The sequence below is a fragment of the Flavobacterium aestuarii genome (genome assembly GCF_040049115.1).
GTDB classification, from domain to species: Bacteria; Bacteroidota; Bacteroidia; order Flavobacteriales; family Flavobacteriaceae; genus Flavobacterium; species Flavobacterium aestuarii.
In genome coordinates this window covers 115,344-167,049 of record NZ_JBDLZZ010000009.1, presented here as the reverse complement: position 1 = coordinate 167,049, position 51,706 = coordinate 115,344, and the positions used below count along the sequence as shown (strand labels likewise).

Below are 51,706 nucleotides of genomic sequence, written 5' to 3'. Positions count from 1 at the left end.
AGTGTTTAGTTGTCGTAAACCAAATTTCTCACTTTTGATGCTTACTTTTTATATTTTCTAACTAGCAACTTGAATTAATTAGTTGGCAGCTTTTTTAGTTCTATGATACGCACCGGCTGAGGCTCAATTTTTGACAATCCTTCCCCATCGGTCTGACTTACATTTTGAGAAAATATATGCAGCTGCTTTTTATCTTTCCATAATTGTTTATCCAGATTAGGTTCCCATTGACCAACGGAATAGTCAGTAACATCAGCCAGTTTCCACTGGTTTTGAGTTAAATTGGCAAAGCCTATTGTAATTTTATTCGCCCTTTCTTCATCTCTAAAAAGCAGATAAAGCATTGATTTATTGACCAGAATTTCTGGCCGAGACATGGGAATACTTTTCGTTCCTCCTCCACCCAGAATAAAAGGCTTAGTATGAAAATCTGTGCCGATTGTGTTCCATTTTCCCTTTTCCAGATACACTATTTTATATTGCGGCACTCCATTATTATCCCAATAAGCTGCAATATACGGATTTCCTTGTTCATTGACAGTCATTGACGTTTGATTAATGAGACTGCTGTTTTGAGGCACTTCCCAGGCAATTTCAGCAGTAGATTTCGTTATTGGCAGACTGTAATTTTCACCTGTTGATTTTTGCCAGGTTTTGCCACCATCTGCAGAAAAAGCATAACATATATCATGATTGGTAGAAACATCCCAGCTTTCTCGCCAAACCCATGACAAATAAATCCCTCGTTTATCTACATAAATCTGCCAGTATGCACTTCGCTGGTTTTCGCCATCAATTAAATTATTTTGCAGCGAAGTCCATTTTTGAGTCTTCACATCATACGATTTCATAATCATATTCCCTCGTCCCGAAGCTCCAGACCGATAACAGAACAATAACTCTCCCGAAGGCAGATTATGGAATTCTGGATAAGTCACTTTCGTTTCGTCATTGCCAGTCATCGATTGTTCCTCTCCTAACTCTAAACTAAACGGTTTTCTGCTTTTGGCATAACGCAAACGGGTATCATGCTGATCCCAACTAACGTGAAGAAAGCCTTTTACATCAATTGCAATACTGATACTATTATGAGCATCTTTTACATTACCGCTGTAAGGAGTAATGACCTTTTGCCATTGGTGTGAATTTAATTTCCGCTTTGCCAAAACCATATAGCCATCAGGATTGTAATAAGCAGCAAACTGATAATTCTTAAATGCTGTTAAAGCACTATTCCTAAAAATAACTGTGTTGACCGAATTATTGCTCCACCCCAAACCAATTTCACTTTCACTAGCTGTTAGCTGTGCGGCACAATGAATCGAAAATAAGAACAGTACGCCAATACAGCTTTGAGTTATTAGTCTTCTATTAATCTTTTTTATAAAATAATTAAACATTTTTTTACCGCTTATAATAGTAAATTCACATTGTAATTATACCACTTAAAAATCATAAACCAGCATCAACCCAACCAGTATTTTAATAGTATATAAAAATAATTTTTCTGATGAATTTCTATCAAAGAAAATGGCAATTGATGAGTTATTTTATTACTTTAGAAATATAATCAAGAAAAAAATGATGACTAGAATTAACAAAAAAAAACTTTTTGGATTAGTACTTTTTTTCACAATAAGTATTAATTGTTTTTCTCAGGAAAGTGCATCATTCGCACTATGGAAACAAATTCCGGGCGTAATTAAAAATGATAATTATAAAGAAGAGCTTCGACTGGATGCTCAAGGAAATCGGACAGGAATACGAAAAGTTACAGAACCTGTTCTGATACCTTTTTTAGCAGCAAACCATTCGTCCAGAAATGCCTCGGTTATCATTTGCCCTGGCGGGGGATATTGGGGTTTATCGATTGATAAAGAAGGAATCAATGTAGCAAAATGGTTTAATTCTATAGGGATTTCAGCTTTTGTGCTTAAGTACCGTTTGCCATCAGATGATATTATGACACATAAGACAATCGGTCCTCTTCAAGATGCTCAGGAAGCAATACGCACCTTGCGCCGAAATGCTGTAAAATGGAATTTAGACAGTACTAAAATTGGAATCATGGGATTCTCGGCTGGCGGTCATCTGGCTTCGACCGTATCGACCCATTATTTGGATAAAGTATACGATAGCAAGGACGATGTTAGCGCACGTCCAGATTTTTCGTTGCTTATCTATCCCGTAATTTCGATGGAATATGGGATTACGCACAATGGTTCGAAAGAGAATCTTTTAGGCAAAAATGTTTCTGCTGATTTAATTTCTAATTATTCGAATGAAAAACAAGTGAACGAAAACACGCCACCCGCATTTTTGGTTCATGCAACCGATGATCAAGCAGTTCCTGTAGAAAACAGCATCAATTATTATTTAGCTTTGAAAAAAAATAAAGTTGCTGCAGAGATGCATTTGTATCAAAATGGTGGTCACGGTTTTGGATTAGGTACTCAGGGTACCAATACAGATTGGCCAACAGCCTGCAAAAGCTGGCTAGTCGCTAATAAAATAATTGACAGCCAAAAAAATGACTAAGTAATGATTACTCTTTATTTTTACTATCCATTACAATTGTAACCGGGCCGTCATTGAGTAATGCCACTTTCATATCGGCTCCAAAAATTCCGGTTTCAACTTTCTTGCCCAATTCCTTTTCCATTTGATGAACAAAATTTTCATACATCGGAATGGCAATTTCGGGTTTGGAAGCTTTTAAATAAGAAGGACGGTTTCCCTTTTTGGTTGATGCATGAAGTGTAAATTGTGAAACTACGATTATATCTCCGTCAATGTCTTTTACCGAAAGATTCATCACATCGTTCTCATCACCAAAAATGCGGAGATTCGTTATTTTTTGGCAGAGCCAATTGGTATCTTCCTGTGTATCGGCATCTTCAATTCCTACCAGAACGAGCAGTCCTTTTTGAATATCGGCAACAATTTTAGAATCGATAGTTACGGAGGCTGAGGAAACTCTTTGAATTATAGACTTCATTATTCTTCTGAAATAAATTTCAACATTGATATTGCCATTGATTTTTGATATTGCTATTCTCTCGTTTTATCACTTGCTTTACGGTCTTCATCATAATTATCAGTACGGTAATGCTCATCATCGCCTTCAAGAATTTTAAGGTAGCTATTGTAGCGCGACCACGCAATTTCATCATTATCCAGTGCGGCTTTTATGGCACAGTGCGGTTCTTCTTTATGCAGGCAGTTATTGAACTTACATTGGTCTTTCAGTCTAAAAAACTCTGGAAAATAACCGCTGATTTCTTCTTTTTCCATATCGACAATTCCAAAACCTTTGATTCCTGGTGTGTCAATTATTCGGGCGTTAAAACTCAAATCGTACATTTCTGCAAATGTTGTCGTATGCTGTCCCTGCTTGCTTTGTTCTGAAATAGTTTTGGTTTTCAGCTGTAATGAAGGTTCCAAAGCATTGACCAAGGTAGATTTCCCTACACCGGAATGTCCCGAAAACATCGTCACCTGATCGATCATCAGCTGCTTTAATTCTTCCACACCTTTATTTTCGGTAGCTGAAACTCTTAAGCACTGGTATCCGATTTCCTGATAAATATACTGCAGATACAGCTGTTCATCCAGCATCGCATCATCAAAAGTGTCTATTTTATTAAAAACCAAAATCGTTTCTATACCGTAAGCTTCGGCAGTAACCAGAAAGCGGTCAATAAAACTGGTGGTTGTGGGAGGATTATTTATCGTAATCAAAAGAAAAACACGGTCGATATTGGACGCAATGATATGCATTTGATGTGAGAGATTCACTGATTTTCGAACGATATAATTCTTTCTATCGTGAATCTTGTGAATAGTTCCCGTAACACTATCCGAAGTTTCTTCAAGCTCATAATCGACAATATCGCCTACAGCAATCGGATTGGTACTTTTAATTCCCTTGATTCGGAATTTACCTTTCATACGGCATTCGATGAAATCTCCCTGTTCGGATTTTACGGTATACCAGCTTCCTGTAGATTTATAAACAGTTCCTGTCATAGAGGATTTTGATTGAAGATTAACGATTTTATATTTATGATTTAAAACCTAAGATTTTGCAAAGATAAAATGATTTTTGATTGAAGATTAACGAATTCTGATTTATGATTGAAAATCTAAGCCTTTTGATTGAAGATTTTCGAAATAAACAAAAAATCCCAAAACCTAAGCTTTGGGATTTAATAAAATCTAATTTTTTCAACTCACAAAATCTGAGATCAAAAATCGTTAATCTTCAATCTGAAATCATTACGAATTCAAGATTCTTTCCTGGTGTTCGATACTTTCCTGGTGAATAGACTTGAATAATTTAGTGATAAATTCTTCTGTTAATCCTTTTTTGGCACCTTCAGCAATCATTTTTGCCTGAATTTCATTCCAGCGGTTGTTTTGAAGAATCGCTACATTATTGTCTTTTTTCACTTGACCAATTTCATCAGCAACTTTCATACGTTTTCCTAACAACTCCAATAAGTTGGCATCCAAAACGTCAATATTTGTTCTTAATTTTGTCATTTTTTGTTCAAAGTCATTGTCTCCGCTCACTTTTCTTACTTTCAAATCTTTGAAGATTTGTTTCAAAGCATCTGGAGTAACCTGCTGTGCAGCATCAGACCAGGCATTGTCCGGGTCATTATGAGTTTCGATAATCATACCATCATAATTTAAATCCAAAGCTTCCTGAGTCACTTCAAGAATCATATTACGGTTTCCTGTAATGTGAGATGGATCGATGATTAATGGCAGATCAGGGAATTTATTCTGCAATTCGATAGCAATCTGCCATTCTGGAATGTTTCTGTATTTTGTTTTTTCGTAAGTAGAGAAACCTCTGTGGATAACTCCTAATTTTTTGATTCCGGCAGCATACAAACGCTCAACTCCTCCTAACCATAAAGCCATATCAGGGTTTACAGGGTTTTTGATCAAAACGATTTTATCAGTTCCTGCCAATGTATCAGCAATCTCCTGAACCGCAAATGGATTTGCAGTTGTGCGGGCACCAACCCATAAAACATCGATATCATTTTCCAAAGCTAATTTACAGTGAGCAGCAGTAGCAACCTCAGTTCCCATAAGCAGACCTGTTTCAGCTTTAGCTTTTTTCAACCATTTTAATCCAATTTCTCCAACACCTTCAAATCCTCCTGGACGAGTTCTTGGTTTCCAGATACCCGCTCTAAAAACGCTAACGTCTGAGTCTTTCAATTCATGAGCAATTTTCAATACCTGCTCTTCAGTTTCAGCACTACAAGGTCCTGCAATTACGAATGGGTGAGACAATTTGAATTCGTTCAGCCAATCTCTCATTTCTTTCTTGTTTTCCATCTTTTCTTAATTTTTCCCTTCCCAATTCTTTCGCTTTAGCGAAGATGAAGCCATGGATGGGTGATTGTTATTTAATTACTTACTACTTTTATTCTTAATTTTTCTTTATTCTATTTTTACTGCAAACTGTTTACTGCCTACTTTTTTGCATTCATTCCGTTTAATATTTCTTTTATTTTATTGACACTCTGCATTTCATTATAAATCGCTTCGTAATCATCATTTACCAAAAGCTCCTTAAAGTTAGACAAATTTGCGATATATTCCTCTAACGTCTTGACTACCTGCTTTTTATTCTGTTTAAAAATCGGGGTCCACATCGCGGGTGAACTTTTGGCCAGACGAACGGTGCTTTCAAATCCGGAACCTGCCATATCAAAAATATCCTGTTCGTCCTTTTCTTTATTAATCACCGTTTTCCCGAGCATAAATGAACTGATATGTGATAAATGCGACACGTAAGCAATGTGTTTATCATGTGATTTCGGATCCATATAACGGATTCTCATTCCCATTTCCTTAAACAGCTCCAATGCTTTTTCCTGCAGTTTAAAAGTCGTTTTCTCCACTTCACAGATGATATTCGTTTTCCCTTTAAACAAACCTTTTATCGCTGCGGAAGGTCCTGAAAATTCAGTTCCCGCAATTGGATGTGCTGCAACAAAATTCCTTCTTTTCGGATGATTCGCCAATGCTTCGCAAATCGGTACTTTGGTAGAACCAACATCAAAAACGATAGTCTGCTCTCCTGCAGCATCCAGCACTTTTGGCAAAACCGTCATCGCCACATCAACAGGTACCGAAACAATAACAAAATCAGCAGTTTTTAAATCCTCAAAACTCGATTCTTTATCAATCACTCCCAAAGCAATTGCTTCCTGAACGTGCTTCTCGTTTGTATCAATACCGTGAATAACCGCTTCAGGATACAATTCTTTGATGTCCAGCACCATTGAACCTCCAATCAATCCTATTCCTATTACGTGTACGTTCATAATTATTCAATATCAATGTCAATTGCAAAAAACAATGACAATTATAATCTAAAATCTATCTATTGCTTCCTGTATTTTTTCATCTTTCACACAAAGCGCAAATCGGATATATCCTTCTCCATTGCTTCCGAAAATAGTTCCAGGTGTGATAAAAATTGATTTTTCGTATAATATCTTATCGATAAAATCCTCAGCCGAATCAATTCCTGCCGGCAATTTTGCCCAGACAAAAAGACCAACGCCTTCTTTATAGACTTCACAGCCTAACTTTTCAGCCAGCTGTTCTGTCAGAACTCTTCGTCTGCGATAGATTTTATTCATATCTTCAAACCAGGATTTATCACTATTCAATGCTGCAACAGCTCCTTTTTGGATTCCGTAGAACATACCGCTGTCCATGTTGCTTTTTACTTTAAGAACAGCATCTATAAGACTTGCGCTTCCTAAAACCATTCCAACTCTCCATCCTGCCATGTTGAAGGTTTTGCTCAAAGAATTCAGCTCTAATGCAACATCTTTCGCTCCTTCCACCTGCAGTAAACTCATTGGTTTATCATTCAAAACAAAACTGTACGGATTGTCATTGATTAATAATATATTGTGCTTTTTGGCAAATGCAATTAATTTTGCAAACAATTCCAAACTGCCTCTTGCACCAGTAGGCATGTGAGGATAACCCAGCCACATGATTTTCACTTTTGATAAATCCAGTTTTTCCAAAGCATCAAAATCGGGTTCCCAGTTATTCGCTTCTTTCAAATCATAATAAACCGGAACCGCACCAACCAAATTGGTTACCGATGTATACGTAGGATAACCCGGATTTGGAATTAAAACTTCATCTCCTTCGTTCAGGAAAGCCATAGAAATATGCATAATTCCTTCTTTGGAACCAATCAATGGCAAAATTTCAACCGCAGGATCCAGCGCAACTCCATAATTGTTCTGATAAAAATCAGCCATTCCTTTTCTAAGTTCCGGCAGTCCCTGATAACTTTGATACTGATGCGCATTTTCGTCCTGCATTGCATTTACAACAGCATCAATAACCGCCTGTGATGGCTTTAAATCCGGACTTCCAATTCCCATATTGATAATTGGCTTTCCTTCTGAAGCTAATTGTCTCACTTCTCTCAATTTTGATGAGAAGTAATATTCTTCAACTACATTTAAACGTTTTGCTAGTGTAATCATTTTTTATCTGCTTTTGGCTTTAAGCTGTAGGCTTTAAGCTTTACTCTTTTTTAACTTTAACTTTTAAACTTTCGACTTAATTACGGTTTGGTGTTTTTATATTCTCCCAATACTTTAAAATACTCCGCCATAATTTCTAATAACGATTTGGCTTTGGCAAAATCTTCGTATTTATCAAAAGTTACATCTACGAAAAATGAATATTTCCAAGGCGTTTCAATTTTTGGCAATGACTGGATTTTGGTCAGGTTCAATTTGCAGTCACTCATTACATTCAAGACTGCTGCCAGACTGCCGCGCTTATGATCCAATTCGAACTTTATAGAAGCCCTGCTGATTTCATTTTCGGGTGCATATTCTTTCTCTTTTTTGAGAATCACAAAACGGGTCATATTATTATTTATCGTTTGAATTTCGGGAGCCAGAATTTCCAGATCATACATTTCAGAAGCTGTTCTGCTGGCGATTGCAGCAATTCCTGTTAATTGTTTTTCGTGTATTCTTCTAGCGGTTTCGGCAGTGTCTTTGTCTTCGACTAGTTTTATGTTTGGATATTTTTTTAAGAATTCCATACATTGCAATAAAGCCATTGGGTGTGAATGCACCTCCTGAATATCCTCTATTTTCTGGTTTTTCAGCGCCATTAAATTTTGATGAATATCCAAATAATGTTCGCCAATAATGTGAAGATTGTTTTTGTCAATCAATGCGTAGTTTGGAATTATCGGTCCAGCAATAGAATTCTCAATAGCCATTACCGCCTGATCTGATTTTCCAGAGAGTAAACTAGCCACCAATTCCTCAAAAGACATACATTCATCTACTTCGATATTTTGATAAAAATAGTCTTGAGCTACTTGATGGTGGAAAGATCCTGTAATTCCCTGTATTGCAATTTTCGTTCTCATTGGGTCAAAAAAAAATCCTGATTTTCATCAGGATTGTATATTATTTTTATTTGTTTCTTATTATTCAAATAACCATAGCACAATCCCTTACTTCCTAAAGAAGAAATAAAAAGAGTTGCTAAAATAAAAACGGTTATTAGACATTGTATTATTTGTTGTTCAATTATTTGATGCAAATGTATAACTTATTTTGGCTCGCCCAAAATAAAAATTATATTTTACATAACAAAAAAAGATTTCTTTGTTAAACTGCTTTTAAAATTATTATTTGATAAAAAAAAAGCTTTATAAGCAAATAAAATTATTGATTTTGAAACAAAAAAAACCTCCTGAAATCATGAATTATTCCAAGAACAGCTTTTTTTTGAGATTTTATCTATTAAAATTTAATAAAAACCAATTCTCACTATTACTGAATATCGTTATAACTTCGTAAAGAATAGAAATAAGTTACCGAAATAACGAGTTTCCTTGAAAAATAAAAAGCATCTGCAAAAAACAATTTTACTGCTGTCAATTAAAACATAAATTTTCCTGATTAATGGAGAACTATCTATTTTCTAATTACTTTTGCAGTAAATAAAATGGTATGTCAATAGAAGTAAAAAACATTTCGAAAAGTTACGGTGCTCAAAAAGCATTGGACAATATTTCTTTTTCTGTAAAAAAAGGAGAAATTGTTGGTTTCCTAGGGCCAAATGGAGCCGGTAAATCGACTTTGATGAAAATTTTGACGACTTATCTTCAGGCCGATTCCGGTGTTGCGTTTGTAAATGGTTTTGATGTAAACACTCGGGAAAAATCGGTACAGCTTTCCATTGGCTATCTGCCGGAACATAATCCGCTTTATCTGGATTTGTATGTGAGAGAATATCTGGCTTTTAATGCCGATGTATATAAGGTAGAAAAATCAAGAATTGAAGAAGTAATTCAGCTCACAGGTTTACAAAACGAAAGCCATAAAAAGATAGGACAATTGTCCAAAGGCTACCGTCAGCGTGTGGGACTGGCCAATGCCTTACTGCATAATCCCGATGTTTTGATTCTGGACGAACCTACTACGGGACTGGATCCAAATCAATTGGCCGAAATCAGAAACGTAATTAAAAACGTTGGCAAAGACAAAACCGTTTTCCTTTCGACACATATTATGCAGGAAGTGGAAGCGATCTGCGACCGCGTAATTATTATTGACAAAGGACAAATTGCTGCCGATAAAAAACTGGAAAATTTAATCTCTGCCGATAAAGAACAAGTAATCGAAGTTGAATTTGACAAGAAAGCAGAAGAAGATCTTATTGCGCAGATTCCGCATTTAAAATCTTTCAAAAACACTCAGGGATTTTCTTGGGAACTGACTTTTGTTTCCGACAAAGATATGCGTCCGACTGTCTTTGATTTTGCATACGACAATGGATTGAAGACTTTACAGCTCAACCAGAAGAACAAGAATCTGGAAGCAGTGTTTAGGGAAATCACTAAATAGTAAGCAGTTGGCAGATTTTAGTTTACAGATAAAAGAAGCTCGTTTAATAAATTTAAACGAGCTTTCTTTTTTATGACTATCCGTAACTCATACCAAGAAGTCTAAATATTGAAAATATGCTTTGCGCCTCAGCGCCTTTGCGAGCCTAATTTCACGCAAAGGCGCAGAGACGCAAAGATCAGATAGGATAAATTCAACAGCTAATTTTCTCTGAAATGGTATTAATCACAGATAGACATATCCTTTTTTTATTTCACCAATGAACTAATATAAATTGTATACAATAATGACAATACTATTGCCGAAAGACGAATAGTATTTTTTGCAAAAAGACTGTCAAAATTTAATGACGGCAGATTGGATTTTGTTTGCAGGAAAAAGACAATAAGTTTTTTATAATCCAATAAAATCAGAAATAAAACGCCAATCGTTAATACTACAGACTGCAGTAAAGCGCCTGCATTCATCTGATAAAAAATATTAATCAGAGTCAGATTCGAGAGCAGCGCAAACAAAATTACAGAGCCCATCAGCAATGTTCTTCGGAACAATAACAGATAACCACCAGCTATCTGAATTACCGCAATTATAATTCCAAAAGCGTGTGAGTGTCCAAAATAAAACCAAGTAAGCCATTCTCCAGACTGCTGATTCATTGGTAACCGTGCAATTTCTGCCGGAACTATAAATTGAAGTCCGTAAAACTTTTTCCAGCCAAAACTGGCGATATTAAAAGCTATAGCATAGCGAATGCCACTGTATAAAAAACCGTATACTTTTTCACTATTGATTTTTTCTTTTTTCTCCAGATAATGCCAGATAACTGGAAATATAACAGCACTCAATAAAGTAATGGCGACTAAAGGAAAAATAAGTGCCGGCGGCAAAAAAGGAATATTTCCGCCGTTACCAAGCATTAGTAATAAAGCAGAAAACACTGCACCGAAGATTAACGAAGTGCCGATTTTTTTTGCAATTGAATTTAAAATAACCGAAGGTGACTGTTCTAACATCGTGATTTTTATTTGAATTAATAGACCGCAAATTTGGCTCTTAATCAAGTATTGAATGTTCCGATGTACCCGTTCGAACGTATTTAAATTTCGTTTTTTTCTAAAATAGTGTTCTTTTTCACAAAATCGGTTGGGGAAAAACCAGTGTATTTTTTAAAAGTGGTATTGAAAGTAGTTTTGGAATTAAATCCAGATTCATACGCGATTCCCAGAATATTTAACTGATTGTATTTTCCAGACAGCAACAGTATTTTTGCTTCTTCGACCCGGAACTTATTTATGAAATTATAAAAATTATCACCATACAGTTCGTTGATTACAAACGAAGTTTCATTACAGCTGGCATTCATGCTTTTGGCTAATTTGGGCAGACTTAAATCATTTTCCAAATACAGTTTTTTCACATTCATAAGTTCCTGCAGTTTTTTATTTAGTTCATGTAATCGGTTTTCTGAAACTCGTTTCGGGTTTTCTTTTTTGTCAATTTTAATATCGGACAATTCAGTTAATTCACTTTTATTAAAATCGAAAACTTCTTTTTGCTGCAAAGAAAAGTACCCGAGGAAAAAGATACTCAGCAGATATATGAAAGGGGTAAACTCAATTAAACTGTCTAAATTGAAAAAAATAAGATTGATCCAGGCTACTACAATTAAAATCAGAACCAATAAAAAATTCTTCAGCCAGGACAAGTCAATCTTGTCGGTTGCTGATGAAAACTGATGTATGTTTTTCAGATGATGCTGCAGTTTTCTAAAAGACAGATACCAGTAAATTACAGCCTGCAACGGTAATGCCGTCCGCAGAATAAAAAACACAACCCTGCCTGCTTCATAACTGAATTCAATATTTTTTCCAGTAATAAAAAAAGGAAATCTGAAAACCAGAAAAATCATAAAAGGCAGAAAATGCCATAAAATTTTCCTGTCAAATTTTTTCTCAAGTGAAGTAAAATATAAAATACTGATGTAAAGCAAAGGAGCTGTCAGAAACCTCATCAGCCCAATCAAATCAAATATTTTAGGATGCTTTAAGTGGAAATTTTGATAAAACAGCGGAATTTCAAGCATTGCCAATCCGAGCGTAATGATAAACAATCCCAGATATTTATTTGCTTCAGCATTAATTTTCCGCGGATGAGCAATAAGCAAAAATCCCAGCAGAAAAGCTGCGCCAGATGTAATACCCATTATGTTTGGAAAATTCATCATATCAAAATTCTGTTTTTCTTAGGGTTAATTTAAAAAAGCTGCAAAAGCCTTTGTATCAAAGTAAAAAGGTCTTATTGCTGTAATTTTTCCAGCTTTTAATTCGAAATGCTCCGAAATGGGCATGCTTATTATTTTCCCTGTTTTTTTGGATGTACATTTGATAGTAAAACGAATAATAACTTCTTCCTTCGAATTATCAGTAAAATAATCTGGTTCTTTTTCGATGACCAGATCATAATAGGATGCAGCTTTTGTAAACATTTTAATCCATTCCCCAAAACCAACATAAGTTCCGCCATAAGCTAAACCTTCAGCCTGATTGTAAACAGCTTTGTCTGCAATAAGCGATGCCATTGTTTTGAAATCCCTGGTTTTAAATAAGCATTCATAATATTTGGCTACTACTGCTATATTCTCTTTTTCAAGATTATTTAATACATCAGGATTTGTTTGAGCAGATGCCAAATTGAACAAAAAAAACAGTAATACAAAACTCCAAACTTTTTTCATCTTCTTTTAAAATCAAAATTCACATTACATTTTATTGTATTCCTAACTCCAAAATTGTCTCTTGCAGGGACTCAATTGCAATCTTAACATCATTTTCATTCGTTCGCCAATTGACAAACGAAGCGCGGATTCCTTTTCTATTCAGATAAACAGTAGGCGTCATAAACACTTTGCCTTTATCATTAAGGTGTGTCAAAAATAAATTTACTTTTTCCTGATTGTGGTCCCCAGCCAAAGAAAAACAAACGTTATTCAGACGGGTTGGTGCCAATAATTCGAAGTTTTCACTTTGTGCCACAAAAGCATCAAACTGCTGTGCCATCTCGATGCTGTTTTCTACTATATCCTGAAATCCCTGTTTTCCATACGCCAAAAGCGAAAACCAAACCGGCAGCGCTTTCAAGCGTCGTGAATTCTCAGGTAAAAAATTCAGGTAGCTGAAATTTTCCAATGGATCTCCCAAATATGGTGCATTTGAGTTTTGGAATGTTTCTACCTGATAATTTTTATGCTGTTCTTTTGTCATATAAAAAGCACTTTCATAAGGGACATTCAGCCATTTGTGGCAATCTATCGTGATGCTGTCTGCATTTTCCCAGCCGTTTACTAAATACTTGTACTTTGGAGAACAGGCTGCAAAACCGCCGAAAGCAGCATCAATATGCCACCAGAAATTGTATTTCTCTTTGAGCTTTGAAATAGCTGTAAAATCATCAAAATCGGCTGTATTTACTGTTGCTGCACTTGATATCAGGATAAAAGGCTGACCATTTAAGTTCTTTATATTCTGTTCTAAATCCAGAATATCAATAGCTTCCCGATTACCTTCGATTGTTTTTATTTTGGTGAAATTCTGGCTTCCGATTCCCAGCATGGCTAAACATTTTACCGAAGACGAATGCGGTGTAGCCGTTAGAATATTTAACGGAGCTGTGATCCCTTCTTTTGCAAAATCCTGACCTAATTGTTTTCCGAACCATTGTCTCGCTACCGCCAAAGAAGTGAAATTTGACATCGTAGCACCAGTTACAAATCCGCCCAGAAATGATTTTGGCAGATCCAATAACTGCAGTAAAAAATTAATAGTTTCAATTTCTACCAAAGCTGAAACACCTCCCTGAGCTTTTGTCGCCTGAGCATTTGGATCGTAAATAGTCGTTAACCAATCACCCGCAATCGAAGCTGGAGTTGCGCCTCCAGTAACAAAACCCCAATACCGAGGTCCTGCCTGCGAAACCATCAAAGGAGCTAAACGCTGTTTGAATACTTCCAGCGCAGCCAATGACCCAATTCCGGAATCATTTAATCTGCCTGTCGTATCGATAGTATTTTGGGTGGAAGCTGGAACAGTATCAATAGAATTCAAAAAATCAATTCCATGCAGTTTTATCTGTTCAAGGATATTCTCAATATCTTGTAAATCTTGCTGTAAAATCGGATTCATTTTAATTTTTAGTTGTAAAATTCAATCTGCTAATATAGCAAAATACACTACTAAACTTACAAAATATTTTTATCAATAGTTTACTCCACCTTAAAATCACCTTCCAAGCCATTTTCAGCGTGAGAAGCAATCCATACTTTAAAATCACCCGGCTCTGCTTTCAACTCCATTTTATCATTGTAAAAAGCTAATTCTGATACCGGAATTGAGAATTGCACTGTTTTCGATTCCTGAGGTTTTAATTCGATCTGCTGAAAATCTTTAAGTTCTCTAATCGGTCTGACAATGCTTCCGGTAATATCGCGAACATAGAGCTGTACCGTTTCTGTTCCTGTGCGATTTCCTGTATTGGTAATAACTGCCGAAACAGTTAATTTCTCATCACTCTTAAGTGTCTTTTTTTCAATTTTTAAATTATCATAAGAAAAAGCAGTATAGCTTAACCCAAATCCAAATGGAAACTGAGGCTCATAACCCGCATCAAGATAATGAGAATTATTTCCTAACGAACTTTGCCAAGCCTCAATAGGAATATCCTGAATGGCTACAAAAGTTTTTGGATCTGCCGGTCTTCCTGTATTAGGATGGTTGTAATAAATTGGAATCTGTCCTACTTCTTTTGGCCAGGTTACAGGCAGTTTTCCTGAAGGATTTACTGTTCCCAGCAGTATGTCAGAAATTGCCAGCCCAGCCATAGTTCCTGGATGCCAAGCCATAATCAAGGCATTTACTTTTGGCAAAACAGCTCCCAAAGTTATTGGCCGTCCAGACATCAATACTAACACAATCGGCTTTCCTGTTTTTTGCAGTTCGGCTATTAATTTTTCCTGCAAACCAGGCAGATTAATATTGGCTCTTGAATGTGCTTCGCCCGAAAGAATGGCTTCTTCTCCTGCAAAGAATAAAACTACGTCTGATTTTTCGGCTTCTTTTATTGCAGCTGCAAACCCTTCTTCTGATAATGATCTGCTGTGCGAAAGTCCGGCAGCATAATACACATTATTTTCACCAAAACTATTCTGCAGTGCTTTCAAAGGTGTTTGTGAATCTTCTTTCTTTCCGTCAAAAATCCAAGTCCCCAATTGTTCTCGTGATGCATCTGCCAAAGGTCCAATTACAGCTATCTTTTGATTAGATTTTAATGGCAACATCTGATTTTCATTTTTTAATAAAACACAGCTTTTACCGGCTGCTGTTCTGGAAGTCTGCAGGGCATCAGCATTTAATAAAGAAAATTTTTCACGGTCTTTAAAGTATGGATTTTCAAAAACTCCGGCTCTAAATTTTATCCGAAGAATATTGCGGACCATATCGTCTAACTGCTTTTCAGAAATTTTCTTTTCTGCAATCAGAGTTTTTAAATGGTTAGCGTATGACAAACTGGTCATTTCCATATCAAGCCCAGCCGAAGCCGATTTAAATGCTGCATCTTTTTCATCGGCTGCAAAGCCATGCGGAATCATTTCTGTAACAGAATTCCAGTCGCTAACTACAAATCCGTCGTATTTCCATTCCTCTCTCAGGATTTTTTTCAGCAAAAAAGTATTTCCAGAAGCGGGAACACCATTAAGATCATTAAAGGAACTCATAAAAGTAGCAGCACCTGCTTTTGCCGCTGCTTCAAAAGGTTTTAAATAAATATTTCGAAGCAATGATTCGGACATACTCACTGTGTTATAATCTCTACCACCTTCGGCAGCACCATAAGCGGCAAAGTGTTTTACACAGGCTAAAATCTGACCAGGAACAGAAGGATCGCTGCCTTGAAATCCTTTTACATAAGCGACTCCCAATCTTGACGCCAATAAAGGATCTTCACCTGGTGATTCGGCAATTCTGCCCCAACGGGCATCTCTGGCAATATCTACCATTGGAGCGAAAGTCCAGTTTATACATCTTGAATAGGATTCATTTGCAGCAATTTTGGATGTTTTTTCAACTAATTCCATGTCCCAGGAAGCTGCTAATCCTAACGGTATCGGGAAAATTGTTTTATATCCGTGAATGACATCTCTTCCAAACAATAACGGAATATGATTCGGGCTTTCCTCAACAGCAATTTTCTGTAATTCAAGCACAAGATTAGGCTCAGTAAGATTTAAAACAGAACCAACTAAACCTTTTCTAACTTCATTTTTCAATTCCTCAGACAATCCTTTGCTTCGGCTTGAGGTTCCTTTCAGGCAAGCTTGACCAATTTTTTGATCAATGCTCATACCTTTTATGATTTTATCTATTTTTTTCTCAATTAATTTATTTGGTTCTTGACTATACGAATTCGAAAATATCCAAAAAGAAACCAATGAATATAAAATTTGTTTTGCAGTTAATGTTTTCAATAGAAGCTTTTTTTAATTTAAATATAAATTTCACGGCAAAAAAAGAAGCCATTAAACTGGCTTCTTAAAAACATTTCATGATTTGAGTTAAAAACCACGATAATTTGTAAATATAAATACTTTTTAACTAAATATTTTTTGTGAATTTGTTATATTTTTAAATACAAGAGATTCCTTATAAGATAAATTTTGACAGTTTAATTCCTTTTGAAAACAAATTAATTGGAAAAACAAATGCTTTTGAATTCATATTAAAATCAGCTTTTTGGCAAAGGAGCACCAACGGCAACATCACAGCGATGTCCTGCTTGACCATGTGGCGGATTCATTCCTTCGGGGGTTTCAGTATTTGCAGAATTCGTTGATAACAATGCTGGCACAGGAGGCTGAACGCTAATATTTTTGCTTACTTCACCTGAAGATGCTGCTGGTGTTACAGCTGTTGATGCTGTTGAAGCAGGTTTTGAGTTTAATGGTGCTCCTACTGGAATATCACAGCGGTGATTTGGCTGTCCATGAGGCGGATTCATTCCTTTTGGCGTTTTTACGACAGATTGTGTTATAGTCTGCACTTGTGGCTGCGTCTGCACCTGATTGGTCTGCGGAGCTGCTGTCCCGTTAACTGGAGAATTCAATGGAGCTCCCACTGGAATATCACAGCGGTGATTTGGCTGTCCGTGTGCCGGATTTACGCCTGCTGCGGCTGATGGAGTACCCGTTGCGTTATTTTCGTGAAATAAATTATGCTGCTGCGGAGCAGTCTGCTGGCTAGTCTGTGCAGCAACTGCTGTTTGCTGTGTAAATGGCGTGATTACTTTGGGAATAGCTTTGCCCTTTTCATCATCATTGTTTTTACAAGAAATTATTGTAATTGCTATGGCTATAAATGTATAATAAATAGGTTTCATTTGAAAAAAAGCTATGATTTAGAATCAAATATAGTATTTTAATATTAAGTACCAAAAAGACAAATTGATGCGTGGTGTATTTAAATGATAGCAAAAAAACACTATCTCTCTCTTTAGCCCTGATCGAAACGGTATCCTTTTTATTTTACCTTTAAAAATAAAAAGATTTAGTGAAGAGCAGGATCCATATTATCAAAAAAGCCTAATGTTTCCTGCTCTAAATATTTAAAAAAATAGGTTTTAATTGTGATAACAATCTAAAATAACTGGCTTGCTATCTGTCTGATATTCTCAGATTTTCCCATCGAATAATAATGCAATACAGGAACTCCTGCCGCTTTCAATTCAATTGACTGCTGAATCGCCCATTCGATTCCCACCTGACGAATTTCTGCATTGTTTTTACATTTCTCCACTGCATTTATCAAATCCTCCGGTAAATCGATTCGGAAAATTTGAGGCAGAATCTGTAAATGTTTTTGAACCGCAATAGGCTTGATTCCTGGAATGATAGGAACGGTAATTCCCATTTCTCTAGCTTTTTTTACAAATTCAAAATATTTAGAATTGTCAAAAAACATTTGAGTCACGATATAATCAGCACCAGCATCTACTTTTTCTTTTAAACGCTTCAAATCAGTCTGTAAAGAAGGGGATTCCAAATGCTTTTCTGGATAACCAGCAACACCAATACAAAAATCAGCTTTGTTATCGATATCCATAACATCGTGAAGATATTTTCCGCAATTCAGCTGACTGATTTGGGCAACCAAATCCACTGCATAATTATTTCCTCCCGCTTTTGGCACAAAAGACTGTTCGTCTTTCATAGCATCTCCACGAAGCGCCATTACGTTATTGATTCCAAGATAATGGCAGTCCACGAGCATGTATTCAGTTTCTTCTTTGGTAAAACCACCGCAAAGTAAATGTGGTACGGTATCCACTTGATATTTATGTTTTATAGAAGCACAAATTCCCAAAGTTCCCGGACGCATTCTCGTCAATTTTTTGTCCAATAATCCGTTGCCCTTATCCACATAAATATACTCCTCACGCGAAGTCGTTACATCAATAAATGGCGGTTTGAACTCCATCAACGGATCGATATTGTCGTACAATTCCTGAATGCTTTTTCCTTTTTGAGGCGGTATAATTTCGAAAGAGAATAGTGTTTCTCCTTTGGCATTTTCTATATGTTCTGTTACTTTCATTCTTTATTAGTTGATAGTTGATGGTTGATAGTTGATAGTTTGAGCCGACAACTATATCCATTGACTAAATTTTATTTTTAAAATAGTTTATAAATCCATTTAAAAGTTTTTTACAAACCTGCATTTGCTCAAAAGCTTTGTTAAATTCATTTTCGGCAATATATTTTTGATCTAAAGCTAAATAATATTGAGTTTCTAATTCGTATAAAGAACCTCTAGCAATATGCAAAAAATGCAATGTATCTTTAGAAGTCTGCCTACCGCATCCTTCAGCAATATTTGAAGGAATTGAGATCGCCGCTCTCCTCATTTGATTAGTCAAACCAAACAATTCTTCTTTTGGAAATAATTTAGATGAATCATATAACGAATTCACCAATTTTCTAGATTCTATCCAAACCTCTAATTTATTATACTCCATTTTTTTTTGGTTGTTGGTTATCGGTTGATCGTTGTTAGTAAATATTTTTCGTTAATAGTCCATCAACAAACAACCATCAACCAACAACTAAATCAATCTGCAATATTTGGGTTAAGCCATTTCATGGCTATATCAGTTGAAACGTTTCTTCTTTTGGCGTAATCAATAACCTGGTCTTCCTTAATTTTTCCAAGACCGAAGTACTTACTTTCAGGATTTCCAAAATAATATCCCGAAACCGATGAAGCCGGCCACATCGCCATACTTTCGGTTAAGATCACTCCTATCTCTTTTTCTACATTCAGCAGTTTCCAGATCGTTGGTTTCTCCAAGTGATCTGGACAGGCTGGATAACCTGGCGCCGGACGGATTCCTTTGTAATCTTCGTCAATAAGTGCTTCTTTGCTCAACACCTCATCGGCGGCATAACCCCAGATTTCCTTACGGATTTTTTCATGCAGATATTCAGCAAATGCTTCTGCGAAACGGTCAGCCAAGGCTTTAACCATAATCGAATTATAATCGTCCAAATCCTTTTCGAACTCAGCAGCCCATTCGTCAACACCAAAACCGGTGGTAACACAGAACGCACCCATATAATCCACTTTTCCACTGTCTTTTGGCGCAATAAAATCGGCCAATGCGATATTTGGAGCTCCTTTGGTTTTTTGTGACTGCTGACGTAAAGTCAAGAATGTCTGCAATGGCTTTCCATTTTCATCGGTCAGCTCAATATCATCATCATTGATTTGATTTGCAGGGAAAATTCCGTAAATTCCTTTTGCCTGTAATTTCTTTTCTTTCAAAATTACCTCTAACATTGCCTGTGCATCCGCAAAAACAGAAGTCGCCTGCTCGCCCACAACATCATCTGTCAAAATCGCAGGATATTTACCGAACAATTCCCAAGTTCTGAAAAACGGTGTCCAGTCAATATACGGAACCAGTACATCCAAATCTACTTCGATTAGCTGTTCTCCGATTACCTTTGGTTTTACCGGCTCAAAATGTCTCCAGTCCAGCTGCAGTTTATTTTTACGGGCATCTTCAATAGACAGGAAATTTTTATCTCTTGAACGGTTCAGGAATGTTTCTCTGAACGCATCGTATTCGGCACGAATGTCGCTCGCATAAATCTTTCTGTTGTGATCCAATAAATTTCCGGCCACGGTAACCGCTCTCGAAGCATCATTTACGTGAATCACAGTCGATTTGTATTGTGGCGCAATTTTCACAGCTGTATGCGCACGCGAAGTCGTTGCTCCCCCAATCATCACCGGAATGGTAATATCTCTTTTATCCAATTCTTTTGCGAGATAGACCATTTCGTCCAAAGACGGCGTAATCAATCCGCTCAATCCAATAATATCTACGTTGTGTTCGATAGCTGCTGCAACAATTTTTTCGGGAGGCACCATAACGCCCAAATCTACAATCTCATAGTTATTACAAGCCAAAACTACCGAAACAATATTTTTCCCAATGTCGTGTACATCACCTTTTACGGTTGCCATCAGGATTTTTCCGTTTCCTTGTTTGTCACCCGCTTGTTTCGAAGCTTCAATGTATGGCAATAAATAAGCCACCGCTTTTTTCATCACACGGGCCGATTTTACTACCTGTGGCAAAAACATTTTCCCCGAACCAAACAAATCTCCAACCACATTCATTCCCGCCATCAGGTTGATCTCGATTACTTCAATAGGTTTTGTCGCTGCCAGTCGTGCTTCCTCAACATCTTCCTCTATAAATTGATCAATTCCTTTTACCAAAGCATGCGTAATTCTTTCCTGAAACGTTCCCGAACGCCATTCCTGCACGGCAACTTCATTGTTTTTGGTATCGCCTTTTACGCTTTCAGCAAAATCCAGCAAACGCTCCGTAGCATCATCACGTCTGTCTAAAATTACATCTTCTACATATTCCAATAAATCTTTCGGAATATCGTCGTAAATCGTCAGCATCTCCGGATTTACAATTCCCATCGTCATTCCGTTCTGAATCGCGTGATACAGGAAAACCGAGTGCATCGCTTCTCTCACCACATCATTCCCTCTAAACGAAAACGAAACGTTACTCACCCCGCCACTGATGTGTGCATGTGGCAAATGCTCGCGAACCCATTTGGTTCCCCTGAAGAAATCCAAAGCATTCAGGCGGTGCTCTTCCATACCGGTTGCAACTGGAAATATATTCAGATCGAAGATGATATCCTGCGGAGGAAAACCAACTTTATTCACCAAAATATCATACGAACGCTGGCAGATTTCGACTCTTCGGTCGTAATTATCCGCCTGTCCTACTTCGTCAAAAGCCATAATAATGGCAGCAGCGCCGTAGCGTTTTATCAGCTGAGCGTGATGAATAAAAGCTTCCTCACCCTCTTTCAGCGAAATCGAGTTTACAACACATTTTCCCTGCACGACTTTCAAACCAGCCTCAATGATTTCCCACTTCGAACTGTCAATCATAATCGGCACGCGCGAAATATCCGGTTCGGCAGCAATCAGGTTCAGGAATTTAGTCATCGCATAAACACCGTCAAGCATCCCTTCATCCATATTGATATCGATGATTTGCGCCCCTCCTTCTACCTGCTGTCTCGCAATATCGAGTGCTTCCTCGTATTTTTCCTCCTTGATCAATCGAAGGAACTTTCGGGAACCCGTCACATTGGTACGCTCCCCAACATTCACAAATACGCTTTCCGGCGTAATGATTAATGGCTCCAATCCCGATAATACAAGGTTTCTTCTTTTTTCTTTCATTTCTTTTTTGAGTTACTGAGATTCTTAGATACTAAGATTCTGAGTTTTTATTCCATGTTTTCAACAAGATTTTCAAACCTTGTTCGGTATTTTATTTTGGGCGTGCCCCAAGGGTCGGGCTATCCGCTGTATCTTTTATTCCGCTATCGCTACATAAAAGGATGCCGCTTCTATCCCTCACGCGGGTATTTGTTATTCAACATTATTTACACCATTTATCAAAAAACCTTTCATTCATAATGATTTAATAATGATTTCAATTCCTCTTTTGTAGGCAAAATAGTTTGATATTTAGATGCAAATATTTTTTTATTACCTTCTGGGAGTGTAATTTCTACTAATGATTCTGTTTTATTTTTACAAAGGATAATACCAATAGTAGGATTTTCTGTTTCATTTTTTACAAAACGATCATAGTAATTCACATACATCTGCATTTGTCCAAGGTCTTGATGTGTCAATTTGCCAATTTTCAAATCTATGATTACAAAACATTGCAATAACCTATTATAAAAAACCAAATCTACTTTGAAATGATCTTCATCAAAAGTAAACCGAACTTGTCTGCCTCCAAAAAAGAATCCTTTGCCCAATTCAAGCATAAAAGTTTCAATTTCATTGATAATTGCCGTTTCTAAATCAGTTTCCGAATAATATTCTTTTTCATCTAATCCTAAAAACTCCAACACCAAAGGCTCTTTCAAAATATCTTCAGCGTTTTGTATCAACTGCCCTTGTTTTGCCAATTTCAAAACACTTTCTTTATCTCTGCTCAGTGACAAACGTTCAAACAAACCCGAATTATACTGCCTTTCTAATTCCTTAAGTTTCCATTGATTAATAAATGATTCCACTTCATAAAACTGTCTTTCCAATTCATTGTCTATTTTCAGTAAAAATAAATAATGAGACCAGCTGATTGGCAATAAAACAGTAGTATCATCATTTTGCGTAGAAATCCTCAAACCGTTTGAGGATTTTAGGAAAACATCTGAATTCCTCAACTCACTTGAGGAAATTGAATACACACTATAAAATGTCCGCATTCTTTCGAGGTTTTGTACTGAGAATCCTTTTTTAAATTTTTGAGTTAAATCGGCAGAAACTGTTTCTAATAATTGAGTTCCATATTCTGCTCTTTTTTCTCCGTTCTGTAATTCCTCAACTATCATTTTACCAATTTGAAAATAAGTAAAAACCATAGCACTATTAGCCACTTTGGCTACTTGTAATCTTGCTTGTTCAACAAGTTCCGCTATTTTATTACTTAATTCATTCATTGGTTATATGTTTTTTTATTTTCAACGGAATAAATTCCGTTGCTACAAAATGGGTCGTTCCTACGGAACTCATCAACTTCTCCAACCAGTTTGTCATTGCGAGGAACGAGGAATCACATTACGTAAATTACAAGATGAGATTCCTCGTTCCTCGCAATGACAAAACTAGACTTATTCTTTTTGCGGATTCAAATTATACAAATCCGCAAAACTGAAGAATTTAGTTTCTAAATCAAATTATTTACCATGAATCATATTAATTACTCTTCCATCCTTTGCTGAAATATCAATCTCAAAAACACCTCCAAAACCTATACTCCAAAAAGTACCTTGAAGATGCCAAATTGAATCATTTTCAACTGATACTTTGTATGGCCTTTCACCTTCTATCATATCTTTTCCATATGATTCAAATAGAACTGATTCTGCTATTCCAACAGCTGTTTCTTCTTTTGTAACCAAACAATCCTCACATTCAATAGTTTTTTTGATAACCGAAGTCGTTCTTGCTACTTGATTACAACTTATAAATGCAAAACAAATCCAAACATAAAATTTCTTCATAATGCATACATTTAATTAAGTTTTAGCTTTACAACACCGCCGTCGAAACCCTAGGCTTATAATCCTTGGCAATATCAGCAATCAACTTGATATGGTTTGGAGTTGTTCCGCAACAGCCTCCTATGATATTTATTAAATTATCGTCTAAATAAGAGCGTATCTGCGCCTGCATTTCTTCCGGCGTTTCGTCATATTCTCCAAAGGCATTTGGCAATCCTGCATTGGGATGCGCCGAAACGTTAAAGGAAGTATGCGAAGACAAAGTCTGCAGATACGGTTTCAATAAATCGGCACCAAGTGCACAATTGAATCCTACGCTCAACAATGGAATGTGCGAAACCGAAATCAAGAAAGCTTCTACCGTTTGTCCGGAAAGTGTTCTTCCCGAAGCATCGGTAATCGTTCCCGAAACCATGATTGGAATATCAAGATTGCGTTCTTCTTTTACTTCTTCAATGGCAAAAAGTGCGGCTTTGGCATTTAACGTATCGAAAATAGTTTCTACCAAAAGTAAATCACAGCCTCCGTCCATTAAGGCTTCTACCTGTTGTTTGTAAGCAATGCGTAAATCGTCAAAAGTTACGGCTCTGTAACCTGGATCGTTTACGTCCGGCGACATACTGGCTGTACGGTTTGTCGGACCGATTGAACCGGCAACAAAACGAGGCTGGTTTGGATTTTTGGCAGTGAATTCATCGGCTACTTCACGGGCGATTTTTGCCGACTCGTAGTTCAGTTCATAAACCAGATCTTCCAAGTGATAATCGGCCATACCGATAGTTGTTCCCGAGAATGTATTGGTTTCTACAATATCGGCTCCTGCTTCAAAATAAGCGGCGTGAACTTCTTTGATTGCCTGTGGCTGTGTTATAGACAACAAATCGTTGTTCCCTTTCAGCGGATGCGGGAAATCTTTGAATCGTTCGCCACGAAAATCTTCTTCAGAGAAATTATAGCGTTGCAACATCGTTCCCATTGCTCCGTCGAGCACGAGAATTCTCTTTTTTATTTCTTCTTGAATTTTTGACATATTTTTTATTTCTCGCAAAGACGCAAAAGCGCAAAGCTTTTTGATTACTATTTTTTCAAATATTCCTTATTTAGGCTCTTTAGCCCCGATAGTAGTGGAAATCCTTGTGTGCCGGGGTTCGGCATACAAGATTGCAACGAATAGCGGGAACGATGTTGGCAAAAAATGCCCTAATCTTTCGCTCTAAAAAATTATCAAAATGTTATCAGGAATTGGTTTGAAAAATACTGGATGTATGTTGTGTTATCTATCCCCGCGATGCGTGGTAGAATGTAGCACCTTTCTCGTAAGGACGGGAGGTTGCTAAGGTTTCATTGGGTCTTTTCCCTCCGCCTTTCGTGATAACGTTCAATAAAATTAGGAACAACGCAAAGTTATGAAATAGCCTTACGACTTGCAAGTATTTTTTAAAGGTTTAAATTGTTTAATGTTGTTTAAAAAAGTTAAGAATCAATATCTAACCTTTTAAACTTTTAAACAATTTAAACCTTTAAACTTTAAAACTCTTATTATACAATCGCTTTCACAACTGCTTTTGGAGCTTCTTTACGGGTACCGTCGAATCCGTCAACTCCGGAAACGGTGGTGTATTTCATTACGTATTTTTTACCTGGATTGATGATTTGGTAAGCGGCTTGGCACATTAATGTTGCTTCGTGGAATCCGCAAAGAATCAATTTTAATTTTCCAGGATACGTGTTTACGTCACCAATGGCGAAGATTCCAGGGATGTTTGTTTGATAATCCAAGGCATTGTTTACTTTGATCGCATTCTTTTCGATTTCTAATCCCCAGTGTGCGATTGGCCCCAATTTTGGCGTCAATCCGAAAAGTGGAATGAAGAAATCGGTTTTGATGTTTTGGTGAGCTCCATCGATATCTACGTCAACTGACTCTAAATGTTCGGCACCGTTTAGTCCAATTACTTCTCCTGGAGTAATCATTTTGATTTTTCCAGCTGATTTTAATTCCTGTACTTTTTCTACAGAATCCAAAGCACCACGGAATTCGTTTCTTCTATGGATCAAAGTTACTTCTGAAGCTACATTCGCCAAGAAAATACTCCAGTCCAAAGCTGAATCTCCTCCTCCGGAAATCACGACTCTTTTGTCTCTGAATTTTTCCGGATTTTTGATGAAATATTTCACTCCTTTGTCTTCGTAGAACTCGATGTCTTCAATAAGTGGTTTTCTTGGTTCAAAACTTCCTAATCCTCCTGCGATTGCTACCACGGGAGCGTGGAATTTTTTCCCTTTATTGGAAGTAACGATAAAACTTCCGTCTTCTTGTTTTTCAATGGTTTCAGCACGTTCACCAAGGGTAAATCCTGGCTCGAACTGCTTGATTTGTTCCATTAAACCATCAACTAAATCTCCAGCCAATACTTCTGGAAATCCAGGAATATCGTAGATAGGTTTCTTTGGATATAATTCTGAAAGCTGTCCGCCTGGTTGTGGCAACGCATCCAAAATATGACATTTTAATTTTAATAATCCTGCTTCGAAAACTGCGAATAGACCTGTTGGTCCGGCTCCTATTATAAGTATGTCTGTTTTTACCATTATTTTATTATTTATAATAATTCTTAATAATACAAAGAAACGAATAATTTACTCTATTTTCAATGTTGTTGTTACTCTTTATTTTTTATCATCGGGTTAAAACCCGATGCAATTCAATTATTTTTATTTTTTCAGATCATCGGGTTAAAACCCGACGCTATTTAACGCTTCGGTGATCGTTCATCCTTTGTCATCATCGGGTTGAAACCCGACGCTACAATATGATCGTTCCTGAGGAACTCTTTTATGAATCTTTATTTTTCAACGCTTCGGTTATTTCGTTCATTTTATTGACCTTATCTTCGAAATTTCCTTTTAGCGTTTTTCGGTATTCGTTTAGGTTTTCTACCATTTTATTGACATCTTCTGGAATTACTTCTTCGAAAAACTCACGAAGCCTTTTGGCTGTTGTCGGCGATTTTCCGTTGGTCGAAATGGCAATTTTTACATTTCCTTTAGTTACGATTCCACCAAGATAATAATCGCATAAATCGGGTGTATCGGCAATATTGCAGATCAGGTAACGCTTTCGGGCCAAATCGTACACCCGTTTGTTGATTTTTAAATCATCGGTACAGGCGATAACCATGTGCCGTTTTTTGAGCATTTTTTTCTTGAACTTAGCTTGTGTCAGCTTAATCGAAGGATGTTTTTCGGCCAAAATTTTTATATCCAAATGAAAGTCTTTTGCAACTACCTCAACATTGGCATTTGGACTGGACTTTAGCATAAACGATAATTTTTCCAAACCGACATTTCCACCGCCAACAATGAGCACGTTGATGTTATGTAATTTTAAAAAAATTGGATATAATTCGTTCCTCACCCCCAGCCCCTCTCCAGAAGAGAGGGGAGCCGAAGCTTGAATATTGGAATCTGAATTGTTTTTCTTCATTATAATTTTATTTCGGTGGTTACAAATTCTTCGTAAATACCTTTAATTTCATCGGGTTGAAACCCGACGCTATTCATGCTAAACGATTTCTTTTGATAGAAATTCTTCGTAGAAACCTTTTAATTTATTGTTTTCTTTCACCACTTCACCAATGACGATGATTGCGGGAGAACTTAATTTATTTTCGGCTACCACTTCCTCAATTGTATCGATGGTTCCCACTCTTATTTTTTCATTTGGCATTGTTCCGTTTTGAATAATCGCAACGGGAGTTTCGCCTTTGGATTCTTTTTGAAATAAATCAACTATCTGCGAAAGCTTGCTCATTCCCATCAAAATCACCACAGTTGCCGATGATTTTGCCGAAAGTGCAATGTCATCAGACAAACTTCTATCGGAAGTTGTTCCGGTAATTACCCAAAAACTTTCTGAAACACCTCTTTTGGTGATGGAAATGCCCTGATTCGCCGGAACTGCAATTACTGATGAAATTCCAGGGACTACGATTGTAGAAATTCCGAAACTTTCAGCGTATTCTATTTCTTCGCTTCCTCTTCCAAAAACAAATGGATCGCCTCCTTTTAAACGCACCACATTTCCATAAGTCAACGCATTATCCACAATCAATTGATTGATTTGATCCTGCGTGTAAGCGTGATTGCCTATTTGTTTTCCAACAAAAATTTTGATGGCGTCTTTCGGAGCGTGATTCAATATTTCTTCATTTGCCAAAGCATCATACAAAACCACTTTCGCTTCAGCCAAGGCTTTTGCGCCTTTCAGCGTAAGCAAGTCCGGATCTCCAGGTCCTGCACCGACTAAAGTTACTTTGGGTTGAATCGTATTAAGCATCAGCTAAATCTTTGGCTCTATATTTTTCGATTATATCAAAAAAAGCAATTCCTTCCTGAATGTATTGTTTTGCAAATGCCTCTGAAGGAGAAACTGCATTGATTTGGTAAACCAATTCTCTGAAAGTAGTTGCCAATTCAATTTTTTTGGTTTCTACAAAAACTGTATCAAATAAATCAACGATTCCAGCGTGATTATTGGTTTTTTCATTTTCAGAAAGCAACAATGCTTTTGCCCCATTCACAAACCCTGCATAAGTATGATAAATCGCATCAGACCATTTTCCTTCGTCGAAAGATTCTTGTGCAAAAGTCAATTTATCTTTGGCTTCCAATAACAAAGTAGCCACAAGATCAATAACAACACCGGCACATTCTCCAACTCCAACTGCTTTTACATAATTGTCAGCGTTACCCCAATCTACGAAATCAGCTTCGGTAAGATTAGTTACATCTGCATAAGGTTTCAAAATTTCGTAGAAATATTTCTCTCCTTTAGCATCATAATAATCAAGGAATCTTTGTCCATTTCCATTGGTATCAAAATCATTTAAGATGGTACGCAATGCATCTGGCCCTCTACGGCTTGGAACTTTGATTACTTTATCAGCAAAACGTCCTTCTCCGTTTCCTAAACGTCCTCCACCCAATAAAACCTGCAACGCTGGCGCTACCAATTTTCCTGAGTTGATTGACATTCCCTGAAAACCAATTGCTGACATATTGTGCTGTCCGCAAGCGTTCATACAACCGCTGATCTTGATTTCAATTTCTTGGTTGTTGCTGTATTGTGGGTATTCTGCCTTGATAACTTTTTCTAACTCATCAGCGATTCCAGTACTGCTTGCAATTCCTAAATTACAAGTATCTGTACCTGGACAAGCCGTGATATCTCCAATTGTATTGTAACCTAAAGCTACCATATCCAATTTGGCTAATTCCTGATAGAAAAAAGGTAAATTCTCTTCTTTTATATTACGAATAACAATGTTTTGTCTTAATGAAAAACGCAGTTCATTCGCACCATAATTTTTAATCAAATCTGCTAATAATCTGGCTTTATCTGTATAAAAATCACCTAATAAAACTTTGATTCCGATTGCGAAATAACCTTGTTGCTTTTGAGCAATTACGCTTGATTTTTTCCAAGCTTCATAAGCTTCAGTATCTTCGATAGTAACTTGTGGCACAGCCAATAATGGCTCTGGAATAGCACCTTCAAAAGCAGTGGTATCTATTTCGTATGTTTCAAAAGCGATTGCTTTTTTCTCTTTGGCAACCAAATCAAGGAAAACATCTTTTCCTATTTCCTTGATTAAGAATTTCATACGGGCTTTCATTCTTTTGGCACGCTCACCATATCTGTCAAAAATACGGATGATACCTTCAGCAGTCGGAACGATTTCGTTAACCGGAATAAATTCTGAAAGCAATTCGGCGTGAGCTGGCTGAGATCCTAAACCTCCACCAAAAACTACTTTAAAACCTTTTTGTCCATCTTTAATTTTTGGAATAAATCCTAAATCATGCAAATAGCTCAAAGCAGTATCTTCATCTGAAGAAGAGAACGAAATTTTGAATTTACGTCCCATTTCCTGACAGATAGGATTTCTTAATAAATACTGGAACATTCCATGTGCATACGGAGTAACATCAAAGGGTTCGTTTACATCTACACCCGCTAATTCACTACCTGTAATATTACGGACAGTGTTCCCGCAAGCTTCACGCAAAGTAATATCGTCTTTGGCTAATTCTGACCAAAGTTCCGGTGTTCTGTCCAGACTTACATAGTGAATCTGAATATCCTGACGTGTCGTGATGTGAAGACGACCTGTAGAATATTTATCGGATACTTCTGTGATTCTTTTCAATTGCTCGCTGGTTACTTTTCCGTAAGGCAATTTGATACGGATCATCTGCACGCCTTCCTGACGCTGTCCATAAATACCGCGAGCCAAACGAAGACTGCGAAAACGCTCATCATCGATTTGCCCGTTACGGAAGGAGTAAATCTTTTTCTCTAAATCGATAATTTCTTTTTGAACTATCGGGTTTTCTATTTCTGTTCTAAAACTTTCCATATCTTTTAAGTTGTTGGTTGTTGTTGTTGGTTGTTGGTTGTTGGTTGCTTTACTATCAACAAAAAACCATCAACAATCAACTATTTAATAAAACCTACTCCTGCAGTTGTGTTAGTCGATGCATCAATCAGGATAAACGCTCCGTTTGATTTATTTTCTGTATAAGCATCAAAATAAATGGCTTTGCTCAATTTGATGTTTACTTCACCGATTTCATTAATACCCAATTGAGAAGCTTCTTTTGAACCAGAATAATCAGTAGCGATTACATTTTTCACGCTGTCGATTTTTGCCAACACTCTGTTGGTATTGTGCTGTACAAAGTATTTAGCTCCAGCTACTAACTTTTTGCTGTCCATCCAGCAAACAGTAGTTTCGATATCTTTTTCAACTTTTGGAAGCTCATCTGACTTTACAATCATATCACCTCTTGTTACATTAATATCATTTTCCAATTCGATAGTGATGGAAGAGCCAGCTTTGGCCTCATCAAATTGCTGATCAAAAAAGTGAATATTAGTAACTGTTGATTCTGTCAAAGAAGGAAGAACGGTTACTGCATCACCAACTTTGATAGAATTTCCATATAATTTACCAGCGTATCCTCTAAAATCGTGGTATTCTTCCGTTTTTGGACGAATTACAGTTTGTACAGGAAAGCGGGTTTTTCCATTATCATAAATATCTTTTGATTCCAGTGCTTCCAAGTGCTGTAGGATTGTTTGTCCTGTATACCAAGGCATTTTTCCTAAAGTTTCTACCACATTATCTCCAGTCAAAGCACTCAACGGAATGTAGCTTACGTTTTGCTCTTTGTATGAGCTTTTTGCATTTAATGCCTGAAAATCAGCTTTAATTTTATTGAAAACTTCTTCCGAATAATCCACCAAATCCATTTTGTTTACGGCAACAATCACATCTTTTACTCTCAATAAATTATTGATAAAAAAGTGACGGTAAGTCTGCTCAATAACTCCTTTACGAGCATCAATCAAAATGATTGAAACCTGCGAAGTCGAAGCTCCTGTAACCATGTTTCTTGTATATTCCACGTGGCCTGGAGTATCGGCAATGATGTAGCTTTTTTTGGCAGTCGAAAAATAAATATGAGCAACATCAATTGTAATTCCTTGTTCTCTCTCGGCTACCAAACCATCTGTAGCCAATGAAAAATCAAGATAATCATACCCTTTTTGCTTACTGCTTTTTTCTATTGCTTCTAATTTATCTGTAGTCAATGATTGTGTATCATACAATAATCTTCCGATCAAAGTACTTTTTCCGTCATCTACGCTTCCTGCTGTTGCTATTTTTAAAACTTCCATTCTTTTTATTTAGTTGATGGTTGTTAGTTGATGGAGTTCAAACTACTCCTTTTTATTCATCACCTAACAACAATTAATTATTAGATTTAGTTGTTGAATTTTAAAGATGGTCATTGACGAAATTGAAACTATCAACCAAAAACCATCAACTATCAACTAAAAGTAACCTTGCTGTTTTCTTTTTTCCATCGCTGCCTCAGAACGTTTGTCATCAATTCTGGCTCCTCTTTCAGAAATGGTAGAAGAACGAATTTCGCCCACTACCTCTTGAATAGTTGCTGCATACGATTCAACAGCAGCGGTACAGCTCATATCCCCAACGGTTCTGAAGCGAACAATTCTCTCTTCGACTTGTTCGTCTTCTTCTTGGTACACAAAAGGAGAGTGTGACCAAATTAAACCGTCTCTCAAAAAAACTTTACGTTTATGTGAAAAGTAAATCGATGGAATTTCGATCTGCTCTTGTTCAATATAACTCCAAACATCTAATTCTGTCCAGTTTGAAATTGGGAAAACACGAACGTTTTGTCCGTTTTCGATTTTTCCGTTCAAAAGGTCAAACAATTCAGGGCGCTGGTTTTTTTCATCCCATTGGCCAAAATCATCACGAACAGAGAAGATACGCTCTTTTGCTCTAGCTTTTTCCTCGTCACGACGCGCTCCGCCTATACAGGCATCAAATTTAAATTCATCAATAGCATCCAAAAGTGTAGTCGTCTGCAAGCTGTTTCTGCTTGAATATTTTCCAGACTCTTCAACTACTTTACCTGAATCGATAGCGTCCTGTACATTACGAACGATTAATTCCAATCCTAATTCAGCAACCAATTTATCTCTGAACTCAATTGTTTCAGGGAAATTATGTCCAGTATCTACGTGCAATAACGGGAAAGGAATTTTTGCTGGAAAAAATGCTTTTTGTGCCAAACGCACTAATGTAATCGAATCTTTACCGCCTGAAAAAAGCAAAACCGGTTTGTCAAATTGAGAAATTACTTCTCTGAATATGTAAATTGCTTCGCTTTCTAAAGCATTTGTTTTTAATATAGTACTCATTTGTATTTTGTTTAAAACCTCACCCCCAACCCCTCTCCAAAAGAGAGGGGAGACTGGATGGAACTTCGTTCGTTTATTTCTTTATTCTATTTTCTGTTATCTGAATTCTAAAATCTGCCTTCTTATTTTTGATGTAATCCACATTCTTTATGACTCGATTCCCAAGACCATCTTCCTGCCCTGATGTCCTCCCCTTCTGCAATTGCTCTGGTACAAGGCGCACAGCCAATGCTTACGAAACCTTTTTTGTGCAAAGCATTTTGAGGCACATTATTCTCATCAATATATTTTTGAACATCTTCCAGACTCCATTTCAGCAGTGGATTGAATTTTATGATATTGAAATGCGCATCATATTCAAAAGCTTTCAAGTCATTTCTGTTTTCAGACTGCTCGGCTCTTAAACCAGTAATCCAAATTTCATTTCCTTTTAAAGCCTTGGTCAACGGAGCCACTTTACGAATAAAACAGCATTCTTTTCTATTCTCCACCGATTCGTAAAAACTGTTTGGTCCTTTTGTATTCAACAAATTCTCCACGTCACTGGCCTCAGGAAAATACGTTTGAATAGCTACTTTGTATTTTTTTACCGTTCTATGAAAAACATCATAGGTTTCCTGAAACAATCTTCCAGTATCCAATGTAAAAATGCTAATTGGCAATTCATTCTTGGCAATCATTGCAGTTATAACTTGGTCTTCCTGTCCAAATGAAGTCGAAAAAATCACTTTCCCTTTGTACTCATCAGCTAAAAAAGCCAAAATTTCCTCAATAGAGAAACCGGCCGTTTTTTCCAATAAAGTATTTGCTATTTCTATGCTCATTTTTATTTTCGTTTTCCTCACCCATCCCTCTCCAAAGGAGAGGGGGAAGGCGGATTTGATTTTTTATTTTAAATCCATTACCCTATCGGGTTACTAGATTACTTTGCAAAAGTACTACTTTTTTTTAAATTGAAAATTATTTTTAAATAAATTTTATAATTTAGAATGCAATGTCTGCCAGAGTGTTATTCTCAAGAACCTTGAGTGTATTGTCCCTAACCTGAGTCATTAAACGGCGTGCGCCACAGGTTATTTCGTCATCACAATCATCACATCTTTCATAAAAATTATGACTTGCGCAAGGAAGCAAGGCAATGGGACCTTCAAGGATGCGGTATACTTTGGCCATACTGATGTCTTTTGGGTCTTTTATCAGATAGTAACCACCGCCTTTTCCTTTTTTGGCACCAAGAAAACCGGAGTTTCTAAGCAATAACAAAATACTTTCCAGAAATTTAATCGAAATATGTTCATTTTTGGCGATTTCGGCAATCTGGACAGGATTATTATTTTCCTGGCGCGCCAAAAAAGTCAGTGCTTTTATTCCGTATTTTGTTTTCTTTGAAAGCATAATGATCTAAGATTGCAGATTAACGATTACAGATTTTTGATTTAATTTAAATAAATAATCGCTCTTAAAATATATTTGCGAAACTACAAACTTTATCCTTTTGTAAGTCAATTGTATGAAATTATTTTAAAATTTCATTACAGATTTCAATCGCGAAATATTTATCTGTATAAAAACTATGTCCTTTCTTTTTTATGATTTCAAGAGCTATTGAATGTTTTTGAAACCAATCATTATTTGGCTTATTGCGGTCATTTTCTCCATAATAAAGTTTTATTCTTCCCGTTGGTGTTTCATTCTCATAACGCAGACGTGTTGATGAAACAGCAAAAAAACTTCTAATATTCAGTCCTTCCAAAGCTGTTTTCCATGCAATTGTACCGCCAATACTGAATGCAAGAACTACAACCTGATCCTTTTCTTTTTTCAAAAGATTGGCGATAGCTTTTTCTATCCCGCCATTAATAAACTGACTGTGGAGGTTTTCTTCGAAATATTCGGTTTTGTCAATTTCTGCCAATTCACAGCAGTCATAATATTGAATTTCGAATTTCTCTTCCAATAATTCAATATAAATCGAAACCCAATCTGATTTTTCTTTTCCCCATAAATCCGATAAAATGATTAGTCTTGGTTTCATATTAAAGAATGGCTTAAAATCAACAAACCCACGGCTGAAACCGTGGGCAATTGTTATAATTCTAAGTCTTTACGAAAGCGCCTGCTCCAAATCAGCAATTACGTCTTTGACGGTTTCTAAACCAACTGAAACACGTACCAGCCCTTCGGTAATGCCTACTGCCAATTTTTCTTCAACAGACAATTTGCTGTGCGTTGTTGATGCGGGATGTGTTACAATAGTTTTCACATCACCAATATTTGCCGAAAGTGAACACAATTTGATTTTGTCCAAGAATTGTCGTCCTGCATCAATTCCTCCTTTGATTTCGAAAGCAATAATATTTCCACCCAAAAGCATTTGCTTTTTGGCAACACCATATTTTGGATGTGATTTCAAGAAAGGATATTTCACGCTGTTTACATTTGGGTGACTTTCTAAAAACTCAGCTACTTTCAGTGCGTTTTCGCAATGTCTGTCAACTCTAACTGACAAAGTTTCTAAACTTTTGGACAATACCCACGCATTAAATGGCGACATTGCTGGTCCTGTATTTCTTGAGAATAAATATATTTTGCGAATCAAATCGGCATTTCCAACGGCGATTCCGCCTAAAACGCGTCCCTGACCATCCATCAGTTTAGTTGCTGAATGCACAACGATATGCGCACCATACTTAATAGGCTGTTGAATATAAGGCGTAGCAAAGCAATTGTCAACAATCAAAATCAGGCTGTGCTTTTTGGCAATAGCTCCCAAAAATTCCAAATCAATTACGTCAACACCTGGATTAGTTGGTGTTTCTACATATAAAATTTTTGAATTTGGTTTAATGAAACTTTCGATTGTTTCTGGCTGATTGATATCGAAATAACTGGTTTCTATCTTCCATTTTGGGAAATACGTCATAAAAAGCGCATGAGTAGAACCAAAAACGCTGCCTGCAGATACAATGTGATCACCAGACTCCAACAATGCTGCAAAAGTAGAGTAAATTGCCGCCATCCCTGTTGCGAATGCATAACCAGCCTCGGCTCCTTCCATTGCACAAACTTTATCTACAAATTCGGTTGTGTTTGGGTTGCTGAAACGGCTGTAAATATTTCGCACTTTTTCTTCAGTAAAAGAAGCTCTCATATCCTCAGCATCTTCAAAAACAAAACTTGAAGACAAGTATAATGGTGTTGAATGTTCCTGATATTGTGTTCTTTCTAAATGGGTACGTATGGCTTGGGTTTCAAACCCAAATTCTTGTTCGCTCATGTCTTTTGTTATTTAACACGAATTGCACTAATTTGCACTAATTTATATTGTTTTAAATTTCGCAAACAGATTTGTGTAAATTCGTGTAATTTGTGTTTGTTTTTATTAATGACTACTTCTCTAATTCTTTTCCGTTCAAAACTACTTTGTAATGAATCGTGGCTGTTGGCTCCACAGTTTTGGAAACCGAGCAGTATTTATCAAAAGATAATTGTGCCGCCTTTGCTGCTTTATCTTCTTTAATATTTCCTTCCAAAGAAAAAACTACATAAATATCTTTAAATGGTTTTGCTTCTCCAACCTGAACGCGCTCACCTTCAACCTCAGCCTTGAAAGAAGTGATTTCCTGACGCTGTTTTTTCAAAATCGAAATCATATCGATTCCGCTGCATCCTGCAACACCCATCAATACTAATTCCATCGGGCTTGGTCCCATATCATTTCCTCCAAACTCTGGTCTTGCATCTACATTGACGATGTGACCGCGTTCGTTTTTTAATTCAAAATGGAAATTTTCGTTTACTCTGTCTAATGTTATTTTCATTTTTACCCTCCCATCCCTCCAAAAAAGAGGGATTTAAGACCGGAGGCAAGCCTTGTTTTAAATTATTATTATTTTATAAAAATCAAAGTTTAGCTCCTTTAATCATTAGCGTTGCTCTTATGGACTGATCTCTCAAATGAAGAAACTTTTTTCGTTCCTCGTCGTGTTTGAAATTCTCAAAATCTTCTTCTGAGGCAAATTCCACCAAATGAATTTCATACGGCTTCTCAATATTGCTCTCGATATAACTTTTTTCATCCGGCCGTACTCGAAGCAATAATTGTCCATTGTATTTCAAAATCGTTGGAATGGCGATGTCTTCAAACTGATGAAAAACTTCTTCCTGACCTTCAATTATATATATTAACTGCGTTATAAATATCATTTGCTGAAATTTTATTTTTACAATAAAAATTATTTCGTTTCAAAAAATCTTAAATCTAAGTTCTAAAATCTGCAATCTGAAATCATCTACCCTTTATCCGACAATCTCAAAATATCTCCAAAAACACCCCTCGCCGTAACTGCCGATCCTGCACCAGCTCCCTGAATAACAATCGGTCTATCACCATAGGATTCTGTATAAATTTCGAAGAAAGAATCCGATCCTTTCAATCCGCCCAAAGCGGTGTCTTTTGGTACCGAAACCAGTTTCACTTCCAAGTTTCCTTTATCGTTTTGCAGATCCCCAGATAATTCTCCAATGTATCTCAATACGTGATTGGGTTGTTGGTCAGCTTTAATTTTAGCATAAATCGGGTCAAACTCTTTCAGTTTATTCAAGAAATCAGAGACCTCTCCTTCACGTAAATGCTCCGGAATTAGATTCTGAATAGCGATTTCTTCAAACTCATTCTGCAAGTCTAATTCTCTTGCTAAAATCAATAATTTTCTGCCTACGTCATTTCCGCAAAGATCTTCTCTTGGGTCTGGTTCCGTATAACCGTTATCGATGGCTTCTTTCAAAATATCGCTAAACGGAACATCTTTTGCAGAGAAATTATTGAACAAATAACTCAAAGTTCCCGAGAAAACTCCTTTTATCTTAGTGATATTCTCACCCGAAAGGTGCAATAATTTTATCGTATCAATCAATGGTAAACCGGCACCAACATTGGTTTCATACAAATACGTTTTTTGGTTTTCTTCCAATACTTGTCTCAATTCTTTGTAAAATGAATAACTCAAAGTATTGGCCACTTTATTAGACGAAATTAAGTCGAAACTATTTTCTGCCAGTTTGATATAATTCTCAACAAAAGATTTACTTGCCGAATTGTCAATAGCGATCAAGTTCTCCAAATGATTGTCATTGGCATAAGCAATAACATCATCAATGGTATAAGAAACGCCATTAGTTTGAATTTCATTTCTCCAGTTTGGCGAAACTCCATCTTTATTCAAAAGCACATTTTTGGAATTGGCTATGGCAAAAACATTCAGTTTAATGCCTTTACGTTTTTCGATTGCATCTTGTGATTCTAAAATCTGATTGATCAAAGTTCCTCCAACCAATCCATGACCAAAAATCGCGATATTAATTTTTTTAGAAACCCCAAAAATCTCACCGTGAATCACATTCAAGGCTTTGTTCAGTTCCTCTTTTTTCACCACCAAACTCACGTTTTTACCCGTAACAGTGTTGTTGAAAAGGATAGGAACAATTTTATTTTTAATTAAAGCCGTGTAAGGTTTGTGAAACGTACTCAAATCCTGCCCAATGATCGAAATCACCGAAACATTATCTGTCACCGAAATTTTGTTGACATCCTTGGAATAAAAATCATTTTCAAATTCTTTTTCCAATTCAATCATTGCTCGGGTCGCTTTATCAGCATCGACCACAATTCCGATTCCTCTTTCGGACGAACCCTGCGAAATGATACTTACACTAATATCATTATCCCCCATTACTCTAAAAATACGAGCATCAACACCTGTTTTCCCAAGCAATCCTCTTCCTTCTAAATTCACCAAAGCCACATTTTCAAGAACCGAAAGTGTCTTGATTCCTTCTTTATTAGAATTAGAAGTGATCAACGTCCCTTGATTTTCGTGATTAAAAGTATTCAAAATTCGAAGCGGAATATTTTTTTCCAGCAGTGGAATAATTGTCTTGGCGTGCAAAATTGTCGCTCCAAAATTGGCTAGCTCATTCGCTTCATTAAAAGTTAAATGATCAATTTTTTTGGCATCAAAAACCAAATCAGGATTGGCGGTATAAATTCCGTCAACGTGTGTATAATTCTGAAGTTCTTTGGCATCAAGATAATTTGCCAACAGTGAAGCCGTGTAATTACTACCGTTTCTGCCCAAAGTTGTAGCCTCATTTTTGCTATTAGAACCAATGAAACCGGTAACAATATTAACCGTTTCACCGTTATGCTCTTTAAAATAAGCAATCACATTTTTCTTCGAAAGTTGTTCTACTGGTTGCGCATCGCCGTAATTCGAATCGGTTTTAATCAATTCTCTGGTGTCGGCAAAATTTGCTTTTATGCCTTTTTTTACCAAAATCGCGGTCAATAATTTAGCCGAAATCAACTCTCCTTTAGATAGTACTTCGTCTTTAATTTTGACACTGTAGTCTCCAATCAGGCTCACGCCTTCAAAAAGTTTTTCCAGTTTAGTGAACTCCACAGACAAATCAACATCTGTATAAACGTCTTGCTGATAACGTTTAAAATCCTCAAAAAGCGGTTTATAGTTACCGTTTTTTGAAGCCAAAGCCAATATTGCTTCCAATTCATCAGTAGCATTTCCTCGCGCGGAAACCACAACCGCAATCTGTTCTCCTTTGTTTACTTTACCGGCGATTATCGCCACCACCTTATTGATTCCATCTCCGTTTGACAAAGACTTTCCTCCAAATTTTAATATCTTCATTCTCTTATTTTTTTAAGTCAAAACATTCGTTTCAAACTATCTTTTATATCTTTTTCTTCTTTTTGTGATCACCTTCAGTTAATCTTAAATTCTTTCCCGCAAAGACGCAGAGTCGCAAAGTTTAGAACTAATTTCTTTGCTTCTTCGAGTCTTTGCGAGAATTATATTTAGAAAAAGTCTTTCTAGAAAACCTTAACTTAATAACATTATCCTCACGCGAATGCCAATCAATAACTTTTATAAAAACCACAAACTGTTTACTTCTAAAAAATCCCTTTAAGCAGACTGTCCAGTTGTTTGTATTCTATCAAAAAAGCATCGTGTCCATGAATGGAGTCAATCTCCTGAAACGTTACGTTTTTCTTGTGTTCTTTCAATGTTTCGTAGGTTGCTTTATTTTCATTTACCGTGAAAAACAAATCCGAATTGATTCCGATGATATGAATATCTGCTTCTATTTGCGACGCCACAGCAATAAAAGATTCCCTGCCTTTGGCAATATCAATTGTTTTCAGCAATTGATTCATCAACTTATATGCCGAAAGTTGGAACCGCTTCTGCAATTTCTCTCCATGGTGGTTCAGCCAGCTTTCTATATTAAAAACTGCTAATTCTTCATTTATTGTTCGATCAAACTTCGCTTTAAAAGATTCTGGTGTTCGGTAACACAACATAGCGTGAATTCGGGCATCCTCTATTGGTTTTGCTGAATTTTTTAAAATCTGTTCCTGCAAAAAGCAATTGGCAATCAGCCAATCGGTCGATTTCCAGTCGGTCGCAATCGGAATTAAATGTTTTGTTATTTTAGGTTCCAATCCAGCAATTTCCCAAGCAATTCCTCCACCAACTGAACCGCCAATAATAGCATATAACTGCTCAATATGAAGTGCTTTTATTCCTTCTATAAAAAGTCTTGCCACATCTCTGGCTGTAAAATCCAAATAATTTTCGATTATGGTTCCGTCAAAACCATTTCCCGGAACATTAAAAGCAAGTATCGTATATTTATTAGTATCAATCGTTCTATTCTCACCAATAAGGACATTCCACCAACCTTTTGAACCCACGACATGAGAATTTCCAGTTAATGCGTGATTGACCAAAACGATTGGTGCGGTATGCAATTCACAACCAAAAAGCTGATAACTCAAATTGATTGAAGCATATAAAGCACCACTCTCGGTAGTGAAATTTTGTATAGTAATTGTAGTTGGGTAATTTTCCAATTTCAAATCTTTATTATTTTTTTGATTTGTACCGGAAATATTATGAAGAAAGCTGAAAAAAAACTAGATGATTTTTTTGTGTTATCTTTCCACGTTTGGGCGTGGTAGAATGCAGCACCTTCTTCGATAAATCGAAGGGTTGCTAAGGCTTCATCGGGTCTAATCCCTCTGCCTTTCTTTATAACATTTCAATACGTTTCTGAACTTAACGGTGCAAATTAACCACAATTTTATGAAACAACCAAATAATTATTCAACTGAAATTTAAAACAGTCTTTCTTCAACGCTAAAAAAATTGCCAAAGACTGCACTTATTCTCACGCATTTCCTTTTATACAAAAAGATATTCCGTGTTTTTATCCGTGCAATTTTTGGCAAATAATTTTAACCTGTTAATTTCTAGTTTTACGCCTGTTTTGTGTCAGATAAAAAGAGTTCCATTTTCTTTTGAATACATATGAAACAATAAAGAATTGTTCCCTTTTCTTTCTTTCATGTCAAAGTTTTCATCCACGTCAAATCTTGGGTGATCCAACTCTTTTTTTGGATTGAATGGCTCGATATTTATAGTTTTTGTAATTGTCCTTTTGAACAATTCTACTGTATTTTTGATGATGTATGATATAGTTTTCATGATCTTGTAATTTTAAAATTAATTTCTACTAAAGGCTTATATTATTTTTTTACTTTCTGCTTATTCTGCATTATGAGTTTATTTTCTAAAAACTGCTGGACTCTTTCCCGCTTAATACAACAGAAGAAAATGGACAAACTTGCTGCATGCAATACATTTGATTTTATTTTTTTAGAACTCATAATCTTATTTTTAACTTATTTTTTTTTCTATACAACTGTAAAACAAAAAACCCTTTTAGACATATATCCAAAAGGGTTTTAAGCTGTATATAAACTTTTATTCTTTTGGAATCAACAAATACGGGCAGTCATCATGGCATTGACACGCATCATCGTCTTCTTCATCTTCTTTGCCTTGCAAATGGTAATCTTATCAGTGTAGAGCTGCTGCATGCTTAATTATTGTTTTACTTAATCTTATTATTGTTTTAACATTTAAAAAAAAACCTCTCAATAAGCTTGAGAGGTTTTTTTATATATTATTTAATTTAAAAATAATGCTATATATACCTCTCCCTGCAGGTTTTCACCTGAATGGCTTGTTTAGACATATTGCATAAATTAAATTTCATTTTTCTCTTTTCTTATTTTGTTGAACAAATATCTAAATTTTTTTTTGATTTTCCAAACACGAAACATAAATTTAATAATAAAAATATATTAAGTTAAAATACAAATCTACTGAAAATCAATAATTTAAACAAATAACGTACACATATATTGGTCTTTTCCTCTTTTTTTTAACAAAATTTTGTCTTTTTTTGGCTGCTAATCAGCTGAAAATTAAGCCGAAAACATGAATTCCTGATACTTTGAGTGTATTGTCTGGTAAAATAAAATCCCTATTCCTCCTGACAATACTATAATTAAATGCAAAAGCGGGTTTGGAAAAAAAGAAAAAGCCAAATAACCAATGATAATACCTCTCAAAAAATCCAGATGGAAAATCCATTTCTTTTGATCCAGCATTGCTCCTGTAGCAATTACACTCAAAACAATAAAGACTGTAATTAAGAAAATATTAAACGCAATTATAAATTCTGAAAAGAGAATTGTCAAAAACAGCACAAGCATTGTTAGAATTGTTTTGGCAATAATCGAATTCGTCAGTTTCTTTGAATATTTGACATCAGGAGCAACTGTTTCTTTAGAAAACTTTCTCTCAAGAAGCAATCGTATCCTTGCGTCAATATCATTTGGCCCCCCCAAAATCACTTTTGCTTTTTGCCTAAATGTTTTCGCCATTCTGAAAGCCACAGCTAATTCTAATACATAATGAAAATGCTGCCATAAAAAACTATAACTTCCCAGTGGCTTTGTTAATCCAAATTTAGGTTCTGTAGTTTCCTCTATAAAAGTGCCAAAAATTTTATCCCAGATGATCAGCATATCGCCATAGTTTTTATCCAAATATTCTGGATTACTGCTATGATGAACTCTATGGTGCGATGGCGTAACAATAATATATTCCAGCCAGCCTAATTTCCCGACCAGCTGTGTATGCGTAAAAAAAGGATAGGTTCCATGAATTAGCAGCAATATTGTTATCATTTCTGGTTTAAAACCGATAATTGGCAAAACGCACCAAAACAGTCCTCTGGCTATAGCTTGAAAAACTGTTATTCTGGCTGCTGCCGTATAATTAAAATCGTCACTCTGATGGTGTACTATATGTGATGCCCAAAAAAGATTCACAGTATGCCCAAACCGATGATACCAATACCAGAGCAGATCTGTAGCAAAAAACAGTAACACCCAAGTTACAGCAGTTGATTCAATAGAAAAAATTGAAAAATTTGCATGCAGCCAGGAAAAAACAAAGAAAAAAGTTCCCGTAGTCAAAAGATCGGCAATACGCTCCGCTATTCCAACATTAAGATTAGCGATACTTTCATTAAAATGGTGAAGTTTTTTATTTTTCCTTACACTAATATAGTATTCCAAAAACATAAATACTGCAAAAAATGGAACTGCAAGTGCTATATAATTTAATTTCATATGTAGATTTTATTGTTTTTTATTGGTCATGTGTAATTGATGACTGTTTATATTTTATTAAAATCATCGAACTACGTTTCGCATATCATCATCAGATATTTACGGCCAATTTGTAATCATGCTCATTTCATTGGGATTTTTTTGTGGCCTTAAAGCCAAATTGCTTCTTTTATTTTTATTTTTTCACTTACTTTTAAAATATCTACCAGAATACCTCTTGCTATGGCCTCTGCCTTTTTGCCTGAATTGTCGCCGCGGACAACAATTGGATTATTTCTGCGGGATTGAGTATAGATTTCATAAACCGTTTCGGTTTCTTTTAGCTGGCCAATAGCCGAAGATACAGGCTCTGAAACCAATTTGACTTCAAATTTGTTTTCTGGAAGCGAAATTTCTCCAACATACCGCAGCACTTCATTTTCTGGCTGCGTAATTTTAGCCACTTCAAAATCTTTATCCAGCACTGATGCACTGGATAAAAATTTTGACTTAAGGCTTGATTCCTCCAGACGATGTGATAATAGCGATGTAATTTTTATATCCAGAAATTCAATCTCCTTGCCCAATTCTCTTGCTAAAACCAATAATTTCTTTGCCGTTCCAATTCCAGAAAGCTCTTCTTTAAAATTAGCATTCAGCAGTCCTTTTTTATCTGCATCATTTAATACTGCAGAAAAAGGTACATCTTCTGATGAAAACTTATTAAAAATATAGCTTAACGAATCTGAAAAAACACCTCTGATCTTAGTTATTTTTTCTCCCGAATAATACAGATCACTAATAATCTGCAGTACTGGTATTCCTGCGCCGATATTGGTTTCATATAAAAAACTCTTGTCAAACTTTTTTAGGTTTCTCCTTATTTCTTTATAAAAATCAATATGCAGTACGTTTGCGCTCTGATTAGCTGCAACAATATCAAATTCGTTTTGAATTAAAGGAATGTAATGTTTGACTAATTCTGAACTTTCAGTTGCATCAACTATTATTACATTTTCAAGTTCTTTATTTTTTACAAACTCAACAATATCGGAAATCGTAAAAGGAAATGCTAATTCATCGAAATTGGCCTCCCAGCTGTTTTTGACGCCTTCTTTTTCAAAAAAAGCCAAAGTAGAATTGGTAATTACTGGAAATCGCAGATCGATGTTTCTTTTTTCCAGATAGAACTGCTGGCTCTCAATAATCTGATTTATCAATGCGCTCCCCACGCTGCCAATTCCAAAAAGGATTACATTTATTTTAAGCGCTGGCATAGAGGTGCTGTTTACTAAAATTAAAAATTGGCTTCAAAATATCGGACAGCTGATTGAATTCTATCAGATAAGCATCATGACCGTGAATAGACTGAATCTGGTGATAAAAAACATTCTGCTTTTTATTAGTCAGTTCTCTGTAAGTTTTGCGGGTTTCCTCGGCTATAAACAAATAATCTGTATCTACGGTTACAAGATGAATATTGCTCTCAATGGTATTTGCCACCGTTAAGAAATCAGGTCTGTTTCGAGTTATATCAATTGTTTTGAGCAGATGATTCATCAATTTATAAGCAGCCAATCGGTATCTGTTTTTCAATTTAATGCCATGATCAATTAACCAATTTTCAATTTTCAGCACTGACAATTCATCCAATCTGCTTCTTCTAAATCTTTGGTTCACATATTCGGGAGTTCTATACAGCAAAGTAGCATGCAGACGGGCATCAACTATTGGATCATCAGAGTGATTAAGAATCTGGTCCTGAATTAAGACATTGGCAATAACCCAGTCAGTAGCTTTCCAGTCAGTTGCGATTGGGATTAGATTATCAATCTTGTCAGGCTGTAATGCAGCCATTTCCCATGCTATGGCTCCGCCCAAACTGCCTCCTATTACTGCATAAACATTTTTTACATTCAAGAAGAATAGTCCTTCCCAAAAGATTCTTGCAATGTCCCGAACACTAAAATCGCGATAATTGTCTATTAAATTATCAATATTATCATCATATCCATTTCCGGGGATATTAAAAGCGATTACAGTAAAATAGTCAGTATCGATTGCTCTGTTTTCGCCAACGATACCATTCCACCATCCTTTTTCGCCAGCAACTTTGGAATTTCCTGTCAAAGAATGATTTACTACTACAATAGGAGCACTGCCCAGCGGTCTCCCAAAAACATTATAAAACAAAGGGAGGTATGCCTTTTGTTTTCCTATTTCTAAATCAAAATTAAAGAGATCTATTTTTTCTAAATTTTCCATTTTCGAATATTTTTTAAAAATTATTTTTTGTAAAAACTACCCTAGACTGACAATCCTAGCAGCTAAGGCAGTTTTACTAACAAAAAAAACACATTATTAAGCTAATTGTGGCGTTTTTATGGTTTCAAAAACAGCTTTTAAATCTGCTTTTAAATCCTCTATATCTTCAAGCCCAACGGACAGTCTGATTAAATCTTTGGTAACACCAGTTGAAATCTGCTCCTCATCAGTCAATTGCTGATGCGTGGTGCTGGCAGGGTGGATAATCAGTGATTTTGTATCACCTATATTGGCAAGTATTGAAAATAGTTTTGTGCTATCGGCTACTTTTTTGGCAGCGTCAAAACCTGCTTTCAAACCAAAAGTTACGACACCACTTTGCCCTTTTGGAAGGTATTTTTGTACTAACACATAATACTTACTTGATTTCAACCCTGGATAATTTACCCAGGCCACCTCATCCTGAACCTCTAGCCATTGTGCCAGTGCCAAAGCGTTTTCGCTATGTCTTTTAATACGCACTTCCAGAGTTTCTAATCCCTGTATAATCTGGAAAGCATTAAAAGGACTCAAGGCAGCACCATGATCGCGCAGTCCTTCGATACGTGCTTTTGCAATAAAGGCTGCGTTTCCTAATGCTTCGTGATATACTAAACCATGATATCCTGCAGACGGCTCTGTGAATTCAGGGAATTTTCCATTTGCCCAGTCAAATTTTCCTGCATCAATGATAACGCCTCCTAAGGAAGTTCCATTTCCTGAAATATATTTGGTTAAAGAATGGATAACAATATCAGCTCCGTACTCAATTGGGTTCAATAAATAAGGAGAAGCCACTGTATTATCAACAATAAAAGGAACTTTGTAAGCCTTTGCTTCCTGCGAAATCGCTTTTAAATTCAGCACATCCAATTTTGGATTTCCTAAACTTTCTACAAAGAAAGCTCTTGTATTTTGCTTTGCCGCACGTGTAAAGTTTTCTGGATCTGTAGCATCTACAAATGTGGTTGTAATTCCTAATCTTGGCAATGTTACTTTCAATAAATTATAAGTTCCGCCGTATAAACTGCTTGATGCCACGATATGATCTCCAGCTTTTAGCAATACCAGCAAGGCTGTAGATATTGCGGATGCTCCAGAGGCTGTAACCACTGCACCAATACCTCCTTCCAGAACCGCTAAACGCTTTTCCAGAATATCATTTGTAGGGTTATTTAATCTCGTATAAATATATCCTTCTTCGGCAAGGCCAAATAAATTGGCTGCATGATCTGAGTTATTAAATACATACGAAGAGGTCTGATAAATTGGAACTGCTCTAGATCCGCCATTTTTAGTTACGTCGTGTCCTGCGTGTAATGCGTTTGTTGCAAAGTTTTGTGTGCTCATGATTTTGTATTTTTTTAATATTATTAATTAGTATTTTGAATTAGTATTTTATTTATTTCTTTAAACAAAGAGGTCTTCCTCTTCTAAATCATACATTCGGAATAGTAATGATTCGTGACCTGTTAAATACAGCTCTTCATTTTGCTGAGCTGTTTCTATTTGAACATCTTCTATTAAGCTGCTGTTTTGTCGATTATCTAATGTTTTCATGATTATAATTTTTAAAAGTGTGGAATAAAAAAACCTTTCGGCTGGCTGGCCAAAAGGTTTATAGTTTTTAACTATATAAAGACTCTTCTTTTCACTTTTGACAACAGCAGCTTGAAACATATTTTCGCATCATACAGCACATCCTCATTTTATCTGCAATCGTTTTCATATTATAATTTGTTTTAATTGAAATTCTTTGATTTTTTTAACTCGACTAATTTGATAGAGTAAATATAGTAAGTATTTTCAAACTACCAAAAAAAATTAAATTTTTTAACATTTTAAAAAAGACCCAGCGCAAAAAATTCATCAGAATATCTTCAAAAAATCTCTTTAAATTCAAGGCTTAAGGAGTTTTATATACAAAAAATATTCTTTTATTGAAAATTTGTTTTACCGCTACATAAAAAAACAAATCTTCATACTTTTTATAATTTATTACATCTAAAATGAATTCCAAATAAGTCACACACTTTTATATGACTGTCCGTTAATAATACCATGTATTTTCAACACTGATTACACAGATTCTCACAGATTACATTACTATTTTTTAGAAAATCTGTGTAAATCTTTTTAATCTGTAACTAATTCGATCTGTTTGGTATTAGTTAAGGATAGTTATAATCTTCTAATGGTCTTAATTTTTAAGATTTAGAATCTGTCTTTCTTTTGGTTTCACTTATGCCAAGATAGAATCAATACAATTATAAGTTCTATAGAATTACTATACATTGTTAAAATCCTCTTAATTAATTAAAAAAAACAGAAGAATAATTTGCAATTCAAAATGGTTTCATACCTTTGCACCCGAATACAAGAGGAAAAATTTGAACTGATTGCAACCTCTTCATAATGAAAAGACTTCATTATGAATGCTGAAAATTTTTCAGTATAAAAAATGCTAAAGCAGAAACTCTCCTTTAGTATTCCCTGCAATTATTTTTCCTCGATTAATTTTAAAAATTTATATTTATTATGGCTTATTTATTTACGTCAGAATCTGTAAGTGAGGGACACCCAGACAAGGTTGCAGATCAAATTTCGGATGCATTAATCGATAACTTTTTGGCATTTGATGCTGACTCAAAAGTAGCTTGTGAAACATTGGTAACTACTGGCCAAGTAATCTTGGCAGGCGAAGTAAAGTCTAATACTTACTTAGATGTACAACAAATTGCGCGCGAAGTAATCCGCAAAATTGGTTATACAAAAAGCGAATATATGTTTGAAGCCAATTCCTGCGGTATTCTTTCAGCAATTCACGAACAATCTGCAGATATCAATCAAGGTGTTGATAGAGCAAGCAAAGAAGAGCAAGGCGCTGGAGATCAAGGAATGATGTTTGGCTACGCAACAAATGAAACTGAAAATTATATGCCTTTGGCACTTGATTTATCTCATAAATTGTTACAGGAATTAGCTATTCTAAGACGTGAAAATAACGAAATCACTTACTTGCGTCCAGATGCAAAATCACAGGTTACTTTAGAATACAGCGATGACAACAAGCCAACACGTATTGATGCTATCGTAATTTCTACACAGCATGACGATTTTGACGAAGAAGCAGCAATGCTTGCAAAAATCAAAAAAGACATTATCGAAATATTGATTCCGAGAATCATTGCAAAAAATCCTGAACACGCACATTTATTCAATGATAAAATCCAATACCACATCAACCCAACAGGGAAATTCGTAATTGGAGGACCTCACGGAGATACTGGCTTGACAGGAAGAAAAATCATTGTTGACACTTACGGAGGTAAAGGAGCTCACGGGGGCGGTGCTTTTTCTGGAAAGGATCCAAGTAAAGTAGACCGAAGTGCTGCTTACGCTACACGTCACATTGCTAAAAACCTTGTAGCTGCAGGTGTTGCTGACGAAATTTTGGTACAGGTTTCATATGCAATTGGAGTTGCCAAACCAATGGGGATTTTTATCGAAACCTATGGTACATCAAAAGTGAATTTGACTAATGGCGAGATTGCTAAAAAAGTAGAAGCTATTTTTGATATGCGTCCTTATTTCATCGAACAAAGATTAAAATTAAGAAATCCTATTTACAGTGAAACTGCCGCTTACGGCCACATGGGACGTACTCCTGAAACGGTAACCAAAACTTTCACTGCTCCAGGCGGATTAACTAAAACAGTTACTGTTGACTTATTTACTTGGGAAAAATTAGATTTCGTAGATCAGGTAAAAGCTGCTTTTGGATTGTAAAATCTAAAATTTTTATACAAAAAACCATTCGGCAATCGAATGGTTTTTTTTTGACAATTGGCGGATTTACAAAAATTAATATTTCAAAATCGTTGTATAATTCCCTTTGCCAAAACTAATTTTTATCTATTTTTACAATCTTATAAATTAATGAATTATAAAATCGTAACATCGTAATGCACATAGCTATAGCTGGAAACATAGGCTCAGGAAAAACAACATTAACCCGTCTGTTAGCCAAACATTTTAAGTGGGAACCCCATTTTGAAGAAGTAGTAGACAATCCTTATCTTGATGATTTTTACCATCAGATGGAACGCTGGTCTTTCAATTTACAAATATATTTCTTGAATAGCCGTTTTCGCCAGATAATGCAGATTCGCGAGAGTGGCAAAAAAATCATTCAGGACAGAACCATTTATGAAGATGCTCATATTTTTGCTCCCAACCTTTATGCTATGGGGTTGATGACAAGCCGTGATTTTGAGAACTATTCTTCACTGTTTGAATTAATGGAAACACTTGTCAAAGCACCCGATTTATTAATTTACTTAAGAAGTTCCATTCCTAACTTAGTAGGCCAGATTCATAAAAGAGGACGTGAGTATGAAAACACCATTTCCATTGACTATTTAAGCCGACTCAATGAGCGTTATGAAGCCTGGATTCAAACCTATAATAAGGGAAAAATTATGATTATTGATGTAGACAATATTAATTTTGTAGACAATCCAGAAGATTTAGGAAATATCATCAACCGTATTGATGCAGAACTCAATGGATTATTTTAAAACCTTTGTCCAAGTTCTCAAAAAAATGCCTCAAAAATAATTTCGAGGCATTTTTTTAGCTATATTTCAAAACAATTTTAGATTATTTTTTAAAACTACCATTCATTTACTTTATTAGCGTCCATTTTGATGAAGATGAATAGCAAAATAGTAAATCCCCATAATCCCGATCCTCCATACGAAAAGAAAGGCAATGGTACTCCAATTGTTGGAAAAATTCCAATAACCATTGCAATATTTACAAAAAAGTGAATAAATAAAATACCGGCAACGCAATAGCCATATACTCTGCTGAACTTTGTTTTTTGCCTTTCAGCTAAATAAATGACTCTCAATAATAATCCTGCAAAAAGCGCAATGACAACTAATGAACCAACAAATCCCCATTCTTCTCCAACCGTGGTAAAAATATAATCAGTATGCTGTTCGGGTACAAAACCTCCTTTGGTCTGTGTTCCCTCAAGGAAACCTTTGCCCAGCCAGCCTCCAGAGCCAACAGCAATTTCAGATTGATTAGTATTATATCCAATACCTTTCATATCTACTTCCTTGCCTAACAATATATTAAATCGGTCTCGATGATGCTGTTTGAAAACATTAGTAAAAACATAATTAACCGATAAAACAAAACCAGAAATAATCGCAAACAGAATACCGCTTAATACAATATTCCTATCGGCTATCCGGGATTTATAATGAATTAAAACAATAACCAAAAGCGATATTAAAATAACATATTGAGGCTGTAATATCAATGTGAGCATAAATAGCAAAATTGTTATAAAACCAGTCCAGACATACCACGAAGGCAAGCCTTCTCTAAATAATACAATAATAAAAACACTGTATATTAAAGCACTTCCTGGGTCAGGCTGTGGCAAAATAAGCATAACCGGCAAAAAAACAATAGCCAATGCCTGCATTTGCCTATTTACTTCTTTTAAGTTAATCTGTGTATCGCTAAGATATTTTGCAATGGCTAATGAGGTAGCGGCTTTTGCAAATTCGGAAGGCTGCAATGTAAAGCTTCCGAAGCCATACCAGCAGCGCTGTCCTGCAATTGTTTTCCCAAAAACAAACAGACCAGCAAGCGATAATAACGAAACTACAAAAATTATACTGGCATATTTTTCATAAAACTTGCCATCTATATACAATAAAACAAAAATCATAGGAACTGCTAAAGCAATAAATATGGCTTGTTTTTCATAAGTTCCATCGGTAGAGGATAATGAGGAAGAATATATGTTTAACCAGCCCAAAACCACCAGGACAATGTAGATAATGACACATATCCAATCAATATTGCTTGATAAACTTTGATTTTTCATCTGATATGAATGTATTATTTAGTTTTGGTTGTGTCAATTTTTTTTTGCAGCGCTGCTTTAGCTTTGCTCTGAGCAATAGAATCTTTTATTCTTAATTCTTTTTTAACTTCTTCTGAAAGTCCGCCCAATATTGCATATCTGCTTTGCAAGCTTGTATTTAGCACACGATTTTCCAAGTCAGTTCTTGTAATTTTTTTTCTAAGATATTTTTCAATCATCAAACTGGCAATAGGTCCTGCAATTGTTGCTCCAAAACCACCATTTTCGACCAAAACAGCTATAGCTATTTTTGGATTATCCTTTGGTGCAAAAGCCACAAAAATAGAGTGATCTTTTAACTGCACTCTTTTACCTCCAATTTTAGCAAAATTTTCGGCTGTTCCAGTTTTTCCGCATATATCAATTCCTTCAACGCGTAACCCATAAGCAGTACCTCTATTGTAAACATCAAATAATCCGCTAATCATTGGCGGGAAATATTTTTCATCAATAGTTGTTACGTGTTTGGTAGTGAATTTGGCATCAATTT

The 51,706-nt window shown here is 35.9% G+C and carries 45 protein-coding genes and 2 riboswitches (1 of these 47 running past the window's edge); of the genes, 4 read left to right on the top strand and 41 right to left on the bottom strand.

Annotated features, from left to right (window positions below; genetic code table 11):
• Nucleotides 1-74 precede the first annotated feature (74 nt).
• Nucleotides 75-1,400 (bottom strand): BNR repeat-containing protein, encoded by a 1,326-nt coding sequence (locus tag ABEG11_RS11740; protein ID WP_348824365.1) that lies wholly within the window; start codon nucleotides 1,398-1,400, stop codon nucleotides 75-77.
• Between the two features lie 181 nt (nucleotides 1,401-1,581).
• On the opposite strand from ABEG11_RS11740, the gene ABEG11_RS11735 reads away from it, so the two are divergent.
• Nucleotides 1,582-2,538, top strand: a complete 957-nt coding sequence (locus ABEG11_RS11735; RefSeq protein WP_348824364.1) for an alpha/beta hydrolase — start codon at nucleotides 1,582-1,584, stop codon at nucleotides 2,536-2,538.
• Nucleotides 2,539-2,545: 7 nt separating this feature from the next.
• Here ABEG11_RS11735 and dtd read toward each other — a convergent pair whose 3' ends face one another.
• From dtd to ABEG11_RS11705, 6 genes are all read right to left on the bottom strand, one after another.
• Entirely contained in the window at nucleotides 2,546-2,998 is a 453-nt protein-coding gene (gene dtd, locus ABEG11_RS11730) for a D-aminoacyl-tRNA deacylase (protein WP_348824363.1), read from the bottom strand.
• 53 nt (nucleotides 2,999-3,051) lie between these two features.
• Entirely contained in the window at nucleotides 3,052-4,029 is a 978-nt protein-coding gene (gene rsgA / locus ABEG11_RS11725) for a ribosome small subunit-dependent GTPase A (protein WP_348824362.1), read from the bottom strand.
• 249 nt (nucleotides 4,030-4,278) lie between these two features.
• The gene (locus tag ABEG11_RS11720) at nucleotides 4,279-5,358 is read right to left on the bottom strand and encodes a chorismate mutase (RefSeq protein WP_348824361.1); all 1,080 of its coding nucleotides are present in this window, start codon (nucleotides 5,356-5,358) and stop codon (nucleotides 4,279-4,281) included.
• Between the two features lie 137 nt (nucleotides 5,359-5,495).
• Nucleotides 5,496-6,353, bottom strand: coding sequence for a prephenate dehydrogenase (locus ABEG11_RS11715; protein WP_348824360.1), 858 nt, complete (start codon nucleotides 6,351-6,353; stop codon nucleotides 5,496-5,498).
• A 48-nt stretch (nucleotides 6,354-6,401) separates the two neighbouring features.
• Nucleotides 6,402-7,547, bottom strand: coding sequence for a pyridoxal phosphate-dependent aminotransferase (locus ABEG11_RS11710; RefSeq protein ID WP_348824359.1), 1,146 nt, complete (start codon nucleotides 7,545-7,547; stop codon nucleotides 6,402-6,404).
• Between the two features lie 80 nt (nucleotides 7,548-7,627).
• Complete coding sequence (locus ABEG11_RS11705; RefSeq protein WP_348824357.1) at nucleotides 7,628-8,455, bottom strand: prephenate dehydratase; 828 nt, start codon at nucleotides 8,453-8,455, stop codon at nucleotides 7,628-7,630.
• 589 nt (nucleotides 8,456-9,044) lie between these two features.
• On the opposite strand from ABEG11_RS11705, the gene gldA reads away from it, so the two are divergent.
• Complete coding sequence (gene gldA / locus ABEG11_RS11700; protein WP_348824356.1) at nucleotides 9,045-9,941, top strand: gliding motility-associated ABC transporter ATP-binding subunit GldA; 897 nt, start codon at nucleotides 9,045-9,047, stop codon at nucleotides 9,939-9,941.
• 248 nt (nucleotides 9,942-10,189) lie between these two features.
• Here the strand turns inward: gldA and ABEG11_RS11695 are convergent, their stop codons facing one another.
• The 32 genes from ABEG11_RS11695 to ABEG11_RS11540 all read right to left on the bottom strand — a co-directional run bounded on the left by ABEG11_RS11695 (nucleotide 10,190) and on the right by ABEG11_RS11540 (nucleotide 46,826).
• Nucleotides 10,190-10,954 carry a hypothetical protein gene (locus ABEG11_RS11695; protein WP_348824355.1) on the bottom strand — a complete coding sequence of 255 codons (765 nt, stop codon included), beginning with the start codon at nucleotides 10,952-10,954 and terminating at the stop codon, nucleotides 10,190-10,192.
• 83 nt (nucleotides 10,955-11,037) lie between these two features.
• Nucleotides 11,038-12,165 carry a helix-turn-helix domain-containing protein gene (locus tag ABEG11_RS11690; protein WP_348824354.1) on the bottom strand — a complete coding sequence of 376 codons (1,128 nt, stop codon included), beginning with the start codon at nucleotides 12,163-12,165 and terminating at the stop codon, nucleotides 11,038-11,040.
• 24 nt (nucleotides 12,166-12,189) lie between these two features.
• Entirely contained in the window at nucleotides 12,190-12,675 is a 486-nt protein-coding gene (locus ABEG11_RS11685; protein ID WP_348824353.1) for a nuclear transport factor 2 family protein, read from the bottom strand.
• 31 nt (nucleotides 12,676-12,706) lie between these two features.
• Complete coding sequence (locus ABEG11_RS11680; protein ID WP_348824352.1) at nucleotides 12,707-14,119, bottom strand: pyridoxal phosphate-dependent decarboxylase family protein; 1,413 nt, start codon at nucleotides 14,117-14,119, stop codon at nucleotides 12,707-12,709.
• Between the two features lie 80 nt (nucleotides 14,120-14,199).
• Nucleotides 14,200-16,458, bottom strand: a complete 2,259-nt coding sequence (bglX, locus tag ABEG11_RS11675) for a beta-glucosidase BglX (RefSeq protein WP_348824351.1) — start codon at nucleotides 16,456-16,458, stop codon at nucleotides 14,200-14,202.
• A 257-nt stretch (nucleotides 16,459-16,715) separates the two neighbouring features.
• Nucleotides 16,716-17,366, bottom strand: coding sequence for a hypothetical protein (locus ABEG11_RS11670; RefSeq protein WP_348824350.1), 651 nt, complete (start codon nucleotides 17,364-17,366; stop codon nucleotides 16,716-16,718).
• A gap of 257 nt (nucleotides 17,367-17,623) precedes the next feature.
• Nucleotides 17,624-18,580 carry a methylenetetrahydrofolate reductase [NAD(P)H] gene (metF, locus tag ABEG11_RS11665; protein WP_348824349.1) on the bottom strand — a complete coding sequence of 319 codons (957 nt, stop codon included), beginning with the start codon at nucleotides 18,578-18,580 and terminating at the stop codon, nucleotides 17,624-17,626.
• 64 nt (nucleotides 18,581-18,644) lie between these two features.
• Complete coding sequence (locus tag ABEG11_RS11660; protein ID WP_348824348.1) at nucleotides 18,645-19,001, bottom strand: four helix bundle protein; 357 nt, start codon at nucleotides 18,999-19,001, stop codon at nucleotides 18,645-18,647.
• Between the two features lie 92 nt (nucleotides 19,002-19,093).
• A complete protein-coding gene (gene metH, locus ABEG11_RS11655) occupies nucleotides 19,094-21,769 on the bottom strand; it encodes a methionine synthase (protein ID WP_348824347.1) in 2,676 nt (891 codons plus the stop codon).
• A gap of 230 nt (nucleotides 21,770-21,999) precedes the next feature.
• Nucleotides 22,000-23,049, bottom strand: coding sequence for a PDDEXK nuclease domain-containing protein (locus tag ABEG11_RS11650; protein WP_348824346.1), 1,050 nt, complete (start codon nucleotides 23,047-23,049; stop codon nucleotides 22,000-22,002).
• Nucleotides 23,050-23,286: 237 nt separating this feature from the next.
• Nucleotides 23,287-23,613 (bottom strand): NTF2 fold immunity protein, encoded by a 327-nt coding sequence (locus ABEG11_RS11645; protein ID WP_348824345.1) that lies wholly within the window; start codon nucleotides 23,611-23,613, stop codon nucleotides 23,287-23,289.
• Between the two features lie 28 nt (nucleotides 23,614-23,641).
• A complete protein-coding gene (locus tag ABEG11_RS11640) occupies nucleotides 23,642-24,643 on the bottom strand; it encodes a homocysteine S-methyltransferase family protein (protein ID WP_348824344.1) in 1,002 nt (333 codons plus the stop codon).
• Nucleotides 24,644-24,883: 240 nt separating this feature from the next.
• A riboswitch (SAM riboswitch) is annotated at nucleotides 24,884-24,991 on the bottom strand.
• 161 nt (nucleotides 24,992-25,152) lie between these two features.
• Entirely contained in the window at nucleotides 25,153-26,205 is a 1,053-nt protein-coding gene (locus ABEG11_RS11635) for an NAD(P)/FAD-dependent oxidoreductase (protein ID WP_348824343.1), read from the bottom strand.
• Nucleotides 26,206-26,449: 244 nt separating this feature from the next.
• Nucleotides 26,450-27,100 carry a precorrin-2 dehydrogenase/sirohydrochlorin ferrochelatase family protein gene (locus ABEG11_RS11630; protein WP_435302841.1) on the bottom strand — a complete coding sequence of 217 codons (651 nt, stop codon included), beginning with the start codon at nucleotides 27,098-27,100 and terminating at the stop codon, nucleotides 26,450-26,452.
• A 78-nt stretch (nucleotides 27,101-27,178) separates the two neighbouring features.
• Nucleotides 27,179-27,952 (bottom strand): uroporphyrinogen-III C-methyltransferase, encoded by a 774-nt coding sequence (gene cobA, locus ABEG11_RS11625; protein ID WP_348824342.1) that lies wholly within the window; start codon nucleotides 27,950-27,952, stop codon nucleotides 27,179-27,181.
• Complete coding sequence (locus ABEG11_RS11620) at nucleotides 27,945-30,035, bottom strand: ferredoxin-like domain-containing protein (RefSeq protein WP_348824341.1); 2,091 nt, start codon at nucleotides 30,033-30,035, stop codon at nucleotides 27,945-27,947. Before ABEG11_RS11620 ends, cobA begins: the two co-directional genes overlap by 8 nt.
• 80 nt (nucleotides 30,036-30,115) lie before the next feature.
• Nucleotides 30,116-31,360, bottom strand: a complete 1,245-nt coding sequence (locus ABEG11_RS11615) for a sulfate adenylyltransferase subunit 1 (RefSeq protein ID WP_348824340.1) — start codon at nucleotides 31,358-31,360, stop codon at nucleotides 30,116-30,118.
• A 156-nt stretch (nucleotides 31,361-31,516) separates the two neighbouring features.
• Nucleotides 31,517-32,416 (bottom strand): sulfate adenylyltransferase subunit CysD, encoded by a 900-nt coding sequence (gene cysD / locus ABEG11_RS11610; RefSeq protein WP_348824339.1) that lies wholly within the window; start codon nucleotides 32,414-32,416, stop codon nucleotides 31,517-31,519.
• 122 nt (nucleotides 32,417-32,538) lie between these two features.
• On the bottom strand, nucleotides 32,539-33,240 hold the full coding sequence (locus tag ABEG11_RS11605) for a phosphoadenylyl-sulfate reductase (RefSeq protein WP_348824338.1): 702 nt from the start codon (nucleotides 33,238-33,240) through the stop codon (nucleotides 32,539-32,541).
• Nucleotides 33,241-33,400: 160 nt separating this feature from the next.
• A complete protein-coding gene (locus tag ABEG11_RS11600; RefSeq protein WP_348824337.1) occupies nucleotides 33,401-33,811 on the bottom strand; it encodes an RrF2 family transcriptional regulator in 411 nt (136 codons plus the stop codon).
• A gap of 121 nt (nucleotides 33,812-33,932) precedes the next feature.
• Entirely contained in the window at nucleotides 33,933-34,451 is a 519-nt protein-coding gene (locus ABEG11_RS11595) for an alpha/beta hydrolase (protein ID WP_348824336.1), read from the bottom strand.
• A gap of 69 nt (nucleotides 34,452-34,520) precedes the next feature.
• On the bottom strand, nucleotides 34,521-35,693 hold the full coding sequence (locus ABEG11_RS11590) for a trans-sulfuration enzyme family protein (RefSeq protein WP_348824335.1): 1,173 nt from the start codon (nucleotides 35,691-35,693) through the stop codon (nucleotides 34,521-34,523).
• Nucleotides 35,694-35,805: 112 nt separating this feature from the next.
• A complete protein-coding gene (locus ABEG11_RS11585) occupies nucleotides 35,806-36,237 on the bottom strand; it encodes an OsmC family protein (protein WP_348824334.1) in 432 nt (143 codons plus the stop codon).
• Between the two features lie 82 nt (nucleotides 36,238-36,319).
• Complete coding sequence (locus ABEG11_RS11580) at nucleotides 36,320-36,622, bottom strand: hypothetical protein (RefSeq protein ID WP_348824333.1); 303 nt, start codon at nucleotides 36,620-36,622, stop codon at nucleotides 36,320-36,322.
• A gap of 86 nt (nucleotides 36,623-36,708) precedes the next feature.
• Nucleotides 36,709-39,123 carry a bifunctional aspartate kinase/homoserine dehydrogenase I gene (thrA, locus tag ABEG11_RS11575; RefSeq protein ID WP_348824332.1) on the bottom strand — a complete coding sequence of 805 codons (2,415 nt, stop codon included), beginning with the start codon at nucleotides 39,121-39,123 and terminating at the stop codon, nucleotides 36,709-36,711.
• 263 nt (nucleotides 39,124-39,386) lie between these two features.
• A complete protein-coding gene (locus ABEG11_RS11570; protein ID WP_348824331.1) occupies nucleotides 39,387-40,355 on the bottom strand; it encodes an alpha/beta fold hydrolase in 969 nt (322 codons plus the stop codon).
• 72 nt (nucleotides 40,356-40,427) lie between these two features.
• A riboswitch (SAM riboswitch) is annotated at nucleotides 40,428-40,536 on the bottom strand.
• A gap of 234 nt (nucleotides 40,537-40,770) precedes the next feature.
• The gene (locus ABEG11_RS11565; RefSeq protein WP_348824330.1) at nucleotides 40,771-40,983 is read right to left on the bottom strand and encodes a hypothetical protein; all 213 of its coding nucleotides are present in this window, start codon (nucleotides 40,981-40,983) and stop codon (nucleotides 40,771-40,773) included.
• Nucleotides 40,984-41,768: 785 nt separating this feature from the next.
• Nucleotides 41,769-42,983, bottom strand: a complete 1,215-nt coding sequence (locus tag ABEG11_RS11560; RefSeq protein WP_348824329.1) for a sterol desaturase family protein — start codon at nucleotides 42,981-42,983, stop codon at nucleotides 41,769-41,771.
• Between the two features lie 149 nt (nucleotides 42,984-43,132).
• Nucleotides 43,133-44,239 (bottom strand): homoserine dehydrogenase family protein, encoded by a 1,107-nt coding sequence (locus ABEG11_RS11555; RefSeq protein ID WP_348824328.1) that lies wholly within the window; start codon nucleotides 44,237-44,239, stop codon nucleotides 43,133-43,135.
• Nucleotides 44,226-45,227, bottom strand: coding sequence for an alpha/beta fold hydrolase (locus ABEG11_RS11550; RefSeq protein WP_348824327.1), 1,002 nt, complete (start codon nucleotides 45,225-45,227; stop codon nucleotides 44,226-44,228). Before ABEG11_RS11550 ends, ABEG11_RS11555 begins: the two co-directional genes overlap by 14 nt.
• 96 nt (nucleotides 45,228-45,323) lie before the next feature.
• Complete coding sequence (locus tag ABEG11_RS11545) at nucleotides 45,324-46,616, bottom strand: O-acetylhomoserine aminocarboxypropyltransferase/cysteine synthase family protein (protein WP_348824326.1); 1,293 nt, start codon at nucleotides 46,614-46,616, stop codon at nucleotides 45,324-45,326.
• A 60-nt stretch (nucleotides 46,617-46,676) separates the two neighbouring features.
• Nucleotides 46,677-46,826, bottom strand: coding sequence for a hypothetical protein (locus ABEG11_RS11540; protein WP_348824325.1), 150 nt, complete (start codon nucleotides 46,824-46,826; stop codon nucleotides 46,677-46,679).
• A gap of 978 nt (nucleotides 46,827-47,804) precedes the next feature.
• On the opposite strand from ABEG11_RS11540, the gene metK reads away from it, so the two are divergent.
• Both metK and ABEG11_RS11530 read left to right on the top strand, forming a co-directional pair.
• Nucleotides 47,805-49,055, top strand: a complete 1,251-nt coding sequence (gene metK, locus ABEG11_RS11535; RefSeq protein ID WP_348824324.1) for a methionine adenosyltransferase — start codon at nucleotides 47,805-47,807, stop codon at nucleotides 49,053-49,055.
• Between the two features lie 176 nt (nucleotides 49,056-49,231).
• The gene (locus ABEG11_RS11530; protein WP_194641173.1) at nucleotides 49,232-49,846 is read left to right on the top strand and encodes a deoxynucleoside kinase; all 615 of its coding nucleotides are present in this window, start codon (nucleotides 49,232-49,234) and stop codon (nucleotides 49,844-49,846) included.
• A 95-nt stretch (nucleotides 49,847-49,941) separates the two neighbouring features.
• On the opposite strand, the gene rodA is transcribed toward ABEG11_RS11530, so the two are convergent.
• Both rodA and mrdA read right to left on the bottom strand, forming a co-directional pair.
• A complete protein-coding gene (gene rodA, locus ABEG11_RS11525; protein WP_348824323.1) occupies nucleotides 49,942-51,177 on the bottom strand; it encodes a rod shape-determining protein RodA in 1,236 nt (411 codons plus the stop codon).
• 14 nt (nucleotides 51,178-51,191) lie between these two features.
• On the bottom strand, nucleotides 51,192-51,706 hold the end of the coding sequence (gene mrdA / locus ABEG11_RS11520; protein WP_348824322.1) for a penicillin-binding protein 2. 1,423 nt of this gene lie beyond the right edge of the window; the window shows 515 of its 1,938 coding nt (coding positions 1,424-1,938); the start codon falls outside the window, past its right edge; its stop codon occupies nucleotides 51,192-51,194.

Excerpts from the sequence above, each read along its gene's own strand:
- ABEG11_RS11740 (WP_348824365.1), bottom strand. The coding sequence starts at position 1,400 with ATGTTTAATTATTTTATAAAAAAGATTAATAGAAGACTAATAACTCAA.
- ABEG11_RS11735 (WP_348824364.1), top strand. The coding sequence starts at position 1,582 with ATGATGACTAGAATTAACAAAAAAAAACTTTTTGGATTAGTACTTTTT.
- dtd (WP_348824363.1), bottom strand. The coding sequence starts at position 2,998 with ATGAAGTCTATAATTCAAAGAGTTTCCTCAGCCTCCGTAACTATCGAT.
- rsgA (WP_348824362.1), bottom strand. The coding sequence starts at position 4,029 with ATGACAGGAACTGTTTATAAATCTACAGGAAGCTGGTATACCGTAAAA.
- ABEG11_RS11720 (WP_348824361.1), bottom strand. The coding sequence starts at position 5,358 with ATGGAAAACAAGAAAGAAATGAGAGATTGGCTGAACGAATTCAAATTG.
- ABEG11_RS11715 (WP_348824360.1), bottom strand. The coding sequence starts at position 6,353 with ATGAACGTACACGTAATAGGAATAGGATTGATTGGAGGTTCAATGGTG.
- ABEG11_RS11710 (WP_348824359.1), bottom strand. The coding sequence starts at position 7,547 with ATGATTACACTAGCAAAACGTTTAAATGTAGTTGAAGAATATTACTTC.
- ABEG11_RS11705 (WP_348824357.1), bottom strand. The coding sequence starts at position 8,455 with ATGAGAACGAAAATTGCAATACAGGGAATTACAGGATCTTTCCACCAT.
- gldA (WP_348824356.1), top strand. The coding sequence starts at position 9,045 with ATGTCAATAGAAGTAAAAAACATTTCGAAAAGTTACGGTGCTCAAAAA.
- ABEG11_RS11695 (WP_348824355.1), bottom strand. The coding sequence starts at position 10,954 with ATGTTAGAACAGTCACCTTCGGTTATTTTAAATTCAATTGCAAAAAAA.
- ABEG11_RS11690 (WP_348824354.1), bottom strand. The coding sequence starts at position 12,165 with ATGATGAATTTTCCAAACATAATGGGTATTACATCTGGCGCAGCTTTT.
- ABEG11_RS11685 (WP_348824353.1), bottom strand. The coding sequence starts at position 12,675 with ATGAAAAAAGTTTGGAGTTTTGTATTACTGTTTTTTTTGTTCAATTTG.
- ABEG11_RS11680 (WP_348824352.1), bottom strand. The coding sequence starts at position 14,119 with ATGAATCCGATTTTACAGCAAGATTTACAAGATATTGAGAATATCCTT.
- ABEG11_RS11670 (WP_348824350.1), bottom strand. The coding sequence starts at position 17,366 with ATGAAACCTATTTATTATACATTTATAGCCATAGCAATTACAATAATT.
- metF (WP_348824349.1), bottom strand. The coding sequence starts at position 18,580 with ATGAAAGTAACAGAACATATAGAAAATGCCAAAGGAGAAACACTATTC.
- ABEG11_RS11660 (WP_348824348.1), bottom strand. The coding sequence starts at position 19,001 with ATGGAGTATAATAAATTAGAGGTTTGGATAGAATCTAGAAAATTGGTG.
- metH (WP_348824347.1), bottom strand. The coding sequence starts at position 21,769 with ATGAAAGAAAAAAGAAGAAACCTTGTATTATCGGGATTGGAGCCATTA.
- ABEG11_RS11650 (WP_348824346.1), bottom strand. The coding sequence starts at position 23,049 with ATGAATGAATTAAGTAATAAAATAGCGGAACTTGTTGAACAAGCAAGA.
- ABEG11_RS11645 (WP_348824345.1), bottom strand. The coding sequence starts at position 23,613 with ATGAAGAAATTTTATGTTTGGATTTGTTTTGCATTTATAAGTTGTAAT.
- ABEG11_RS11640 (WP_348824344.1), bottom strand. The coding sequence starts at position 24,643 with ATGTCAAAAATTCAAGAAGAAATAAAAAAGAGAATTCTCGTGCTCGAC.
- ABEG11_RS11635 (WP_348824343.1), bottom strand. The coding sequence starts at position 26,205 with ATGGTAAAAACAGACATACTTATAATAGGAGCCGGACCAACAGGTCTA.
- ABEG11_RS11630 (WP_435302841.1), bottom strand. The coding sequence starts at position 27,100 with ATGAAGAAAAACAATTCAGATTCCAATATTCAAGCTTCGGCTCCCCTC.
- cobA (WP_348824342.1), bottom strand. The coding sequence starts at position 27,952 with ATGCTTAATACGATTCAACCCAAAGTAACTTTAGTCGGTGCAGGACCT.
- ABEG11_RS11620 (WP_348824341.1), bottom strand. The coding sequence starts at position 30,035 with ATGGAAAGTTTTAGAACAGAAATAGAAAACCCGATAGTTCAAAAAGAA.
- ABEG11_RS11615 (WP_348824340.1), bottom strand. The coding sequence starts at position 31,360 with ATGGAAGTTTTAAAAATAGCAACAGCAGGAAGCGTAGATGACGGAAAA.
- cysD (WP_348824339.1), bottom strand. The coding sequence starts at position 32,416 with ATGAGTACTATATTAAAAACAAATGCTTTAGAAAGCGAAGCAATTTAC.
- ABEG11_RS11605 (WP_348824338.1), bottom strand. The coding sequence starts at position 33,240 with ATGAGCATAGAAATAGCAAATACTTTATTGGAAAAAACGGCCGGTTTC.
- ABEG11_RS11600 (WP_348824337.1), bottom strand. The coding sequence starts at position 33,811 with ATGCTTTCAAAGAAAACAAAATACGGAATAAAAGCACTGACTTTTTTG.
- ABEG11_RS11595 (WP_348824336.1), bottom strand. The coding sequence starts at position 34,451 with ATGAAACCAAGACTAATCATTTTATCGGATTTATGGGGAAAAGAAAAA.
- ABEG11_RS11590 (WP_348824335.1), bottom strand. The coding sequence starts at position 35,693 with ATGAGCGAACAAGAATTTGGGTTTGAAACCCAAGCCATACGTACCCAT.
- ABEG11_RS11585 (WP_348824334.1), bottom strand. The coding sequence starts at position 36,237 with ATGAAAATAACATTAGACAGAGTAAACGAAAATTTCCATTTTGAATTA.
- ABEG11_RS11580 (WP_348824333.1), bottom strand. The coding sequence starts at position 36,622 with ATGATATTTATAACGCAGTTAATATATATAATTGAAGGTCAGGAAGAA.
- thrA (WP_348824332.1), bottom strand. The coding sequence starts at position 39,123 with ATGAAGATATTAAAATTTGGAGGAAAGTCTTTGTCAAACGGAGATGGA.
- ABEG11_RS11565 (WP_348824330.1), bottom strand. The coding sequence starts at position 40,983 with ATGAAAACTATATCATACATCATCAAAAATACAGTAGAATTGTTCAAA.
- ABEG11_RS11560 (WP_348824329.1), bottom strand. The coding sequence starts at position 42,983 with ATGAAATTAAATTATATAGCACTTGCAGTTCCATTTTTTGCAGTATTT.
- ABEG11_RS11555 (WP_348824328.1), bottom strand. The coding sequence starts at position 44,239 with ATGCCAGCGCTTAAAATAAATGTAATCCTTTTTGGAATTGGCAGCGTG.
- ABEG11_RS11550 (WP_348824327.1), bottom strand. The coding sequence starts at position 45,227 with ATGGAAAATTTAGAAAAAATAGATCTCTTTAATTTTGATTTAGAAATA.
- ABEG11_RS11545 (WP_348824326.1), bottom strand. The coding sequence starts at position 46,616 with ATGAGCACACAAAACTTTGCAACAAACGCATTACACGCAGGACACGAC.
- ABEG11_RS11540 (WP_348824325.1), bottom strand. The coding sequence starts at position 46,826 with ATGAAAACATTAGATAATCGACAAAACAGCAGCTTAATAGAAGATGTT.
- metK (WP_348824324.1), top strand. The coding sequence starts at position 47,805 with ATGGCTTATTTATTTACGTCAGAATCTGTAAGTGAGGGACACCCAGAC.
- ABEG11_RS11530 (WP_194641173.1), top strand. The coding sequence starts at position 49,232 with ATGCACATAGCTATAGCTGGAAACATAGGCTCAGGAAAAACAACATTA.
- rodA (WP_348824323.1), bottom strand. The coding sequence starts at position 51,177 with ATGAAAAATCAAAGTTTATCAAGCAATATTGATTGGATATGTGTCATT.